Here is a 56,849-nt window from a genome sequence, read left to right as displayed (position 1 = left end):
CCGAGCGTCGCTCGCCGAGCAGTTGGAGGAGCTCAACCCGGGGTTCACCGACCGGGTTGGAAAGCTCGGCGGCATCGCCGTGGCACCCGATGCGGACGCCGTCGTCACCGATACCGCATCATTCCGCTTCGTCGACTGCCGGCATTGCGGCGGAATCCTCAAGCCCGACATCGTCTATTTCGGCGAAAGTGTCCCCAAAGAACGCGTCGCTCAAGCCTATTCGATGGTCGATGACGCAGAGGCGTTGCTGGTGGCGGGTTCGTCGCTGACGGTGTTCTCCGGCTACCGGTTCGTTCGCCACGCCGTCGCGCGCGGTGTCCCGGTCGCGATCGTCAACCGCGGGCCCACCCGCGGCGATGAGTTGGCCGATGTCAGGATCGACGGCGGTTGTTCGCCGACGCTGGCGTTGCTGGCTTCGGAGCTGGCCTGCGAAATTTCGTCGCGGTAATCCGTCAGTAGCGGCACGCAGTCGCTGCGAATCCGGCACGATGCTCCGGTGACAAAGCAGCGGCTCACGCCCGACCAGCGCAACTCGTTCCTCGCCGCCGTATTGGGCTGGTCGATGGATGCCTTCGACTACTTCATCGTGGTGTTCGTCTATGCCGACATCGCCAAGACCTTCGGCCACACCAAGACCGAGGTCGCGTTTTTGACCACGGCGACGCTGGTGATGCGCCCGCTCGGGGCGCTGCTGTTCGGCCTGTGGGCCGACCGGGTCGGCAGGCGAATACCACTCATGGTGAACGTGGTCTTCTACTCGACGGTGGGATTCTTGTGCGCGTTCGCACCCACCTTCACCGTGCTGGTGATTCTGCGTCTGCTGTATGGGATCGGGATGGGGGGCGAATGGGGGTTGGGCGCGGCGCTGGCCATGGAGAAGATCCCGGCCGAGCGTCGCGGGTTCTTCTCCGGACTGCTGCAGGAGGGCTATCTGTTCGGCTACCTGGCCGCCACCGTGGCCTCGCTACTGGTGAACGACTTACTGGGATTGTCCTGGCGCTGGCTGTTCGGCCTTTCGATCCTGCCGGCCATGGTCAGCCTGTTGATCCGCTACCGGGTGACAGAGTCCGAAGTTTGGCAGGCCACCCAGGACCGGATGCAGCTGACCCGCACCAGGATCCGCGATGTCTTCACCGACGCCAAGGTGATCCGCCGGTTCTGCTACCTGGTGCTGCTGATGACGGCGTTCAACTGGATGAGCCACGGCACCCACGACATCTACCCGACATTTCTGACCTCGCCCGACGGCGCGGGTCTGTCTCATGTCACGGCCAAGTGGATCGCGGTGATCTACAACATCGGCGGGATCATCGGTGGGCTGATCTTCGGTTCACTGTCACAGCGGCTGGGCCGGCGCTACGCGATCATCTGGGCCGCGGTGATGGGTTTGCCGATCGTGCCGCTGTTCGCGTTGTCGCACACCGCGGGCATGTTGTGCCTGGGCTCGTTCCTGATCCAGATCTGCGTGCAAGGCGCCTGGGGTGTGATCCCGGCCCACCTGACCGAGATGTCACCGGATGCGATCCGCGGCTTCTATCCGGGCGTGACCTATCAGCTGGGCAATCTCTTCGCCGCGTTCAACCTTCCGATCCAGGAGCACTTGGCGGCCGCACACGGCTACCCGTATGCCCTGGTCGTGACGCTGGTGCCGACGCTGATCGCGGTCATTGTGCTGACCGCGATCGGCAAGGACGCCACCGGCCGGCAGTTCGGGGCCGACTTGAAGGTGCCTCTTCGTGAAGCGACCGAACCTGTTTGACAGCAGTTTCGATAAGGTCTATTTTTCCTAACAATAGTGCATCTTCTAAATAGCAAGTGAGGGTAGTGATGCATTGTTATCGGATGACGGTCCCCGTCGGGGCCGTTCTCGGAGCCTGCCTGGGAATCGCGCTGGGGGCCGCATTTACCGCCAGCCCGGTCGCCTCCGCAGACGCGATCGACGACGCCTGGCCGTATCTAGACGCGGTGTCGCCGGTGTTCCCGTACTACTACGCGGCGCCGGGACTTCCGACCGCTGACCCCGGGTCTGATCTGTGGTACACGGCCGACCACTCATCTTCCAGTGTCCCGTACCTGTACAACTACTTTCATGACGTCGTTACCGCCAATCTCGACGACGGCCCGACGTATCCGCACGTCGGAACCGTTGCAGATGCGCTGATTGTGTTGCCGATCGTCCCCGCAGTCGGGGGAATGGTAGGGGCTCCGATGTTCACGAATGTTTCTCTGCACGATCCGGTTCTCGGGTTCGCCGACGCATTCACCGTGCTGAACGGATTGACCAACACCTACCTCAGCGACTCGGCGGGCGTGAAAGACGTGCTCAGCATCTATGGCCTTCCGCCGCTGACCTTGTTCGAATTCCCCGCCGTTGACGCCGGAGGGACGGCGTTGGAATCGGGCGACGGATTCGCGCAACTGCTGGCAGATCTCGCAGGCATCACCCCGAGCCTGTAGTGGCAGGAAGAGCCCGGCACCACCGTCAGAACGTGCAAGACATGGCGCGGATGCCGTGAATGAAGCTGCCCGCCAGGTACTCCGGATCGCCGGCCTCGATGCGCGGCAACTGATGGAGCAACTCACCGAAGAGGGCACGCAGCTGAGCCCGGGCCACATGGGTCCCCAGGCAGTAGTGCTGCCCACCGCCGCCGAAGCCCAGGTGCGGATTGGGATCCCGGCTCAGGTCCAGGCGGTCCGGATCGTTGAACACAGTGTCATCCCAGTTGCCGGATGCGTAGAACATCGCCACCTTGTCGCCGGCGCGAATGGTCTGGCCGCCGAGTTCGTAATCGGCTGCGGCGGTGCGCCGGAAAGTCATCACCGGTGTGGCGTAGCGGATGAACTCCTCTACCGCGGTCCCGATGCGCCGGTCGAAATCCTCCAACAGCCATGCACGCTGTTCGGGGAAGTCGGTGAGCGCCCGCAGGGCATGGCTGGCGGTCTGGCGGGTGGTGTCGTTGCCCGCCACCGCGAGCAGCACGAAGTAGGCGGACACCTCGGCATCCGTGAGCCGGTCACCGTCGACCTCAGCGTTGACCAGGCTGCTGAACAGGTCATCACCGGGAGTATCGCGGCGCTGCGCCGCCAGCACGCCCGCGACCTGATGCAGGTACATGATGTTCTCGCCCATCACCGCCAGCGGGTCGCGCCCGGCGAGGAACACCGGGTCGTTGGTCGACACCAGCGCGTCGGCGGCATGGGCCACCTGTGCGCGCTCGGAATCCGGCACGCCCACCATGTCAGCCAGCGTGCGCAGCGGCAGTTCCTTGGAGCAGTACTCGACGAAGTCGGCTCCACTGCCGGCGGCCTTGAGCTCGCCGACGATCGCCTTGGCACTGGCCTTGATCGAGTCCTCGATGCGCCGAATCTGCCGGGGAGTGAACGCCGCGGTGGCCAGCTTGCGCAGTTTGGTGTGCCGGGGCGGATCCATGGCCAGGAAGGACTGCGTGGTTTCCAGCAGCTCTGCGGGGAAATTCTCGAACTGCACGCCCTTTCCGGACAGAAACACCTCGTTGGTTCGGCTCACCTCGACGATGTCGGCGTGGCGGGTAACCGCCCAATAGCCGGGATCGTCGGGATCGTTGAGCATGGCGTCTTGCACCGGCGGGTGCCAGCTCACCGGACGCTCGGCGCGCAGCACCGCAAAGGAGCGCTCCCGCTCCGTGGCGGTGCTGGACCAGAACGCGCGTGAGGACAGGTCGACCGTGTCGTAGCTGCGCAGCGCGGCGGATGGTGCAGTCACGAGACCTCCTGACGTATGGCCCCGGTCACATCGGGCTCGAACCGACAGTAGGTCTAGACATAGTGTCTAGTCAAGACGTCGGCCTAGCCGTTACGCTGACCGCTGTGGCTTCTGTGACCCGCAAGCCCCCCACCAGCCGCCAGGAGCGGCGCGAGGAGATCGAACGGCATCTCCTCGACGCCACCGAGCGACTGATGAGCGCCGGCGCCAGCTTCACCGAACTGAGCGTGGACCGCCTCGCGACCGAGGCCGGCATCTCGCGCGCCAGCTTCTACATCTACTTCGAAGACAAGGGTCATTTGTTGCGCCGGCTCGCCGGCCAGGTGTTCGGCGATCTCGCTTCGGGGGCCGAGCAGTGGTGGGGCGTGGCGCAGCGCCACGATCCCGACGATGTCCGCGCCGCGATGGCCTCGATCATCGCCAACTATCGGCGGCATCAACCGCTGCTGATCGCGCTGAGCGAGATGGCCGGCTACGACCCACTGGTGGGCGCCACCTACCGGGACCTGCTGACCGGCATCTCCGGCCGAGTGGCCCAGGTCATCGAAGACGGACAGGCCGACGGCTCCATTCGCAGCGAGCTACCCGTCGCCGCCACCGCGAGTGCGCTCACGTGGATGGTGGAGCGGGTATGCCAGCAGAACCTGCCGGTCCGCGACGCGGACTACGATTCCGAGCTCGCCACTGCACTGACCGAAATCGTTTGGGGCGCCCTATATCTCAAGCCAACGGAGAAGTAGGGCCGGTCCACGCCGAGCGATCATAGGAGCTTTCGATCTTCTGGCGCCGTCGCTTCAGCCGGGCAGGAAACAGCGCAGACAGGCCGCAGGCCGGCGGTACCCGGGTTGGGGACAAGACGTAGGTGATGTTGCCGCGGCGGACGCGGGCGTTCTCGGCACTGTTGATGTCGAGCCGAAAGTAGTTGTTGTGGACGAGGACCAGGCCCAGCAGGGCGTTTCTGACGGCCAGCGAATCGACGTGTGCCGCGGGCAGGTTGGGAAAGTCGGCCATGCCGTCGTATTGGCGACACAGGTCCGTCACCGCGAACCGGGTGTCCGCAGGTACGCCGACGCCGCCGTAGTCGGGCAGCTTCATGAACGTGACCAGCTTCGGGTCGGCCCGATAGATGCCGTGGAACGGCTGTTCGGGGTTGGCCAGTAGCAGAAACGACACCCTGTCGGTGGGGACCGATGAGGTCGGCCCCCGTTCGCGCAGCCACTTGCAGGCGACCTGCGCCCCCATGCTCACGGCGTAGACGAGTACGTCATCGGCATTGGGTGAGGCGTTGAAGTGGGCGGTCAGCATCTCGTCGAGGGCTTGCGCACCGCGCTGCACCGCGGCGACCGCCGGGACATAGCGCAGTCCGTCGAAGTAGGTGTTGGGGTACTTGACGTTTTCGACGGTCTTGCCCTTGGTGACCGCGCCGCGGCACATGAACCGCAGAAACCCACTCCAGCCCGCCCCGTCGATGGTGAATACGGTGCTCATGCGGACGAGTCGCTACACCGCGACCAGGTCATCGGCGTGCACGACCGGCCGACGTGCATCCGGGGCCAGCTCCGCGGTGGAATGACCGATCATGGCGTCCAGCTCCGTTGCGTCGTAGCCGACCACGCCGCGGGCCACCACCGATCCATCCGGGCCACAAAGTTCAACCACATCGCCGCCGTAGAACCTGCCCGAGACCGCGGTGATCCCGGCCGGGAGCAGGGAGCGACGGCGAGCCAACACCGCCTCGACGGCCCCGGCGTCCAGCGTCAGCATCCCGGCCGCGTCGGCGGCGTGGCGCACCCAGAACTTGCGCGCCGACAACCGTTGCGCCCGGGGTGCGAAGACGGTGCCCACCGATGCATCCGAAAGGGCGGATGCTGCCGCGCTGGCGGCGGCCAACAACACCGGCACTCCCGCGTCGGCGGCCAGCAATGCCGACGACAGCTTGGACACCATGCCGCCGGTGCCCAGGTGACTGCCCTCGCTGGCAACCACATCGGCAAGGTCATCCGGCCCGGACACCTCGGGGACCAGGCGAGCCGGGCCCTTGCGCGGATCGGAGTCGTAGAGGCCGTCGATGTCGGAGAGCAGCACCAGCGCGTCGGCGCCCACCAGATGCGCCACCAGCGCCGAGAGCCGGTCGTTGTCGCCGAAACGGATCTCGCTGGTGGCCACCGTGTCGTTCTCGTTGACGATCGCCACCGCGTGCAATGCGCGCAGCCGGTCCAGGGTGCGGGCGGCGTTGGTATGGGAGACCCGCATCGACACGTCCTGCGCGGTCAGCAACACCTGCCCCACGGTGCGGCCGAACCGGCCGAAGGCGGCACTCCAGGCGTTGACCAGTGCCACCTGGCCCACACTGGCGGCGGCTTGTTTGGTGGCCAGATCGCTTGGCCGCTTGGACAATCCGAGCGGCTCCAGGCCCGCGGCGATGGCCCCCGAGGACACGATCGTCACGTCCGAGCCCGCCTTCATTCGGGCTTCGATCGCCTCGGCCAGCCCGGCCAACCGCGCCGCGTCGAACATGCCGGACTCGGTGGTCAGTGCGGTGGTGCCGATCTTGACCACGACGGTGCGCGCGGCGCGAATCGCTTCGCGCGCACCACTGCCGGTCACTCTTCCTCCGAATGCTCTCGGCGCTGCTTGCGTGCCACCTTGCGCTCGGCGGCACCCACTCGGTCGCTGCGCTCCAGCCTGGTGTCAGTGCCGCGGCCGGACAGCGTGATGTCCACCCCGGCCTGCGTAGCTGGCTCCCAGTCGAACGTCATCTCCCCGATGGTCACCGCGCAGCCCGGTTTGGCGCCCCGCTTCAGCAGCTCGTCCTCGACCCCGAGTCGGGCCAGCCGATCGCCCAGGTAGCCGACCGCCTCGTCGTTGTCGAAGTTGGTCTGATGCACCCAGCGCTCGGGTTGTGTACCGCGCACCAGGAAACCACCCTCGCCGTCGGATTCCACGGTGAACCCGGTATCGCCCGCGCGCACGGGCCGGATCACCGGGCGGCGCGCGACCGGCTCCGGCTGCGCCGCGCGGTACGCCGACACCATCTCGGCCAGCGCGAATGTCAATGGCCGCAAGCCGGCACGGCTGACCGTCGAGACCATGAACACAGGCCAGCCGCGCTCGGCCGCGATGTCGTCACGGACGAACTCGGCCATCTCCAGCGCCTCGGGCACGTCGATCTTGTTGAGCACCACGGCCCGCGGCCGGTCGACCAGGTCGCCCAGCGTCGAATCCCCTTGCATGGTGGGGGTATAGGCGGCCAGTTCGGCTTCGATCGCTTCGATATCGGAGAGCGGGTCACGACCCGGCTCGGCGGTCGCACAGTCCACGATGTGGACCAGCACCGCGCAGCGTTCGATGTGCCGCAGAAAGTCCAGACCCAGGCCACGCCCGGCGGAGGCGCCCGGGATGAGGCCGGGCACATCTGCCGCCGTGAAGGTGTGCTCGCCAGCCGAGACCACGCCCAGGTTCGGCGCCAGCGTGGTGAACGGATAGTCGGCGATCTTGGGTTTGGCTGCCGAGATCACCGACACCAGAGCGGATTTGCCCGCGGAGGGGAATCCGATCAGCCCGACGTCGGCAACGGTCTTGAGTTCCAGCGTGAGGTCGCGGGTCTCGCCCTTCTCCCCCAGCAACGCGAAGCCGGGCGCCTTTCGGGCGCGCGACACCAGGGCCGCGTTGCCCAGCCCGCCTCGGCCGCCGGCGGCTGCCTCGAAGCGGGCACCCGTGCCCACCAGGTCGGCCAGCAGCCGCCCGTGCTCGTCGAGCACGACAGTGCCGTCGGGAACTTTGATCTCCAGGTCCGCGCCGAAAGCGCCGTCCTTGTTGTTGCCCTGGCCCTGCTTGCCGGACGCCGCGTCGATGTGCGGCCGAAAGTGAAAGTCCAGCAGGGTGTGCACCTGGGGGTCGACGACCAGCACGACGCTGCCGCCGCGGCCGCCGTTGCCACCGTCGGGACCACCGAGCGGCTTGAACTTCTCCCGGTGAATCGAGGCGCAGCCGTTGCCCCCGTCGCCGGCCCGCACATGGATGACAACGCGGTCGACGAACCGGGACATGGCGTTACTACCTATCCGGCGCCCAAAGGCGCCCAGTTACGCCAGCGACTAGTCGCGGGCGACAGGCACGATGTTGATCAACTTGCGGCCACGCTTCACACCGAATTCGACCGCACCGGGTGCAGTGGCGAACAGGGTGTCGTCGCCGCCGCGCCCGACGTTGACGCCGGGGTGGAAGTGGGTACCCCGCTGGCGGACCAGGATCTCGCCGGCCTTGACGACCTGGCCGCCGAACCGCTTGACGCCGAGTCGCTGGGCGTTTGAGTCGCGCCCGTTACGTGAGCTGGAAGCGCCCTTTTTGTGTGCCATCTCGCTGCCTCCTGCTGCTACTTGATTCCGGTGACCTTGAGCACGGTCAGCTGCTGACGGTGACCCTGCCGCTTGTGGTAGCCGGTCTTGTTCTTGAACTTGTGGATGCGGATCTTGGGGCCCTTGGTGTGCTCCAGGATCTCACCGGTGACCGCGACCTTCGCCAGCTTGGCGGCGTCGGTGGTGACGGTGGCACCGTCCACGACCAGCGCGACCGGCAGCGAGACCGACGATCCCGGCTCGGACTCGATCTTCTCAACCTTGAGCACGTCACCAACGGCAACCTTGTACTGCTTGCCGCCGGTTTTGACGATTGCGTACGTCGCCATCGTTGGTTTCTACCTCTGCTTCTCGGGCGCGCACGCCATCGGGACTTGCGCAGGTGTCTGGGGTTCTGTCCGCCGAGCTGTGGTTATTCCCGCCTGGCGACAACTGGTCAAGGGTACGTGACCAGCGGCTAAGGGGTCAAACCGGCACGACCTTAGATCGGAGGTCCGGCAGGTCGGGCCGCCGCACGCCGACGTCGCGGACGCTCGACCAGTGCCACCGGCACCTCGGGCTCGTCAAAGTCCTCGGAATCCTCGGAGTCGTCGTCCTCATCAGACTCATCAGACTCGTCCGACTCATCGATGACATCGAGGTCGTCGTCGAAGTCCTCGTCGTCATCGTCGTCGAGATCGACTTCGTCGGCGTCTTCTTCGTCGTCGTCGGCGTCTTCGTCTTCATCGGCGGCGTCTTCGTCGTCGGTGTCTTCGTCGGTGTCTTCGTCGTCGTCGGCGTCAGCGAGGTCCTCGTCGGCCACGCCTGACTCCACGTCGTCCTGAGCGACCTCGTCGGCGCCCTCGGCCTCGTCGGCACCTTCGGTGCCCTGCTCGGCGAGGTTCACCAACAGCTCATCGGTGTCGGGCGCGGTCTCGTGCTCGTCGTCGGACTCATCGTCGTGACGATCGCTGGCCGCGGCCATCGCCTTGAACATCGGGTGGTCGCCGGGTGTGTGCACCGGAACCTTGGTGACCGGCGGTTCGTCGACCTTCGGCTTCTTCGCGCGCTTGCTGCGACGGCTGCCGCTGGTGCTGCTGCCACCCGATTCGGACTTTCGCCCCGGCGCGGCCGAGTCCACCGGGTCGGCGTGCAGCACGATGCCCCGTCCGGCGCAGTGCTGACATGACGTCGAGAACGCCTCGATCAGTCCCGTGCCCAGGCGCTTGCGGGTCAGCTGCACCAGACCCAGCGAGGTCACCTCCGAAACCTGATGGCGGGTTCGGTCGCGGCCCAGCGCCTCGGTCAGTCGGCGCAGCACCAGGTCCCGGTTGGACTCCAGCACCATGTCGATGAAGTCGATGACGATGATGCCGCCGATGTCACGAAGGCGCAGCTGCCGCACGATCTCCTCGGCGGCCTCCAAGTTGTTCTTGGTCACCGTCTCCTCGAGGTTGCCCCCGGAGCCGGTGAACTTGCCGGTGTTGACGTCGACCACCGTCATCGCCTCGGTCCGGTCGATCACCAGCGTGCCTCCCGAGGGCAGCCAGACCTTGCGGTCCAGCGCCTTGGCCAGCTGTTCGTCGATCCGGTGCACGGCGAATACGTCCGGGCCGGCCTGACCGTCCGGGCCGGTGGGCGCGGAGTAGCGGGTCAGCTTCGACACCAACTCGGGCGCCACCGAGCCCACATACTCGTTGATCGTGGCCCACGCGTCGTCACCGGAGACCACCAACTCGGAGAAGTCCTCGTTGAACAGGTCTCGGATCACCTTGACCAGCACGTCGGGCTCTTCGTAGAGCGCGACCGCGGCACCGGCCGCCTTCCCCTTGGTCTCGGCCGCGGTGGCCTCGATCTGGGTCCAGCGTTCCTGGAGGCGTTCGACATCAGAGCGGATGTCGGATTCCTTGACGCCCTCCGACGCGGTACGGATGATCACGCCGGCGTCGGCGGGCACCACCTCGCGCAGGATCTCCTTGAGCCGCTGGCGTTCGGTGTCGGGCAACTTGCGGCTGATACCGGTCGACGACGCGCCCGGCACGTAGACCAAGTAGCGGCCGGCCAGCGAAACCTGGGTGGTCAGGCGGGCACCCTTGTGCCCAATGGGGTCTTTGCTGACCTGCACGACGACGTAGTCGCCGGGTTTGAGCGCCTGCTCGATCTTTCGGTTGGCGCCGCCGAGCCCGGCGGCTTCCCAGTTCACCTCACCCGCGTAGAGCACGCCGTTGCGGCCCCGGCCGATGTCGACGAAGGCGGCCTCCATCGAGGGCAGCACGTTCTGGACAACGCCCAGGTAGACGTTGCCCACCAGTGAGGTCGATGCGGCAGACGTCACGAAGTGTTCGACCATCACGCCGTCTTCCAGCACGGCGATCTGGGTGTAGCGGGCGCCCTGATGCGGCGGCTCGGTCCGGACCCGGTCCCGGACCACCATCCGGCGTTCGACGGCCTCGCGGCGGGCCAGGAACTCGGCCTCGCTCAGGATCGGCGGCCGGCGGCGTCCGGCGTCGCGGCCGTCACGGCGACGCTGCCGCTTGGCCTCCAGCCGAGTCGACCCGGTGATGCCCTGGATCTCGTCGTCGCCGGTGCCCCGGTCGCTCTTGGCGGACCGGCTGGTCTTGGCGCGCGGCGCCCGTTCGTGCACGACGGTGTTCGGCGGGTCGTCCGACGACGCGGCGTCCTCTTCCTCGCCCGCCCCGGCCTTGCGCCGACGACGGCGGCGACGACGACGGTTGCCCGCGTCCTCAGCCGAACCGCCCTCTTCGTCAGCGGCGTCCTCGGCGTCCCCGGCCTCCTCCGATTCCGCGGCCGAGTCATCGTCCTCGGTCTCGTCGTCGGCGTCCTCGGCTGCCGCCCCCTCGGAGCCGCGACCCCGACCACGGCCGCGGCGCCCACGGCGCCGACGCCGGTTGGCCGGCCGGTCCCCGTTCTCGTCGTCGGCATCGGCGTCGGCGTCGGAACCGCCGAGGTCGTCGTCATCGTCATCGTCGTCTTCAGCATCGGCGACACGGGGCACCGGGCGCTCAAAGGCGACCGGCTGCGGCGCGACGAACAACGGCATGTAGTCAGCGCGCGCGGCGACCGGCTCCGGGGCCGTCTCCAGCAGCAGCCGGGACTCGGGCTCGTCAGGGACCTCGCCGGTTCCCTCGGCTTCGCCGGCCTCCTGGAACAACCCGCCGACAGCGGGTGCGGCGACCGACTCCAGCAGGTCTCGGACTCGCACCGCCTCGACACGGTCCACGCTGGAATGGGCGCTGCGCGCCCGGCCGTCCAGCTCGGTCAGCGCTTCCAGGACCCGCCTGCTGGTGGTGCCCAGAACCCGCGCCAGCGAGTGCACCCGCAGTCGATCGGGCAACTCCTCGTGTTCGTGCGCTGCTGAAGCGTCTGAATCGGGGCTTTTAAAAAGAGAGGGGTCTGACACGTACGTCTCCTCAAGCCCCCGGGCGCGTCGTTGCGACGCGGCCACGCGAGGACTTCTCGTTATGGGCCCGGCTCACTTCCCCGGGCTTGTGGTGGTCTCGCTCCGAGGGGCTCGGGTTGAACCGACTCGGTGCCTGGCTGAATGAGAACCGGCGATCGGCGCCGCATCACATATCGCGACCGTCGCACTCGCCGAAGTCTTCATTCGGGTGTCGGACACCGGTCCGGTGACGTTCACCCGTTAGTCAGTATCCCACACAATCCACAGGAGCCGGACGAAAGGCACTAACTTCCGGCGTCAGGCCAAGGTCATCGGAGTGGCCGACGCCGACGGCTTCAGGTCGGGGAACCACAGCGCGATCTCACGCTCCGCCGACTCCGGCGAGTCCGAGCCGTGCACCAAGTTGAACTGGGTTTCCAGACCGAAATCGCCACGGATGGTGCCCGGGGTGGCCTTGGCCACCGGGTCGGTGCCACCGGCGAGCTGCCGGAACGCCTCGATCGCGCGCGGTCCCTCCACCACGGCGGCGACCACGGGACCTGAGGTGATGAAGTCCAGCAGCGAAGCGAAGAACGCCTTGCCATCGTGCTCGGCGTAGTGCTGCCGGGCCACGGCCTGCTGCACCGGCCGCAGTTCCAGGGCCGCCAGCGTCAGGCCCTTCTTCTCGATCCGGTTGATGATCTCGCCCACCAGTCGACGGTTCACGCCGTCCGGCTTGATCAGTACCAAAGTCCGCTCAGTCATGCAGCGCCGCTCCTGTCCCATCGTTCCGCTCTGCGTCATCGCCAGCGGCACGGGCGATAGCGTACCGGCCCGGTGACCGGATCCGTCACGAGCGTCGCAAGACCACGGCCCGGAAATAAGCGATCAGTGCCCACACCGCGGTGAACACCAAGCCCATGATGCCCACGCCGGGGTAAATCACGAATCCGGCCACCAGCACCAGCTGCAGCGCCAGATTGGCCCAGATCGCCCAGCTGCGGCCCTGGATGCCGGCGAACAGCAGCAGTACCAATGCCAGGCCGAGCAGGTACGCCAGCGAGAAGGGCGTCAGGCCGCCCCCGACCACGCTGACCACCGGCAGAGCCAGCAGCACCGTGATGGCTTCAAGTATCAGTGTCGCGGCCATCACGCCGCGGAAACCCCGCCACGGATCGGGAGCATCTGACTGTTGGGTCATGCCGGGTCCTTCCCGAACAGAGAGCGAGCCGCGCCCGCGGTGACCACCGAGCCGGTGATCACGATGCCAGCCCCGGAGGCTTCGCCCTCGGAGTCGAATTCATCGACCAGCGCCGTAGCGGTGTCGATCGCGTCTTCAAGCGTTTCGGTGGTAACCACCCGGTCGTCACCGAACCACTTCGCCGCCGCCACGGTCAGCGTTTCGACGTCCAGCGCTCGCGGAGAACCGTTATGGGTCACCACAATTCGGTCGAATGCCGGCTCCAGCGCCGCCAGGATCCCGTCGACGTCCTTGTCGCCCAGCACGCTGACCACACCGACCAGGTATCGGAAGTCGAAATCTTCGGCCAGGGCCTGGGCCAGCACGGCGGCTCCGGCCGGGTTGTGCGCGGCGTCGATGAATACCGTGGGCGAGCTGCGCATCCGCTCCAGCCTGCCGGGGCTGCGCACCGCGGCGAAGCCCGCCCGAACGGTGTCGACATCGAGCTGCCGGTCGGCGCCGGCCCCGAAGAACGCCTCGACCGCCGCCAGCGCCAGCACCGCATTGTGGGCCTGATGCTCGCCGTGCAGCGGCAGAAAAAGGTCGGAGTACACCCCGCCCAACCCCTGAAGTTCCAGCACCTGCCCGCCGACCGCGAGCTGGCGGCTGCGCACCGCGAACTCGGAGTTCTCCCGTGCCACCGCGGCATCGGCGCGAACGGACTGCGCCAGCAACACCTCCATCACCTCGGGCGCCTGGCGGGCGATCACCGCCACGGTGTCGGTCAGTTCGTCCGACGAGCGATGGATGATCCCGGCCTTCTCCGCGGCGATCCCAGCGATGTCGTCGCCGAGATAGTCGACATGGTCGATACCGATCGGGGTGATGACAGCGACCGGAGCCTCGACGACGTTGGTGGCATCCCAGCGGCCGCCCATGCCGACTTCCACCACGGCGACATCGACCGGAGCGTCGGCGAAGGCCGCGAACGCCATCCCGGTGAGCACCTCGAACTTGCTCATCGCCGGTCCCCCGTCGGCCTGCGAGGACGCGTCGACCATCTGCACGAAGGGCTCGATCTCGGCGTAGGTCTCCACATACCGGCCCGGGCTGATCGGCTGGCCGTCGATCGCGATGCGCTCGACCGCCGACTGCAGGTGCGGGCTGGTGGTGCGTCCGGTACGGCGAGAAAACGCCGTCAGCAACGCATCGATCATCCGCACCACCGAGGTCTTGCCGTTGGTGCCGGCGACGTGGATAGACGGGTAAGTGCGCTGCGGCGAACCGAGCAGCTCGAGCAGGGCGTTGATCCGGGTCAGGCTCGGCTCGATCTTGGTCTCGCCCCACCGCTGATCAAGAAGGTGTTCGACCTGCAGCAGCGCCGCAATCTCGTCCGGGGTGGGCTCTGTGGTGCCGATCGGTTGATCGGTCACGCCAGGCCTGCCAGACGTGCCGTGATCCGCTCCACTTCGTCGCCGGCCAACTGTTGACGACCTCGGATCTTGTCGACCACCGCTTCGGGCGCCTTGGCCAGGAACGCCTCATTGCCGAGCTTGGCCGAAGTGGCCTCGAGCTCCTTGCGCGCAGTGGCCAGATCCTTCTCCAGCCGCCGACGCTCGGCTTCGACGTCGACGGTGCCGGAGGTGTCCAGTTCGACGACGACGGTGCCGTGCTGCAGCCGCACCTCGACGGTGGCCGACGCCGCGAAGTCCTCGCCGGGCTCGGTCAGCCAAGCCTGGGAGGTCACCGCTGCCACCTGGGTGACCAGGTCGGCGTCGTCGATACCGGTCAGCCGGGCCGGGACCTTCTGCCGGTCACGCAGGCCCTGGTCGCTGCGGAACCGACGCACCTCGGTCACCAATTTCTGCATGTCGGTGATCCGTTGCGCGGCAACCTGGTCGAGTGCGACGCCCGACGACACCGGCCAGTCCGCGATCACCAGCGACTCCGCACCGGTGAGCTCCTGCCACAGGGTTTCGGTGACGAACGGGATCACCGGGTGCAACAGCCGCAGAAGGTTGTCCAGCACCGCGGCGAGCACGGCTGTGGTGTGCGTAAGGCCCTGTCCCAGCTGGGTCTTGGCCAGCTCGACGTACCAGTCGCAGAACTCGTCCCAGGCGAAGTGGTACAGCGCCTCGCAGGCTCGACCGAACTCGTAGCCTTCGAACGCCGAATCCACCTCGGCACGAACCTCTTCCAACCGCCCCAGAATCCAGCGGTCCGCATCGGTCAGCTCCTCGATCGCCGGCAGCGGGGCCGGCGAGGCACCGTTCATCAGCGCGAACCGGGTCGCGTTGAACAGTTTGGTGACGAAGTTGCGCGACGCGCGGGCGTGGTCCTCACCGATCGACAGGTCACTGCCGGGGCTGGCGCCGCGCGCGAGAGTGAACCGCAGCGCGTCGGCACCGAACGTCTCGACCCAGTCCAGCGGGTCGATCCCGTTGCCGCGCGATTTGCTCATCTTGCGGCCGTGTTCGTCGCGGATCAGGCCGTGCAGGAACACGTTGCGGAACGGAACATGGGCGTCGGGCAGCGCAGCGTCGCCACCGACGAAGGTGCCGAACATCATCATCCGGGCCACCCAGAAGAACAGGATGTCGTAGCCGGTCACCAAAACGCTGGTCGGATAGAACTTCTCCAGCTCCGGCGTGGCGTCCGGCCAGCCCATCGTGGAGAACGGCCACAACGCCGAGGAGAACCAGGTGTCCAGCACGTCGGGGTCCTGCTCCCAGCCCTCCGGCGGGGTCTCGTCCGGGCCGACGCAGACCTTCTCGCCGTTGGGCCCGTGCCAGATGGGGATGCGGTGCCCCCACCACAGCTGCCGCGAGATGCACCAGTCGTGCATGTCGTCGACCCAGGCGAACCAGCGCGGCTCCAGGCTCTTCGGATGGATGACCGTGTCGCCGTCTCGGACCGCGTCACCGGCGGCCTTGGCCAGCGAGGAGACGTCGACCCACCACTGCATGGACAGACGCGGTTCGATGACCTCGCCGCTGCGCTCGGAATGCCCGACGCTGTGCAGGTAGGGCCGCTTCTCGGCGACTATGCGGCCTTGGGCTGCCAGCGCTTCGCGCACCGCGACGCGCGCCTCGAAGCGGTCCATGCCGTCGAACTGTGTTCCGGTGCCGGTGATCCGGGCGCGTTTGTCCAGAATCGTCGGCATGTCCAGCTGGTGTCGCAGACCGATCTCGAAGTCGTTGGGGTCGTGGGCGGGGGTGACTTTCACCGCGCCGGTGCCGAATTCGGGGTCGACGTGGGCGTCGGCCACCACCGCGATCTGACGGTCGGAGAAGGGGTGCGGCAGTGAGCTGCCCACCAGGTCGCGGTAGCGGTCGTCGTCGGGATGCACCGCGATCGCGGTGTCACCGAGCATGGTCTCCAGCCGGGTGGTGGCCACCACGATGTGGGGTTCGGCGTCATCGAGCGAGCCGTACCGGAATGACACCAGTTCGCCCTCGATGTCTTCGTACTTGACCTCGAGGTCGCTGATCGCGGTCTCCAGCACGGGCGACCAGTTGACCAGTCGTTCAGCCTGGTAGATCAGCCCCGCGTCGTAGAGCCGCTTGAAGATGGTGCGGACCGCCCGTGACAGCCCCTCGTCCATGGTGAACCGTTCGCGACTCCAGTCCACGCCGTCGCCGAGCCGGCGCATCTGGGCGCCGATGGTGCCGCCGGACTCCCGCTTCCAGTCCCACACCTTCTCGATGAACTGTTCGCGGCCGAAGTCTTCCTTGGTCTTACCGTCGGCGGCGAGCTGACGCTCCACCACGCTCTGGGTGGCGATGCCGGCGTGGTCCATGCCGGGCAGCCACAACACCTCGTAGCCCTGCATCCGCTTGCGACGGGTCAACACGTCCATCAGGGTGTGGTCGAGCGCATGCCCCATGTGCAGGCTGCCGGTGACGTTCGGCGGGGGCAGCACGATCGAGTAGCCGGGCTTTTCGCTGGTGGGATCGGCGGTGAAGTAGCCGGCATCCACCCAACGCTGGTAGATCGCGTCCTCTACCGCACCCGGCTCCCATGACTTGGGCAGGTGATCGGTGTTGGCGGCGTTGGGAGTGTCAGTCACCGGTCAATTCTAGGAATGATGGCCAGGTGATCCCCGCAGGGAGGTGTCAGAGGCAGATGACACCGCAGAAAAGCCCCCGGATCAGGACTGATCCGGGGGCTTTGTCTATGACTGTTGTGGGCTACTTCTTACCGCCGAGCAGCCCGCCGAGGATTCCGCCGATCGCCTCCCCGGTTTTGCCGCCCAGCGCGTTGCCCAGGATGCTGCCCATCGACTTGTTACCGCCGCCGCCGGCCGCACCACCCAGGATGCTGCCCAGGACGTCACCGAGGCCGCCGCCGGAGGCCTGCTGCTGGGCCGGCTCGGCCTTCTGGCCGGTCAGTTGTTTGCCGATGTAGGCGAGCACGATCGGCGCGATGATCGGCAGCAGCTTCTGCAGCAGGTCGTTGTTGCCCGCGCCGGCACCCGAAAGGGCCGAGGCGACCTGGCTGGTGTCGTTGCCGCCGAAGATGGTGGAGATCACCTGTTGGCCTTCGGACTGGCTGGCGCCCAACGCGTTGTCCAGCAGCCCCTGTGCCGCGAAGGTGGCGGCGGTGTTGACGATGCTGTCGGCCTGACCCGGATCTTGGGCGTTCTGGCTCAACCCGCCGACCAGTACCGGCACCAGGGTACGAATGGTGCTGTCCACTTCACCCGAGTCGGCGCCAAGCTGGTTGGCGATGTCCTGGATGGGGATCTGAGCGAAGAGATCGTCGAGGCCGGCCATGATGATTCCACCTTCGTTGCTGGGCGCTGCTTGGGGCAGCGGTCGAAAACGACATTAGCGGAAAGATCAGTGGCCGGCACCGAACAATTTGTGCTCCGATCAGCGCAGCCGGGAAACCTCTAACGTCACTCCCGCCGCAGGCAGTCTGGTCAGCAGCACATCACCCATCGCGGCGGCCGGGGTGAGCACACCGTAGTGGTCGGGCAGGGCGTCGCGGTCCAGCGCCAGCGCCAGCGCGCTCTCGCCCAGCAGCACCGAGGTGGCCTGGTAGCCGGGATCGCCGCGCTGCGCCATGTCCGCCCGGTAGCGGGCTCCGCTGCTGGTAGTCGTGTACGTCTCGATGCGGTAGTAGCCGTTCTCGCGACGGCTACGGCTGGGGCCGGTGCCCGGCTTGGGCAACGCCCGTTCCAACAGTCCATCCGGCACGAGCCGCAAGAGGTGGCCGCCGACCCCGAAGGCCACCTTGCCCATCCCGGTCGCCAATCCAGACAGCGCCGGTGCCGCGGCCGACGAGCCGACGCTCATGTGCTCGGCGTAGCGGAAGCGACGACCGTAGGCCCAGTCCAGCAGTCCGTTGCTGCGCCGCACGATGCGGGTGTTGACGGGCGCCATGGCGAAGCCTGCGGTCCAGATACCGTCCAGTTCCGGCGCGATGTCTTGGCCCCGCCGCCAGGACAGGTCCGGCTCGGGGCCCAATCGCGGTTCGGCGGACCGATCCGAGCTGAGCGTGTAGGGATCTGAAAGCTGGCGTCGTGCCTTCGGGTCGTTGGCAGCGGCGCTCAGGAACTCGATCATCGAGGCCAGCGTGCCGGCTGACACCCCGGCGGAGAAACCTCGGACGACGTAGTCGGTGTCGAGCAGGTCGCCGGTGCCGTCGTCGCGGGCCGCCCGATACAGGGCGTACACACTCATGTCCGACGGAATGGAGTCGAAGCCGCAGCCGTGCACGATTCGAGCCCGGTTAGCCGCGGCCTGCTTGTGGTGTCGGTCGATGCTCTCCCGCACGAACAGCGTCTCGCCGGTGAGGTCGACGTAATCGGTGCCCGCCGCCGCGCAGGCCGCGACCAGGGGCATTCCATAACGGGTGTAGGGGCCGACGGTGGTGATCACCACTCGGGTGCGGGCCGCCATCGCGTCCAGGGTTGCCGGTTTGTCGGCGTCGGCCACCACGATCGGCCAGTCCTGGGCTCGCGATCCGAGACCATCGCGGACCTGGCACAACCGCTCCGCCGAGCGGCCGGCCAGCCCGATCCGGGCGGCGCCGCCGGTGCGGGCCAGGTATTGGGCGGTCAGCTTCCCAGCGAAACCGGTGGCTCCGTAGAGGATGATGTCGAGCTCACGAGGCGTGTCAGGCACGCGCCCGACGCTACTCGCCGGCCAGGTCCTGTTCCGACGGCGACGGCGCCGGGCTGCTCGCCCGGCGCCGTCGTCGCTAGCGCTAGAGGGATGTTCAGCCGCGACGGCCGCACACCGGCCAGGCACCGATGCCCTGGCTGCGCAGAACGTTCTCGGCAACCCGGATCTGCTCGGCACGGCTGGCGTTGTGCGGCATGCCGCTGCCGCCGTTGGCACGCCAGGTGCCGGCGTTGAACTGCAGTCCGCCGTAGTAGCCGTTGCCGGTGTTGATCGACCAGTTGCCGCCCGACTCGCAAGCCGCGATGGCGTCCCAGTTGACGCTGTCCGCCTTGGCGGTGGCGTCGGACAGGGCGACCGCGCCGGTGATCAGGGCGCCGGCGATCGCGGCCAGGGTGAGGGGCTTGCGGACGTTCTTCAACATGCTTCCTTTCGCAGTGCGCGCTCCGAAGTGCGCCCACGGCAGTGGGCCGGCATGCCTGGTCTTCAGGCGGGAGTGGTCTTCGAGACGTGCCGTCTAGGTCAGGCACGACAGCGGGGGGCAGATCGCCCGCCGGGATGGCACCCGGCACCGCGGAGGCGTTCGAGGGGCCGCCCGCGGCCCCGCTCACACGCGGTTCCGTCGATTCAATTTGTTTGCCTTGCATTAGGGCGAGGGGAAACTTACGAAACGTTCATACGACAAGTCCAACCGCATGACGCAAATATTTCGGACAGATAACGAAACCATCACGTCGCCGTCAAGAATGGTTATGGCAGGTCAGCGCCAGAATTGGGCGATCCGTCGATGCCACAGCGAACATCGCCGAGCGTGAGTCAGATCACGAGCTTTTTGTGGGCTGGACCACTGGAAATGGCGAGATTTGAGGCGCTTCCAGCGCTCGCCGCGTCGAAAATGACCCGCTACAGGGGCCCCAGCAGCATCATCTACCCCACTCGTCGCAGGTCATCGGGCTGCGACGGGGCCAAACACCCATAAGCAGGCGAAAGAGCCGGACCTATCGCAATCTGCAAGCAATTGGGCGTGTACAAACGGCTTTGTGCACTAGTCGACCTCGGCGCTCAGTGCGTTGCGATGCCCAATCCAATTGCCTTGCGCGCCAAGCACTTCCAACTACCTGCGGCGAGCCGACCGCGCCACTAATCCGCGTCACGCCAATATTTATTGCATCTCGCGCAGATAATACGATGATTTATTTCACCATCCGCAGTCGTCGATTTCCGCCTTATATACGGCGCGTAATCACATTTGCTGATGAGCGACTCAGCGCAAGCCGGTGACATCATCCGGAGAGTTGAGATTGGCCAGCGGTGACGCGTCGGCCAGCACGATCCGCCGGACGTCGGCCACGTCGACCAGCGCGCCCACTCGGCGTTCCCCGGCAGCGACCAAGCCATCGACGGTGTCGGCCAAGGTGGTGCGATACACCCCGGCCAGATAGTGGTCGCGATCGGCGTGCGGCAACACGACGTCAGCAGTGACAGCAGCGAGCGCATCGATCAATTCCGTTGTCAGAAAAGGCATGTCGACCGCGCAGACGAAGGCGCGCCGAGCGCCGTCTTGTGCCGCCGCTCGCAACCCCAGCCCAACAGCCGGCAACGGACCCAGCCCGGGCACTTCGTCGCGCAGCACCTGCGCAGGCAGATCGGGCAACTCCTGACCCTGGGCGGCCACCACGAAGACGGGATCGCAGCGCTGCACCAGCACCGAGACCAGGTGTTCCACCAGGGTCAGACCGGCGAACCTACCGGGCACGGTCAGCGTGGCCTTATCGCGGCCCATCCGGCGCGAGGCGCCGCCGGCCAGCACGACACCGGCCAACCGACCGGCAGTCATGGCGTCAGTCGACAGTCCAGGTGTCGCGACCACGCAGCAGCGCCTGCAGTGCGGCGGTGTCGTTGGCGGTCGACTGCCGGGCCTCGGCAACCTGCGCGCGCGCCAGGTCGTCGTAGGTGGGCTTGCTGACCTTGCGGAAAATTCCCATCGGGAAGTGCGACAGGTCCTGCTCGGAGAGCCGCGACAGCGCGAAGGCGTACGAGGAGTCGGCCTGGGTGGCGTCGTGCACCACGATCTGGTCGGCCGCGACATCGGCCGTCTTGGCGACCTCCAGGCCGAAGCCGGACCTGATGACGCAGTACTCGTCCTCGGCGCCGAACACGACCCGCTCGCCGTGGCGGACGTTGATGATGCGGCTGTCCGCACCGTCCTTACGCAGCAGGTCGAAAGAGCCGTCGTTGAACACCGGGCAGTCCTGCAGGATCTCCACCAGCGCCGAACCGCGGTGCTCCATGGCACCTTGCAGGACCTCGGTGAGGCCCTTGCGGTCGGAATCCAGGGCACGCCCGACGAACGTCGCCTCGGCACCGATCGCCAGCGAGATCGGGTTGAACGGGTTGTCCAGCGACCCGTAAGGCGTCGACTTGGTGACCTTGCCGGTCTCCGACGTCGGCGAGTACTGGCCCTTGGTCAGGCCGTAGATCCGGTTGTTGAACAGCAGGATGGTGATGTTGACGTTGCGTCGCAGCGTGTGGATCAGGTGGTTTCCGCCGATCGACAGCGCGTCGCCGTCACCGGTGATCAGGAACACCTTCAAGTCTTCGCGGGCGGTTGCCAGCCCGGTGGCGAACGTCGGGCCACGGCCGTGGATCGAGTGCACGCCGTAGGTGTTCATGTAGTACGGGAAGCGGCTCGAGCAGCCGATCCCGCTGACGAACACCACGTTCTCCCGCCGTACCCCCAGCTCGGGCAGGAAGTTGCGGACGGAGTTGAGGATGGCGTAGTCGCCACAGCCCGGGCACCAGCGCACCTCCTGGTCGGAGGTGAAGTCCTTGGACTTCTGCGGCTCGTCGGTGGTGGGGACCCCGCTCAACGCGGTCAGCCCCAGATCGGTTCCGACAAGCGAGCCGACAGCTTCGGTGGTGGTCATGAGTTCGCTCCTGCTGTACCCGCAATGGTGACCGCCGCGGCCCTGGCCAGCGACGCCTTCTCATTCTCCCGGTCGGCCAGCGTGCCGGCCAATGCGTCGTCGATGATCCCCTCGACCTCGTCGGCCAGGAACGCCTGGCCGGTCACCTTGGTCACCGACTGGATGTCGACCAGGTAGCGGCCGCGCAGCAGCAGCGCCAACTGGCCCAGGTTCATCTCCGGCAGCACCACCTTGGGGTAGCGCCGCAGCACCTCACCCAGGTTGGCCGGCAGCGGGTTGAGGTTGCGCAGGTGCGCCTGCGCAACCTTGACGCCGCCACGCCGGACCCGCCGACAGGCCTCGGCGATCGGGCCGTAGGAACTGCCCCAGCCCAGCATCAGCAGCTCGGCGTCCCCCGAGGGGTCGTCGACCACCAGGTCAGGAACCTCGATGCCGTCGATCTTGGCCTGACGCAGCCGAACCATCAGATCGTGGTTGGCCGGCTCGTAGGAGATCGCCCCGGAGCCGTTGGCCTTCTCCAGGCCACCGATCCGGTGCTCCAGGCCCGGGGTGCCGGGGATGGCGAACTGCCGGGCCAGGGTCTCCGGGTCGCGCGCGTACGGCGCGAAGTCCTCGCCGGCCTTGGCGAAGTTCTGGTCGATGGGCGCCATCGCGGCAACGTCCGGGATCCGCCACGGCTCCGAACCGTTGGCGATCGCGCCGTCGGAGAGCAGCACCACCGGGGTGCGGTAGGTCACCGCGATCCGGACGGCCTCGATGGCCGCGTCGAAGCAGTCCGACGGCGTGCACGGCGCCAGTACCGCCACCGGCGACTCACCGTTGCGTCCGTACAGCGCCTGCATCAGGTCGGCCTGCTCGGTCTTGGTGGGCAGGCCGGTGGACGGGCCGCCGCGCTGGACGTTGATGAGCAGCAGCGGCAGCTCGGTCATCACGGCCAGGCCCAGCGCCTCGGCTTTGAGAGCCAAGCCGGGCCCGGAGGTGCTGGTGACGCCCAGCGCGCCGCCGTAGGAGGCGCCGATCGCCGCACCGATGCCGGCGATCTCGTCTTCGGCCTGGAAGGTCAGCACGTTGAAGTTCTTGTACTTCGACAGCTCGTGCAGGATGTCCGAGGCCGGGGTGATCGGGTAGGTCCCCAGCACCACCTGGGTGTCGGCCAGCTGGCCGGCGACGATCACGCCGTAGGCCATCGCGGTGTTGCCCGAGATCTGGCGGTACTCGCCCGCCGGCAGCTTGGCCGGTGCGATCTCGTAGGTGGTGCCGAACGCCTCGGTGGTCTCGCCGTAGTTCCAGCCCGCCTTCAGCGCCAGGACGTTGGCGTCGGCCACGTCGGGCTTCTTGGCGAACTTCTCCTTGATGAAGCGCTCACTGCTCTCCAGCTCCCGGCCGTACATCCAGGACAGCAGGCCGAGGGCGAACATGTTCTTGGCCCGGGCGCCGTCCTTCTTGGTCGCGCCGATCGCCTCGACCGCACCCAGGGTCAGGGAGGTCATCGCGACCGGTACCACGACGTAGTCGGAGAGTTCCTCGGTCTCCAGCGGGTTGGCCTCGTAGCCGATCTTGGCCAGGTTGCGCTTGGTGAACTCGTCGGAGTTGACGATCACCATGCCGCCACGCGGCAGGTCGCCGATGTTGGCCTTCAGCGCCGCCGGGTTCATCGCCACCAACACATCCGGGCGGTCACCGGCGGTCAGGATGTCGAAGTCGGCGATCTGGATCTGGAACGACGAGACACCGGGCAGGGTGCCCTGAGGTGCGCGGATTTCGGCCGGGTAGTTCGGCTGGGTGGCCAGGTCGTTGCCGAACAGGGCCGCCTCAGAGGTGAAGCGATCGCCGGTGAGCTGCATGCCGTCGCCGGAGTCACCGGCGAAACGAATGACGACCTTCTCGAGTTTTTGGCGCCCGGGTGCCGACCCGACTCCGTTACCACTCGGCCCCACGGCCCCGCCTTCCATCACTGTCCACCCGGGCCCGCGCAACACGGCTGGCGCACCCTCAAGTTTTTCTGTCACTGGCAGTACCGATTATTGCACCGCTCTTATAGACCATACGACGCCACACCGTGTCGAAATTCGGGTTACTCAGTGTTAAATGTCGATGTCACACCGGGGTTCGCGGTCAACTTGAGCCGGAAATGTGGTTTTCATCACGTTCACTCGCACGCCAACTCTAAGAGAAGTTCGGTACTGGCGAGTAACTTTGCGCGGCGACGAGCGCCGCCCCCGGATCAGGCGCTCTTGTCGCGACGCTCGCCGCGGGATGCCTTGCGCGGCACGATGGTCGGCAACACGTTGTCCTGCACCGTTTCCTTGGTCACGACGACCTTGGCGACGTCGTTGCGACTCGGGATGTCGTACATGACCGGCAGCAGGACTTCTTCCATGATGGCCCGCAGACCGCGCGCGCCGGTGCCGCGGTGGATGGCCTGATCCGCGATGGCCTCCAGGGCGTCCGGGCTGAACTCCAGCTCCACCCCGTCCATCTCGAACAGTCGGGTGTACTGCTTGACCAGAGCGTTCTTCGGCTCCGACAGGATCTTGACCAACGACTCCATGTCCAGGTTGGTCACCGAGGCCACCACCGGCAACCGGCCGATGAATTCCGGGATCAATCCGAACTTGATCAGGTCCTCGGGCATGACCTCGGCGAAGTGGTCGGTGGTGTCGATCTCGGCCTTGGATCGGACCTCGGCACCGAAACCCAAGCCTCGCTTGCCAACCCGATCCGAAACGATCTTCTCCAGTCCGGCGAAAGCTCCGGCCACGATGAACAGCACATTGGTGGTGTCGATCTGGATGAACTCCTGGTGCGGGTGCTTACGGCCACCCTGCGGGGGAACCGAGGCCTGGGTGCCCTCCAGGATCTTCAGCAACGCCTGCTGCACGCCCTCGCCGGAGACGTCGCGGGTGATCGACGGGTTCTCGCTCTTGCGGGCGATCTTGTCGACCTCGTCGATGTAGACGATGCCGGTCTCGGCGCGCTTGACGTCATAGTCGGCCGCTTGAATCAGCTTGAGCAGAATGTTCTCGACGTCCTCACCGACGTAGCCCGCTTCGGTCAGCGCGGTGGCGTCGGCGATCGCGAACGGCACGTTGAGCATCTTGGCCAGGGTCTGGGCCAGGTAGGTCTTGCCGCAGCCGGTGGGCCCGAGCATCAAGATGTTGGACTTGGTCAGCTCAACCGGCTCACCGGAGCGGGAATCCCGACTCTTCTCGCCGGCCTGGATCCGCTTGTAGTGGTTGTAGACCGCCACCGCCAGGGTGCGCTTGGCCGTGTCCTGGCCGATGACGTAGCCCTCCAGGAATTCGCGGATCTCCGCGGGCTTGGGCAGTTCATCGAGCTTGACGTCGTCGGCGTCGGCCAGTTCCTCTTCGATGATCTCGTTGCACAGGTCGATGCACTCGTCGCAGATGTAGACGCCCGGACCTGCGATGAGCTTCTTAACCTGCTTCTGGCTCTTACCGCAGAACGAACATTTCAGCAGGTCCCCGCCGTCTCCAATGCGCGCCATAGTGCGTTAGGACCTACTTCCTGTTCGCCGTCTGTCGTCGGGGTGCCGGTGTCTGCTCCGACGCTACCCGTTCATTCCGGTGCGAGGCGACCGATAAGGCCGAATCGCGTCGTTGGTATTCATCAGGGCCCATCTGCCTGCTCCAAGAACATATCGTCCAAGGCGCCGCGCCCGGTGTGTGACGCGCTGGCGTGGCGTGAGCGTTTCGGGGGCGTTACCCGGCCGTGAGACAGGCAGAGCCTTCCAGCCCTACAGTGGCCAACGTGGGGTTCGCCGTGCCCGACGATACCGTCCTCGTCGCCGATGGGGGGCTGGCCACGGAACTGGAGGCCCGCGGAGCCGACCTGTCCGACCCGCTGTGGTCTGCCCGGTTGCTCGTCGAGCACCCCGAAGAGATTGCGGCCGTTCACGCCGCCTTCTTCGCCGCAGGCGCCCAGATCGCCACCACCGCCAGCTATCAGGCGAGCTTCGACGGGTTCGCCGCCCGCGGGATCGACCGACGCACGGCCTACGGACTGTTGCGCCGCAGCGTGGGCCTGGCCCGCAACGCCGGCGGCGACGTGCCTGGTCGCTGGGTGGCCGCGTCGGTCGGCCCGTACGGCGCCGCCCGCGCCGACGGCTCGGAATACGTTGGGCGCTACGGTCTTTCGATTGCACAGTTGTCGTCTTGGCACCGACCGCGGCTGGAGGTTCTGGCCGGCGCCGGCGCCGATCTGCTCGCGCTGGAGACCGTGCCGGACCTCGACGAGGCGGCGGCCCTGGTGGGCCTGGTCCAGGAGGCGAATGTGCCGGCGTGGCTCAGCTACACGATTGACGGCACGGCGACCCGCGCCGGGCAGCCGCTCGCCGAGGCGTTCGCGGTGGCCGCCGGGGTGCCGCAGATCGTCGCGGTGGGAGTGAACTGCTGTGCGCCGGACGACGTCCTACCGGCGATCGAAATTGCCGCCGAGGTCACCGGCAAGCCGGTGGTTGCCTACCCCAACAGCGGCGAGCACTGGAGCTCTGGAGGGTGGACCGAGCCGGCGCGCTTCTCCCCCGCGCTGGTGCCGCAGTGGGTTGCCGCGGGGGCACGCATCGTGGGCGGCTGCTGCCGGGTCAGCCCGGCCGATATCAACGAGCTGGCCGCCGCAGTCTCCCGGCTAAAACGCCGAACGTGCACTCAGCGCGAAAATCCAGCCGGAAATTCGCGCTGAGTGCACGCTCGGTGTGGAGAAAACTAGGCGGTCTGCGCCGACAGCTTCCGGTACTCCAGCACGGTGTCGATGATCCCGTACTCCTTGGCCTCGGCCGCGGTGAGGATCTTGTCGCGGTCGGTGTCCTTGCGGACCACCTCCGGGTCCTTGCCGGTGTGGCGAGCCAGGGTGGACTCCATCAGGGTCCGCATCCGCTCGATCTCGGCGGCCTGGATCTCCAGGTCGGAGAACTGGCCCTGGATCACGCCCGACAGCGACGGCTGGTGGATCAGCACCCGGGCGTTGGGCAGCGCCATCCGCTTGCCCGGCGTACCCGCCGCCAGCAACACCGCCGCGGCCGACGCGGCCTGACCCAGGCACACGGTCTGGATGTCGGCCCGCACGTACTGCATGGTGTCGTAGATCGCCATCAGCGAGGTGAAGGAACCACCCGGGGAGTTGATGTACATGGTGATGTCGCGGTCGGGGTCCAGCGACTCCAGGACCAGCAACTGGGCCATGATGTCGTTGGCCGAGGCGTCGTCGACCTGGACGCCCAGGAAGATGATCCGCTCCTCGAACAGCTTGTTGTACGGATTGGACTCCTTGACGCCCCAGCTGGAGTGCTCCACGAACGACGGCAGGATGTAGCGCGCCTGCGGCGCGATGGCTCGCAAGGTTTCGGGGTTCATGATGCATCTCCGTTGACGTGGGCGCGGGTGATGATGTGGTCGACGAAGCCGTACTCCAGCGCTTCGGCGGCGGTGAACCAGCGGTCGCGGTCGGAGTCGGCCTCGATGCGCTCGATGGTCTGGCCGGTGAACTCGGCGTTGAGCCGGAACATCTCCTTCTTGATGACCGCGAACTGCTCGGCCTGGATGGCGATGTCGGCGGCGCTGCCGGTCACCCCGCCCAACGGCTGGTGCATCAGGATCCGGGCGTGCGGCAGAGCGTAGCGCTTGCCCTTGGTGCCCGCCGCGAGCAGGAACTCGCCCATCGAGGCGGCCATGCCCATCGCGTAGGTGGCCACGTCACACGGCGCCAGCACCATCGTGTCGTAGATCGCCATCCCCGCGCTGATCGAACCGCCCGGGGAGTTGATGTAGAGCGAGATGTCCTTGGTCGGGTCTTCGGCGGCCAACAACAGGATCTGGGCGCACAGCCGGTTGGCGATGTCGTCGTCCACCTGCGACCCCAGGAAGATGATGCGTTCTCGCAGTAGCCGCTCGTATACCGAGTCGACGAGATTCAGTCCGGGCTGGCTCACAGTGGGATACCTGCTTTCTCGAGATTCATATGCACCGACCCTAACCAACCGGCGCGGCTGAAGTAGGTCCGAACCGGCTTCGTTCGCTTACAGCGTCACTCGTCGGTGGCGGCCTCGGCCTCGACCGCTTCGTCGGCGGTGGCCAAAGCCTCGGCGGCCGCGTCGGCGGCTTCGTTCGCCTCGTCGGATTCGGCGCCGAAGAACTCGGCGGTGTCGATCTCGTTGCCCTCGGTGTCGCTGACTGCGGCGGCACGCACCGCTGCCGCCAACGCCATGCCGCGACGCACGTCAGCGAAGACGGCCGGCAGCTGGTTGTTCTGCTGCAGGAACTGAACCAGCTGCTGCGGCGGGAGGCCGTACTGACGTGCCATCAGCACCAGGTGCTGGGTGAGGTCGTTCTGCCCCACCTGGATCTCCAGCTTGTCGCCGAGCGCGTCGAGCAGCAGCTGGGTCTTCACCGACTTCTCGGCCTCACTGCGGGTCTCGGCGTCGAACTCGGCGCGCGAGGAGCCCTTCTCGGCCAGGGACTCGGCGAACTTGTTCTCGTCGTGGTCCAGACCGTGTAGGGCGTTGTGCAGGGCGTTGTCGATGTGCGCCTGCACCACGGCCTCGGGCAGCGGCATCTCGACCTGCTCGACCAGGGTCTCCAGCGTCGCCTCGCGGACCTTCTCGGCCTGCTGGATGCGCTTGGTCCGGCTCACCTGCTCGGTGAGGTTCTCGCGCAGTTCGCCGATGGTGTCGTATTCGCTGGCAAGCTGCGCGAATTCGTCGTCGGCCTCGGGCAGCTCGCGCTCCTTGACGGACTGAACCGTGACCGTGACCTCAGCGTCCTTACCGGCCTGCGGGCCGGCGGCCAGCTTGGTGGTGAAGGACTTGCTCTCACCGGCAGACAGCCCCACGATGGCGTCGTCGAGGCCCTCGATGAGCTGACCCGATCCGACCTCGTGCGACAACCCCTCGGTGGCAGCCCCTTCAACGGTTTCCCCATCGACGGTGGCGTCCAGGTCGATCGAGACGAAGTCGCCCTTCGCGGCCGGGCGCTCGACACCGGTCAGGGTGCCGAACCGGGCGCGCAGCGCGTCGAGCTGGGTGTCGACCTCATCGTCGTTGACCTCGATGGGGTCCACGGTGATCTTGAGCTGCTCCAGGTCGGGCAGGGCGATGTCCGGGCGCACGTCGACCTCGGCGGTGAAGGCGATCTGCTCACCGTCGTCGAGCTTGGTGACCTCGATGTCGGGCTGGCCCAGCGGCTTGAGGTCCGAGCTCGTCACGGCCTCGCTGTAGCGACTCGGCAGCGCCTCGTTGACCACCTGCTGCAACACCGCGGCACGACCGAAACGAGCCTCGATGAGCTTGGCCGGAGCCTTACCCGGCCGGAAGCCCGGCAACCGCACCTGCTTGGCCAGCTCCTTGTAGGTCCGCTCGAAGTCCGGCTGAAGCTCGGTGAACGGCACCTCAACGTTGATGCGAACCCGGGTCGGGGTCAGCTGCTCGACGGTGCTCTTCACGGGTGTACTCCTCGATATCGTTGACGTGGTCGGTCGTGCCGGTGCGGCGCGCGCTGCTGGTCGGGGTGACAGGATTTGAACCTGCGGCCTTCCGCTCCCAAAGCGGATGCGCTACCAAGCTGCGCTACACCCCGCACTGACCAGGCGATCCTACGGCCCGGCATATCGGTGATCACAATGACCTGCTGCCAACGCCCCACGAAGGCACCGCGACGGGGCAATTGGATTTCGGGTCCGCCACGCCGGTACAGTCTCGCTCTAGCTATTCATGCGGGCGTAGCTCAATGGTAGAGCCCTAGTCTTCCAAACTAGCTACGCGGGTTCGATTCCCGTCGCCCGCTCTGCAAGGCCCAGCGTGGAGTCCGTCGACCTGCGGTTCGACGGACTCCCGCAACGGTCTCCCGTCATAACCAGCGCCAGGTCACCGGCGCCGCCGGACCGGGTGCCGGGGCTGCTGTACTCACGCGACGCCGCGGACTTATCCTTCCAAGCAAGCTACGCGGGTTCGATCGCCCCGTCGCCCCCGCGTAAGGGGATATTCCCTAGCAGGAAGGCACGCCATGGGCGGCACACGGCACGTCCAAATCCATGGGACGTGCTCCCCGCGCTTTGAGAAGGTGCGGCACGAGTTCGAACGCAACTTCACCGAGCGCGACGAACTCGGCGCGGCCGTCGCCGCCTATGTCGACGGCGAACTCGTGGTCAATCTGTGGGCCGGCTCCGTCGACGTCGAGGGCCAGCGTCCTTGGCAGGAAGACACCCTGAGCACCGTGCTGTCCGGCAGCAAAGGCCTGACCAGCACCTGCGTTCACCGGCTCGCCGAAGCCGGCGAACTGGACCTGCGGATCCCGGTGGCCCACTACTGGCCGGAGTTCGGCCAGGCCGGCAAGGGCGACATCTCCCTGGCGATGGTGCTGGCGCACCGTTCGGGGGCGATCGGCCCGCGCGAACCGATGCACTGGCGCGACGTCACCGACTGGGACCTGGTCTGCCAGCGGCTGGCCGCCGCCGAACCGTGGTGGCGTCCGGGAACCGCGCAGGGCTATCACATGACGACCTACGGTTTCATCATCGGCGAAGTCGTCCGGCGGGTGACCGGATTGACCGTGAGCCAGTACCTGCGCACCGAGGTGGCCGGCCCGCTCGGCGCGGAGGTGCACATCGGGGTGCCCGCCGACCAGCAGCCGTACCGCTGCGCCGATCCGGTGGGCAAGCCCACGATCCGGGAGATGTTGTCCTCGGCCGGCGCGCCGAAACGCCCGACATCGTTGGACGACCACCCCAAGGCGGGACTGGCGGTCGCGATGGGGTTCGCCCCCGACGACGAGATCGCCACCAACGACCTGACGCTCTGGCGTCAACTGGAGTTCCCCGGAACCAACGCCCAGGTCTCCGCCCTGGGCATGGCCACCTTCTACAACGCACTGGTGCAGGAGAAGCTGCTCAGCCGGGCAACGATGGACCGCCTGCGCGTGCTGCAGGGCGGCACCGAGACCGATCTGGTGCTCGGCCCCCGAGTCGCCGAACATGGCTGGGGCATGGGCTACATGCTCAACGCCCAGGGGGTCAACGGGCCCAACCGGCGGATCTTCGGCCATGGCGGCCTGGGCGGATCGTTCGCGTTCGCCGATCTGGAGCACCGGATCGGCTACGGCTATGTGATGAACCGGTTCGACCACACCCAGGCCAATGCCGACCCGCGCAGCGTGGTGTTGTCCAACGAGATCTACCGGGCGCTCGGGGTGGCGCTTCGGCCCCGCCGCGAGACGGTGTACGACGACTGAGCCGCGGCCCGCGGCCGGGATCAGCGTGGGCCCGAACCGGGCTGTCCGGGGCTACCCGGATGGGTGTAGTCACCGGGGTGTTGGGGCCCACCGGGCCCCTGCGGGTGGGGTCCTTGTGGGCCATGTTGGTCGACGCCTCCGGGGCCGCGCTGCTCGCCATGGAAGTCGCGACTGTGGTCATTGCCGTCGCGATCGCGGTGGTGATCATCGTGGCATTCGTTCTTTTCCCAGTTCATGCCCCACGTCGAGTCCCAGGTCTGGCCGGGACACCAGTGGTAGACGGGCGTCGGCGCCGGCAGGGCGCGAGCTTGAGCGGCGACACCGAGGCCGATCAGCCCGGTGCCCGCGGCAAGGGCACAGGTGGCAGCGGAGATCCTGCTGAGCGATTCCATGCGTTCGGGTATAGCCGGACTAGCTGCCGCAGAAACGCTCAAACCGATTGAAAATCATGGGCTTTCACTGGGAGCTGACTGCCCGGCCCGGACATCAGGACTGACAGGAAGGACACCAGAACACATTGCGGCCCTCTAGTTCAGCGGTGCGCACGGCAGTTCCGCACACCCGGCACGGGTCACCGGCACGGCGGTAAACGTAAGTGCGCGGCTTGCCGGCCGCGTACGCCGGGGCGCCGTGGTCGTCCTCGGGCCGGACGACGACGATGCTGCCGCGCCGCAGGCCGACCTTCATCAGCGCCACCAAGTCAGCCCAGATCGCGGCGAAGTCGGCTTCGCCTATCTGAACGCCGGGCCGGTAGGGGTCGATCCGGTGCCGGAACAGCACCTCGCTGCGGTAGACGTTGCCGACCCCGGCCAGCACCGACTGGTCCATCAGCAGCGCAGCAATAGTTTTGCGGGACTTCGCAATTCTCTTGAAGGCCAGCGATGGATCGGCGTCGCCGCGCAGCGGGTCGGGCCCCAGTCGCGCGAGCACATCGGCGACTTGGGCCTGGTCTACGACTTCGCATGCCGCCGGGCCGCGCAGATCGGTGCCGTAGGCGGCGCCCACCATGCGCATCCGGACCTGGCCGACCGGTTCGGGCAGGCCACCGTCGGCCAGGTCGAACTCGGTGAACTGGCCATAGATCCCCAGGTGCACGTGCACGATCGGCCCGCGCGCGTAGTGGTGGAACAGATGCTTGCCCCACGCCTCGGCCCGCAGCAGCGGCTGCCCGTCGACTAGGGCGGCACCGGATTCGAAGCGGCCCTGCGGACTGGACACCGCTACCGGCGCGCTTGCGAAGCGGCGCTGATGCAGCCGGGCCAGCCGGTGCAGGATGTGCCCCTCCGGCATGTCAGGCCAATCTGCGCTCGGGTCAGGCGGGCGCGCCGGGCACCGCAGGTGCCTCGTGGTTGCGCTCGTAGGCAGCCAGGATGTCGATGCGCCGCTGGTGCCGTTCGGCCTGTGACCACGGCGTGCTCAGGAACGCGTCGACGATCGCGAGCGCTTCGGCGGTGGTGTGCATCCGGCCGCCGATGCCGATCAGCTGGGCGTTGTTGTGCTCCCGGGCCAGCTGCGCGGTCTCGGTGCTCCACGCCAGCGCACAGCGCGCGCCGGGCACCTTGTTGGCCGCGATCTGCTCGCCGTTGCCGGACCCACCGATCACGATCCCCAGGCTCTCGGGGTCGGCCACCGTGCAGGCCGCCGCCGCGATGCAGAACGCCGGGTAGTCGTCCTCGGCGTCGTAACTGAAGGCCCCGCAGTCGACCGGCTCATGGCCGGCCTTCTTCAGGTGCTCGACGATCGTTTCTTTGAGTTCGTAACCGGCGTGGTCGCAGCCGAGATAGACGCGCATGGCGCCATTGTCTCAGACCCGGTCTGCTCCCCCGCCAGCCGTCAGTCGAACTCCGGCGCCTCGCTGCGGCTGCGCTTGAGCTCCCAGAAGTGCGGGTAGGACGCGAAGGTCACCGACGCGTCCCACAGCTCCCCCGCCTGCTCGCCGCGGGGAATGCGGGACAACACCGGCCCGAAGAACGCCACCCCGTTGACATGGATGGTCGGGGTCCCGACGTCCTTGCCGACGGCGTCCATGCCGGCGTGGTGGCTCGCGCGCAGCGCCTCGTCGTAGGCGTCGCTGGTGGCGGCGTCGGCCAGTTCAGCCGGCAGACCCACCTCGGCCAGCGCCCCGGCGATGACGTCGGGGAAGTCCTTGTTGTTCTGGTTGTGGATCCGGGTTCCCATCGCGGTGTACAACGGACGCAGAATCTCGTTGCCGCGCAACTGTTCGGCGGCGATCGCCACCCGCACCGGACCCCACGCGTGCTTGAGGCCTTCGCGGTACTGCTCGGGAAGATCGTCGCGCCCCTCGTTGAGGACAGCCAGACTCATCACGTGGAAGGTGACGTCGATGTCACGGACCTTCTCGACCTCCAGGATCCACCGCGAGGTGATCCAGCACCACGGGCACAGCGGGTCGAACCAGAGCGCAGCGTGCGATTTCACGGGCATGGGCGATCCTCTCAGCCAACAACGAACACGTGTAGAACGTCTAACGCGTCACCGGACACATCTATGCCCACCGCGCGGTTACAGGCTCAGGGCCAGCAGCACAACCGCAACCGCCGGGAAAGCACCCTGGACGACGGCCGCGCGGGCCTTGTCGGGCGACGACGTCACCAGAACCAGCGCCGCAGCCAGCATGGACCCGACGCCGGCGAAGATCAGCGCAAGCCCAACTGTGTTGTGGTCCAACGAAACCGCGGCGACACCCACTACCGTGACGATGGCCAGGAACAGATTGTAGAAACCCTGGTTGAAGGCCAGCTCCTTGGTGGCCTCGGCCTCCGCCACGGTGGTGCCGAAGACGGCACGAGTTCGCGGTGAGGTCCAACTCAGCGACTCGAGAGCGAAGATGTAGACGTGCAACACCGCGGCCAGCACGGCGAAGGTCAGACCGGCAATGAGCATGGCCTCATTAAACTCGGTCCGGCGCCCGCCCGCACGGTCTGGCGGCTACTGTAGGCGGGCGTGGCACTTCCTAACCTCACCCGCGACCAAGCCGCCGTACGGGCCGCTTCGGTCACCGTCGTCAACTACCGGATCGCGCTGGACCTGACCGATGGCAGCGGCAATCCGGGCGAGCGCACCTTCCGCTCCACCACCACCGTCACCTTCGACGCCCTGGCCGGCAGCGACACCGTCATCGACATCGCCGCCGAGACGATCCACGGTGCCACCCTCAACGGCCGCGCTCTGGATGTCTCGGCCTACGACGAGTCCGTCGGTGTGGTGCTGACGGGGTTGGCCGAGCACAACACCGTCGAGATCGACGCGCAGTGCTACTACTCCAACACCGGCGAAGGTCTGCACCGCTTCGTCGACCCGGTCGACGACGAGGTGTACCTGTACTCGCAGTTCGAAACCGCCGACGCCAAGCGGATGTTCGCCTGCTTCGACCAACCAGACCTCAAGGCCACCTTCGACATCACCGTTACCGCGCCGTCGCACTGGCAGGTGATCTCCAACGGAGCCACGACCGCCGTACACGACGAAGTCCACACCTTCGAGACCACGCCCAAGATGAGCACGTATCTGGTGGCGCTGATCGCCGGACCGTACGCCCGTTGGGACGACGTCTACCGCGACGAGCACGGTGAGATCCCGCTGGGCCTGTTCTGCCGGGCATCGCTGGCCGAGCACATGGACTCCGAGCGGTTGTTCACCGAGACCAAGCAGGGATTCGGCTTCTACCACAGCAATTTCGGTGTGCCGTATGCCTTCGGCAAGTACGACCAGCTGTTCGTGCCGGAGTTCAACGCCGGTGCCATGGAGAACGCCGGCGCGGTGACGTTCCTGGAGGACTATGTCTTTCGCTCCAAGGTGACCCGGGCGTCCTATGAGCGACGCGCCGAGACCGTGTTGCACGAGATGGCGCACATGTGGTTCGGCGACCTGGTCACCATGCGTTGGTGGGACGACCTGTGGCTCAACGAATCGTTCGCGACATTCGCCTCGGTGCTGTGCCAAAGCGAGGCAACCGAATACACCAGCGCCTGGACGACATTCGCGAACGCGGAGAAGTCGTGGGCCTACCGCCAAGACCAGCTGCCGTCGACGCACCCGATCGCCGCCGACATCCCCGACCTGGCCGCCGTAGAGGTCAACTTCGACGGGATCACCTACGCCAAGGGCGCATCCGTGCTCAAGCAGTTGGTGGCCTATGTCGGTTTGGACCACTTTCTGGCCGGTCTGCGCGACTACTTCGCCGCGCACGCCTTTGGCAACGCCACCTTCGACGACCTGTTGGCCGCGCTGGAGAAGGCGTCCGGCCGGGATCTGTCCGACTGGGGCCGGCAGTGGCTGAAGACCACCGGCCTGAACACGCTGCGGGCAGACTTCGATGTCGACGGCGACGGCCGGTTCACCCGGTTCGCGGTGACGCAGAGTGGCGCCGCTCCGGGTGCCGGCGAGACCCGGGTGCACCGGTTGGCCATCGGCATCTACGACGATGACCCCTCCGGCTCCGGCCGGTTGGTGCGGGTGCATCGCGAGGAGTTGGACATCGAGGGGCCCAGCACCCAAGTGCCTGGGCTGGTCGGGGTTTCGCGCGGAAAGCTGATCCTGGTCAACGACGATGACCTGACCTACTGCGCGCTGCGGCTGGACCCGCAGTCGCTGGCCGCCGCGACGGAGCGGATCGCCGACATCGCCGAGCCGTTGCCGCGCACCCTGGTGTGGTCGGCGGCCTGGGAGATGACCCGCGAAGCCGAGCTGCGTGCCCGGGACTTCCTGGCGCTGGTGCAGCGCGGTATCGGTGCCGAGACCGAGGTCGGCGTGGCCTCGCGGCTGCTGCTGCAGGCGCAGACCGCGCTGGGCTTCTACGCCGAGCCGGCCTGGGCCGCCGAGCAGGGTTGGCCGGCGTTCGCCGATCGACTGCTGGAGTTGGCCCGCGGCGCGGACCCCGGCTCAGATCACCAGCTGGCCTATGTCAACGCGCTGTGCACCTCGGTGCTCGCCGACCGGCACACCGCGGTACTGGCCGCGCTGCTGGACGCGGACCCCGCCGCTCAGGGGCTGGCCGGGCTGGCCGTCGACACCGACCTGCGCTGGCGGATCGTGGTGGCGCTGGCCCGCGGCGGCGCGCTCGACTCTGCGGCGATCGACGCCGAGATCCAGCGTGACCCCACCGCGGCCGGCAAACGCCAGGGCGCCCAGGCGTCAGCGGCCCGCCCGCAGGCCGCGGTCAAGGAAGCGGCCTGGCTGCAGGTGATCGAGGACGACACGTTGGCCAACATCACCGGTCGCGCGATCATCGGCGGGATCGTGCAGCCGGGTCAGGGCGAGCTGTTGGCGCCGTTCACCGCGCGCTACTTCGAGGCGATCTCCGGTGTGTGGGAACGGCGATCCAGCGAGGTGGCGCAGACCGTGGTGGTGGGCCTGTACCCCGGGTGGGATGTCAGCCAGGCGGGATTGGACGCCGCCGACGCTTTCCTGGCCGATCCTTCGGTGCCGCCGGCGCTGCGGAGGCTGGTCACCGAGGGCCGGGCCGGAGTGGAGCGGTCGCTGCGGGCACGCACCGTTGATACCGCTTGATCAGCGGTATCCCCCGTCGCGCAGGCCGGCGTCCTTCTCGAAACTGTTGACACCACCGAAGATCCGCGTCCTCGCCTCCTCGGCGAGGTAGCGCGCCGGCATCCGCACCGGCCCCAACGCAGCCCACTGCTGGGCGTGGATCTCCTCGTGATGCAACAGCGCGTCCAGGTCAGGTCCGCCCGGGCCGAGGCGTCCCGATTCGATGATCTCGCGCAGCCGCCGGGCGGGGTCGGAGACCTGCTGGGAGTTGACCAGGAACAGATCTCCCCACATGGTGCCGCCGCGGTGGCTGAACGAACCGTGAATCCGATTGCCGCCCACGACCATCAGCACCCCGTTAGGGGTGGCGGCCACGCAGCCGCCGGCATTGCAGATACCTCGGACCACCGCGTAGCTCCAGCGGTTCGCGCGCTGACGGTCGATGATCCGTCGCATCTCGGCCGCGCCGTACGGCGTCTCGGGAAAGTCGCTGCACGCGCCACGCCGACCGTAACCGGTGCCCGCATTGAGAAGGTAGGTCAGCAGCACCGCGCGCCGCACGGCGTCGCCGCCGGCTGTTCGGGGGATGACGAAAAAGCTCTTACCGTCCGGGTCGGTGACCTGTTCCATCACGTCCAGCGACCGGAAGGTGTCCCGCGTGATGCCCTGCGCGCGAACGATTTCGGTCACCGCTTGCGGGCCGACGACGCGCCGGTCGATGTTCGACAGCCAGGCTCGGTGCGCCGGGGAACCCGACACGTCGGCGGTGTGAGCTGGGAACACCTGCCGCACGATCGCCGAACCAGTAACAGCAGCCGCTAGGCCGGGGTGACGCCGGCGCTGATCACCTGGACCGCGCTGACCAGACCGTCGATCAAGTTGCCGTCGCGGAAAGCGGCAGCTGCCGCGGCCACACCCTGCGGTGCCGCTGCCGGGGCAATGCGGTCGGCCACGCCGGCGCCGTAGACCACCTCGATCGCCTTCTGGTCCGGCGAGACCGCGATCAGCACGGCGTCGTTCGGAGTGGGCACCTTCGCCAAAATCTCGCGGGCCCGCGCGGCGGTGTCAGCACCCAGGTCGCCGATGTAGGTGGCGAACCGGGCGTGGGTGGCACGCGAAGCGTAGGTCAGAGCGTCATCGAGGGCCACCAGTTCCTTGACCGGGAACGGGTAGTGCGTCGACGCCTCGCCGGGTTCGGTAACCCCGGAGACCCGACCGCTGTTGGTGACCACAAAGCCGTAGGGCAGGTCCGCCGGATCGATCGTTACGACTTCACCAGTTGCCACTGGTTCCACCCCCCACGCTGAACTCGGAATGGCCGTGGCCGTGTCCGCCAATGGCCTCGTCGGTCGCCGACCACAGGATCGGCGGGTGTGTCCACCGATCGGACATCTGGTAGGTGGCCGCGCGCGGCCCCTTCTGCGACAGGGTCCGGGCGGCCAGCAGTGCGAACATTGCCGCCGGGATGCCAATGAAGATGCCGAGGGTTTCCAACACGCTCACGCCGTAGACGGTATCCCACCGCTGATCGGGCGGTGCGGGAACCCGGGCCGATGGGGGCGCCGCCGCGGGGTGAGCGACCGAGCATCGACGCGACGGGGCTGCCTTGCGCCTGCTGAACGGCCATCGATTATGGTGACGCCATACCTTCGCACTGGCAGTCAGCGTGAGGAAGGGCTGCCCCGGCAGTCATGGGAGGCCCACGGGCCTCGGAGATAGCACCATCACCCGTTGCTGCCGTGCGGCAACGCCTTCTTCCTTCGCGAGGCAGGCGCGCCGTCGGGCAGCAGGGGTCCTGCCAGTGGGAGTCCCATGAACGACGAATTGCGCGCCGACAGCGTGGTCGGCCGCATCAAGACCATCTTCCGCTTCCCCATCAAATCGGTCGGCGGCCGAAGCATCACCCACACCTACATCGACACGCACGGCGGTCTGGGCGATCACCGGTACGCCTTCATCGATGTCGAGACCGGCAATCTGTGCAACGCGAAGAATCCGCGCAAGTACGGCAGCATGTTGGCTTGTCGGGCCTACTACCTCGACGAACCACGGCCCGGACAGCCCTTGCCCACCCTGGAAGTCGTCTTCCCGGACGGCAGAGCTCACCGCAACGTCGGCACCGAACTCGACGACGCCATGTCGCGCTACCTGGGCCGCACGGTACGCCTTGCCGCGGCGGTGCCCAGCGACGCGAAGACCGAGTTGGTCTGGGATGCGGCGACCGGTCTGCCCAAGGAGGGCGTCTACAGCCACACCACCACGAACTCCGACGGCGACGAGGTCTTGACCTACGGACCGCTGCAAGCCAATAGGTTCTTCGACCTGACACCGCTGCACTTCATCACCACCTCGACGCTCAACCATTTTCAGCGGCTGGAGCCCGGCGCGAGATTCAACCCTCGCCGCTACCGGCCGACGATGGTCATCGACACCCCAGCGCCCGGCCTCGTCGAAGACGCCTGGGTGGGCGGACGGCTCAGCATCGGTGCGGCGGTCTCTGCCAGCGTCGACTTATGCACGCCGCGTTGTGTGATGTCCACGCTCGCGCACGGCAAGGACGTGCCGCTGGACCGGGCGACCCTGCGAACCATCGCCAAACACAACAGCAAGGTCATCGGAGACTTCGGGCGGCTGGCATGCGCCGGGGTCTACGCCACCGTGACGGCGACGGGACCGGTTCGGCTGGGCGACCCCGTCCGATTCGAGTCGAAAACCAACTAGGCAAGGAGGACACACCATGATTCAGCGGCTCACCCCCGACGTCGGCTACCTGCCGCCGGCAATGTTCGACGCGTTGGGACTCTCGCAACTGGTGATCACCGGAGGACTGGTGCACTGGTCGGGAATCGTTGCGGCACAGGCCGGCCCGGAGGGAATCAGCATTCCGGCGGCCGATGTCACCGGCCAGCTCACCTTCATCCTGGACAAGTTGGATGCCATGCTTGCCTCCGTCGGCTCCGATCGGACGCAGATCGTGAGCATGACCATCTACAGCACCGCGATCGACGACCTATCGGCCGCGCTGGCGCGCGTTTATGCACCATGGGTGGGAGAACACCGACCGGCTCTCACCTCGATCGGAGTCGCACGCCTGTCCCTGCCCCAGGCGTTGCTCGAGGTCCAGGGCTGTGCCGTCGTTCCGGAAAGGCGATGACCATGGTTCTTGCTGCAGCTGTCCAACTGGAGGCGGTACTCGGCGACATTCCGGCCAACCTTGCCGCCTGTGAACGGCTGGCCGACGAGGCGGGCCGCGCCGGCGCCAGGATCATCGCCCTGCCGGAGTTCTTCACCACCGGTATCGGATTCGAACCGGCGCTGGCGGCGGCGGCGTTACCGCCCGGTGGTGCGGCCACCGAGCTGCTCACCACGCTGGCTCGCCGGCACCGAGCGCTGGTGGGTGGGTCCTTTCTGTGCCGCGATACCGACGGCCACGTCCGCAACGCCTATCTGCTCGCGGGTCCCGACGGTGTAGTGGGGCGCCACGACAAGGATCTGCCGACCATGTGGGAGAACGCGTTCTACACCGACGGGGACGACGACGGCGTGCTGGAGGCGGGCGAACACACGGTCGGGGCGGCGGTGTGCTGGGAGTTGATGCGCACCCAGACGGTGCGCCGACTGCACGGCCGGGTGGACCTGGTGATGACCGGCTCGGGCTGGTGGTCGATTCCACGCTGGTCGCCGCACGTCCTGTTCGACCGCCTCGAACGCAACAACGCCGGCACCGCGCGCCAGGCTGCGGCGTCGTTTGCCCAGTATGTCGGCGCTCCGGTGGTGCACGCCGCCCACGCAGGTGCGTTGACCTGCGCGATGCCGTGGCTGCCCCTGCGGTACCGCGGCCACTTCGAAGGTGCCACGCTGATCGCCACCGCGGACGGCACCGTCATCGCGGAACGGCGCGCCGATCAAGGCGAAGGGATCGTGCTCGCCGAGATCACGCCCGGCCGGCAGCCGGCTCGACTCGCGCCGCCGGCCGGCTTCTGGCTGCATCGCCGCGGGACGCTGCCCACCGCGGTGTGGCACTACCAACGCTGGCATGGGCGGCGCTGGTACCGGCACAACGTCGCACAGAACGTCTGAGGAGGCACCATCGTGGATTGGACCGGCGGAGCACTGGGCACCGACACGCTGATAACGCTGCTGGCAGCGGGCTTGACCTTCCTGCTCGCCCTGGGACTGGGCATCTGGAAGTACCGACAGATGGTCACGCGGCCGGAGCGCCTCGCCCATCCCTACGTCGACATCGCACACCGTGCCGCGCTGCTGTATGCCTTCGCCACACTGCTGTTGGCGGTCTTCGTCGAGCTCAGCGTCTGGCCGACCTGGGTGAATCTGACGGCAGCCATGGTGGTCGTGTTCTATTTCCTGGCCGCCATCGTCAGCTACATCGTGCACGGCGCCTTACAGGACACCACCAACCAGTTCGAGCACCCGTCTGCGGGAATGCATGTGTCGATGGTGCTGCTCATCGTCGGCGAGATGGGCGGGTTTGGCGTGCTGCTGGCCGGCTTCATCGCCGGTTGGCTCGGCCGAGGCTAGCGTCAGGCAGCGCCTTCACCGAGGTAGCGCATCCACACCGGGTCGAGATCGTGGATCACCGCCAGCAGCCGCCAATGCTGGCCCTTGGGCGAGGTGGGCACCAATCGCAGCGTCCAGCCGATCTCGGCCAGCAACCGGTCCGCCTTGCGGTGATTGCAGGTCGAACAGGCGGCCACACAGTTCTCCCAGGAGTGGTCGCCGCCGCGGCTGCGCGGCACCACGTGATCGACGGTGTCGGCTTTGCCGCCGCAGTAGGCGCAGCTGTGCTGGTCGCGGTGCATCAGCGCAGCCCGAGTCAACGGGATCCGGGCCCGGTAGGGCACCCGCACGTAGTTCCGCAGCCGGATCACCGACGGCACCGGCACCGAGCGGGTCGCCGAGTGGATGACCGGGCCGGCCGGATCGTCGTGCACGATGTCGGCCTTACCGCAGATCAGCATTACCACCGCACGCCGCAGCGGAAGCGCCGTCAACGGCTCGAAGGTGGAGTTCAGCAGCAATACCCGTCGGCGGGTCCAGATCGATGCGGCTTCATTGTTGGTCGCGGCATTCGAAGTGGCGACCGAATGCAGGCATGGGGCGGCGGCAAGCCCGCTCAGGCTCGCCGGTGGGGCACCGGGGGTGCGGTGGCCCCGACGTTTCATATCCGGTCTTGCAGCCGGTTTAGATGTCGCACCATTGACCTCCGCCGAACAGTTCACCATGATTCGGCGCTGGTCGCACGCCTATTTCCTGTGTGTTCACCGGCAGGCATCGACGATGCCCCACAATGGGGGGCGATGCAGCCGATAGAAGAACCCTCGTTTTATGACGCCGTCGGCGGTGCGGAGACCTTCCACGCCATCGTGTCGCGGTTTTATCAACTGGTCGCCCAGGATCCGATCCTGCGCCCGATGTACCCCGCCGACGACATGGACGGCGCCGAGGAACGCCTTCGGATGTTCCTCGAGCAGTACTGGGGCGGACCGCGCACCTACACCGAACTTCGCGGGCACCCACGGTTGCGGATGCGCCACATCCCCTACCGGATCGGACCCATACAGCGCGACGCCTGGCTGCGCTGCATGGTGGCGGCCATCAACGAGATCGACAGCGACACCCTCGACGATGCACACCGCGGCGAACTGCTGCAGTACCTGCATTCGGCGGCCGACTTCCTGGTCAACGCGCCGATCTGATGGCCATCCGCGACCGCCCCGGTCACACCCCGTGGTGGGCAGACAGTGTGTTCTACCAGGTGTATCCCCGCTCGTTCGCCGACAGCAACTCCGACGGGGTCGGCGACCTGGACGGGGTGACCGCACACCTGGACTACTTGGCGTGGCTGGGGGTCGAGGCGCTGTGGCTCAACCCGGTGATGGTGTCGCCGATGGCCGACCACGGCTACGACGTGGCGAACCCGCGTGACATCGATCCGCTCTTCGGCGACCTCGCGGCTCTGGATCGGCTGGTGGCCGCCGCACACGAGCGGGGAATCAAGCTGACCATGGACCTGGTGCCCAACCACACCAGTTCGGCGCACCCGTGGTTCGTCGAGGCACTGGCCGCCAGGCCGGGCAGTGCCGCGCGCGACCGCTACTTCTTCCGTGACGGCCGCGGACCCGACGGCGGGCTGCCGCCCAACAATTGGGTGTCGGTCTTCGGCGGCCCGGCCTGGACGCGGGTCACCGAGCCGGACGGCCCGGGCCAGTGGTATCTGCATCTGTTCGATGTGTCACAGCCGGATCTGAACTGGGACAACCCGGAGGTCTTCGCCGACTTCGAGCGGACCCTGCGGTTCTGGCTGGACCGTGGAGTGGACGGCTTCCGCATCGATGTCTCCCACGGCATGGCCAAGCCTGCCGGCCTGCCGGACATGCCGGTCACCGATGTGAAGCTGCTGGCCCACCAGGACGACGACCCGCGATTCAACCGGCCCGGCGTCCACCCGATTCACCGGGCGATTCGCCGGGTATTCGACGACTACCCGGACGCGGTGAGCGTCGGTGAGATCTGGGTACACGACAACCATCAGTTCGCCGAGTACCTACGGCCCGACGAACTGCACCTGGCCTTCAACTTCCGACTGTTGCAAGCCGACTTCGATGCGACTCAGATCCGCAGTGCGATCGACAATTCGCTGGCCGCGGTGGCGTTGGTGGGCGCCAGCGCCACCTGGGCGCTGGAGAATCACGACGTCGAGCGGGCGGTCACCCGCTACGGTGGCGGGGCCTTGGGCCTGGACCGGGCGCGGGCCATGGCCCTGGTCTTGTTGGCGTTGCCGGGCGCGGTGTTCATCTATAACGGCCAGGAGCTGGGCCTGCCCAACGTCGAACTGCCCGATTCGGCTCTGCAGGACCCGGTGTGGGAGCGCTCCGGGCACACCGAACGCGGCCGCGACGGCTGCCGGGTGCCCCTGCCCTGGTCCGGCGATGCGCCGGCATTCGGATTCTCCGACAACCCCGACACCTGGTTGCCGATGCCGCCGGACTGGGCACAGCTGACGGTCGACAGGCAACGCAGCGACCGCAGCTCGACGCTCTCGCTGTACCGGCAGGCTCTCGAAATTCGTAGGAGCCGAAACGAACTCGCGGGATCGCAGATCGATTGGCTGGACGCACCGCCGGGACTGCTGGTCTTTCGGCGCGCTGGACTGGTGTGTGTGCTCAACGCCGGGAACAGCCCGGCGGACCTGCCGGAGGGCCGGTTGATTCTGTCCAGCACCCCAGTTGCCGAGGGACTCTTGCCGCCCAACGCCGCCGCGTGGTTGGTCTGATCGGGAAGTCAGGTCACCGCCGAGCGGTTGCGGCGCCGGCGAATTCGGCGACCAGATCTGCCAGCCGGCCCGGCTGATCGATCATCGAGTAGGTGCGCGCGCCGTCGATGAGTTCGAAGCGGGAGTTGGTCAGCGTATCTGCGAGACGCCTACCGTCCTCGACGGGAAAGAACAGATCGTCGGCTGACCAGGCGACCAGAGCCGGCTTGGCGAACGCGTGAAGTCGCGCCCCCGCATCCAGGGAGGTCTGCTGGTCGAGCGACTTGGTGAGCAGGCGGAGGTCCTCGGCGACGCCGGCATCCCGCAGCGCGGGCCTGACCCACTCACGCACCAGGTCATGGATATCGCGGTGCGCCAACTTCCCGTAGGCGTAATGACGAACCGCGCGCATCCGCATCGGTTGTAGCGCAACACGGAAGGTGATGGCGGTCTTCGCAGCCACAATGAACGGATTGATGATGGGCGGCGGGAAATGCTCGAAGGCATCGCAGCTGGTCAGCACCAGCGCCCCGAGCCGGTCCGGGTGGTTGACCGCGACCAATTGGCTGACCAGGCCGCCGGTGTCGTTGCCGACCAACACCACGTCCTCGAGGCCGAGCGCGCCCATGAACGCGTCGACCATGGCGGCGATCCCCGGCAGCGTTCTGTCCGCGCCGGTGCGCAACGCCGCCGGATGCGCGCCCAGCGACCAATTCGGAGCGATGCAGCGCAGACCTCGCGCTGCCAGGCGGGAGCTCAGCGGCCCCCACAGCGAGGCGCCCATGGCGTAGCCGTGGACGAACAGCACCGGGCGACCGTCCTGCGGGCCGGCGGTGTCGTAGTGGATGGTTCCGGCGTCAATGTCAACGGTGGGCATTGGAAGCTCCTAACATAGTTACGTGCAACCTGCCGATAACTTACCGACAGCCTGTACGGAAATCAAGCGTCGGACGCAAGCCGAGCGTTCCGCCGCCACCCGTGCTGCCCTGATGAGCGCGGCCCGCAAACTGTGGGGCGCGCGCGGCTACGCGGCGGTGGGGACCCCCGAGATCGCCGAGTCCGCCGGCGTGACCCGGGGCGCGATGTACCACCAATTCCCGGACAAGGCAGCGCTTTTCCTGGCCGTCGTGGAATCCGTGGAAGCCGACGTGATGGCGCGACTCGGGGAGGCGGTGGCCGCCTCCGCGGCAACCACCCCGGCCGCCGCGTTACGGGCAGCGGCGGAAAACTGGCTGGTGGTCGCCAACGATCCGGAGGTGCGCCAACTCCTCCTGCTCGATGCCCCCACCGTGCTGGGTTGGGACGGTTTTCGCGACGTGGCCCAGCGCTACAGCCTGGGCATGACCGAGCAGTTGCTCAGCGAAGCGATGAAGGCCGGGCAACTCCCCCACCAGCCGGTCCGTGCGCTGGCCCACGTTCTGATCGGCGCGCTCGACGAAGCGGCCATGGTGATCGCGACGGCCGACGATCCCGAGCAGGCGCGTGCCGACGTGAGCATCGTCATTCAACGACTGCTCGATGCCATGCTCATCGAGGGCTGACGGAAGGCATCAGCGCGCTCAGCGGATGAATTTCTCCAGGTAAGCGCGATGGTCCGCGGACAGTCGCACCAGCTTCTGCTCATCGATGCTGAAGGTGGCCAACTGCGTCTCGGCGATCACCGCCGGGCGGGAATCCGGGGCGGCGTGCACCGAGCGCACCTCGTAGCCGATGGTGAAGTCCACCGTGCGCAGCCGCGACACCCACATCGTCACCTGCAGCGGTGAGTCCGTCAGCCGCAGCTGCCCCTTGTAGGTGACTTTGACCTCGGCGATCAGCAGACCGACGCTGGTGATGTCGACCGCGAACGCCGGCGACAGGAAGGGCACCCGCGCCTCTTCGAGCATCGTCACCATGGTCGCGTGGTTCACGTGCTGATACATGTCGATGTCCGACCAGCGCACCGGGACCGCTGCCACAAAGCCCACCGGTGCCCCGGCGGATTCGCCTGCCGGAGTCACGACGCCGCGCCTCGCGTCATGCTGCGGATCTGGCGCGCCGCCACCGACAGGGTGGCCAGATCCCGCTGGTCGGATTCGTAGATCTGGGTCAGCGTGCGCCGCGCCCGCTCCACGCGTGAGGCGTTGGTCGATTCCCATTCGGTGATTTTCTGCATCCCGTCCTCGTCCGGTTCCCCGACCGCCAGCACATCCAGGCATAGCGACCGCACCGAATTGTAGATGTCGTCGCGGATCGCCAACCGCGCCAAGGCATGCCAGCGGTCGTCGCGTGGCAGCTGGGCGACCGCGGTCAGCAGCCCGTCGGTACCGAGCCGATCCATCAGTGCGAAGTAGGTGTCCGCAACCTCGTCGGCATCGCGTTCGGTGATGTCGGCGACGTCGATGATGTCGAGCAGGCTGTAGCGGTACAGGCCCAGGGCGACGTCGGAAGCCAGGGCCCGGGGCACGCCCTGCGCCTCGAACTCGCCGATGTGCTTGGCGACGATGTCGGCGTCGTCGCCGCGCAGCCATTCCGACATCCGCGGTGACAGCGCGGCGACCTGCTCGGCGAACCGATTGATCTCGGCGCCCACCGCCAGTGGTTGCGGGCGGTAGTTCAGCAGCCAACGGCCGGCCCGGTCGATGAGCCGCCGCAGGTCCAGCGTCATCCGGTCGGTCACCGCCACCGGCAGGCCGTCCTGTTCACCGGCGGCACGGATTCGCCGCCACAGATCGCCCACCCCGAAGATGGCGTCGGTCGCAACGTAGGCCCGCACCGCGTCGATCAGTTCCACGCCCGCGTCCTCGGTGATCCGGAAGGCGTAGGTGATGCCCGCGGTGTCCACCACATCGTTGATCAGCATCGTGGTGACGATTTCGCGGCGCAGTTGATGCTGGCGAATCTCGGGGCCGAAGCGCTCTTGCAATACGCGCGGGAAGTACTGCGGGAGGCGGGCGGCGAACACGTCCTGCTCCGGCAGGTCGGTGGCCAGCACCGCCGCCTTCAGCGTCAACTTGACGTGCGCCATCAGGGTGGCCAGCTCCGGCGACGCCAGCCCCAGCCCGGCTTCGGCACGTCGGGCGATCTCCTTCTCCGAGGGCAGCGCCTCCAGTTCACGGTTGAGGCCGCGGTCGGCCACCAGGTGGCGGATCTGATCGGCGTGCACCGGCAGCAGGCTCGCGGCGTTGGCCCGGCTGGTGCCCATCAGATCGTTCTGGGCGGTGTTGTCGGCGAGTACCAGCGCGCTGACCTCGTCGGTCATCGACGCCAGCAGCTCCGGCCGGTCGGTGGCGTCGACCTTGCCGACGGTGACCAGGGCGTCGATCAGGATCTTGATGTTGACCTCGTGGTCGGAGCAGTCGACTCCGGCGGAGTTGTCCAGGGCGTCGGTGTTGATGCGCCCGCCGGCCAGGTCGAACTCGACGCGACCCAGTGGCGTGACGCCCAGGTTCCCGCCTTCGCCGATCACCTTGGCGCGCACCTGGTTTCCATTGACCCGGACCTGGTCGTTGGCGCGGTCGCCCACATCGGCGTCGGATTCGGACTCGGCCTTGACGTAGGTGCCGATGCCGCCGTTGAACAGCAGGTCGACGGGGGCCCGCAGGATCGCCCTGATCAGCACCGGCGGCGTGAGCTCAGTGACGTCCTCGTCGAGGCCCAGCACGGCGGCGACCTGCGGGCTGACCGGAACGGATTTCAGGTCCCGCGGGTAGACGCCACCACCGGCGCTGATCAGCGATTTGTCGTAGTCGTCCCAACTGGATCGGGGCAGATCGAACATCCGCTGACGCTCGGCGAAGGACCGGGCGGGATCGGGGTCGGGATCGAGGAAGATGTGCCGATGGTCGAAGGCGGCCATCAACCGGATGTGTTCGCTGCGCAGCATGCCGTTGCCGAACACGTCACCACTCATGTCCCCGACCCCGACGACGGCGAAATCCTGTGTCTGGGTATCGATTCCCATCTCCCGGAAATGCCGCTTGACCGACTCCCAGGCACCCTTGGCGGTGATGCCCATCTCCTTGTGGTCGTAGCCGACCGACCCGCCGGACGCGAACGCGTCGCCCAGCCAATAGCCATAGGACTTCGCCACGCCGTTGGCGATGTCGGAGAAGCTGGCGGTGCCCTTGTCGGCGGCCACCACCAGATAGGCGTCGTCGCCGTCCCGGCGCACGACCTGCAGCGGCGCGCTGACCGCACCGGTGGCGTGGTCGACGTTGTCGGTGACGTCGAGCAGCCCGGAGATGAACAGCGTGTAGCAGGCGATCCCCTCGTCGCGGGCCGCCTCTCGGTCGGCTATCGGGTTGCCGGTGGGCGTCGGTGGGTGTTTGACCACGAACCCGCCCTTGGCTCCCGTTGGGACGATGACGGCGTTCTTGACCTCTTGGGCCTTGACCAGTCCGAGGATCTCGGTTCGGTAGTCCTCGCGGCGGTCCGACCAGCGCAGCCCGCCGCGCGATACGAAGCCGAATCGCAGGTGCACGCCCTCGACCCGGGGTGAGTAGACGAAGATCTCGAACTTCGGCCGGGGCAGCGGCAACTCGTCGATCAGGCCGGCATCCAGCTTGAGCGCCAGCACGTTACGTGCGCGAGCCGAATCAGCACGGGTGACAAAGTAATTGGTACGTAGAGTGGCTTGAATCAGGGAGGCGAACGCCCGCAGCACCCGGTCGGTGTCCAGGCTCACCACCGCGTCGATGCCCGCCGCGACGTCAGCGGCTGCCGCCTGCGCGTCACGGCTGCGCTGTGTGCGCGACGGGTCGAACAGCGCCTCGAACAGCGCCACCAGGGCCCGCGCGATGCTCGGATAGTCGTTGAGCACCGAGGCGATGTGGTTCTCGCTGTAGGGGAACCGGGCCTGACGCAGGTATTTGGCGTAGCCGCGCAGCACCACCACCTGCTGCCAGTTCAGTCCGGCGCGCAGCACCAGCTCGTTGAATCGGTCGGGCTCGACGCGGCCCTCCCAGATCGCGGTGACGCCGTCGGCGAACCGCTGCTGCGCGTCGTCGCGCTCGGCTCCGCTGGCCGGGATCTCGATGGTGGGGTGCGCGGACACCTTGAACTTGTAGATCCACACCTGCAGGCCGTCCGACCGGGTGACGGTGAACGGCCGCTCTTCGAGCACTGCCACTCCCATGCACTGCAGCATCGGCAGCAGGTGGCTCAGCGACGCGCCGTGCCCACCGAGGAACCAGGCCAACTGACTTCCGTCGGCCGCGCCGTAGTCGGAGAACACCAATTTGACCGAGTCGGCGGTGAGCCGCTCGATGATCGCGATGTCGCCGACCGCCTCTGCCGGAGGGACGGCCTGCTTGTAGATCTCGTCGAATGCGACGGCATAGTGTTCGGCCACCTCGGCGTCGATGGAGTCCTGCGCCGCCGTCTCGAGCAGCCGGTCCCCCCAGGTGCGGGTGGCCTCGGCAAGCAGCGCCTGGATCCGCACCCGGTTGGCCTCGCCGGTGTCGGCCGAACGGGCGTCGGGATCGTCGGACATCCGGACCATGAAATGCAGCAGCGCCCAGGGCGCTTCGCTGACCCGGGCACTGTATTCCAGCCCTACCCCACCGAACTCGTGGATCAGGATGTCCTCCATGTGCAACCGCACCGGGGTGGTGTAACGGTCGCGTGGCAAGTACACCAGGCAGGACACGAAGCGCCCGGTCCGGTCGCCGCGCAGGAACAGCAGGGTTCCGCGCCGCGCACCCAGATCGGACACCGCCATCGCCATGTTCAACAACTGCTCGGCATCGATCGCGAAAAGCTCTGAGCGCGGGACGGTTTGGATGATGTCGAGCAGCAGCTGCCCGGGGTGGCCGGGCTCCTTCTCCGCCAGCGCCAGGGCGTGACGGACGGTGTGTGAGATGACCGGGATCTCAAACACGTCGGCGTTCATGGCGCCGGCGGTGAACAGCCCGACGAAGCGGTGCGCAACGATGCTGTCGCCGGTGTCCTCCCGGATCACCACCACATAGGTGTGCGAGCTGAATCGCATGTAGCTGGGCACGGTGGCCTGCGCCAGGGTCAGCAGATTGTTGCCGGTGAGCCGGGGCCGCAAGGACTTACGCAGGCGCAGCACACCCAGCCGGGCGGCGTCTTCGATGTGAACCTGCCCGTCGCGCACCACCCCGCTCTGGTAACCCAGCAGCACGAAGTGCCCGTCGGCCAGCCACTGCAGCAGCGCGGCCACATCATGGCGGTCCGGCGCGGTGTAGTGGCCTTGTGCATTGGCCTCAACATCGGCGGCGAGCTCGTTGAGGGCGTCACGCATCGCGGTGGAGTCGAGGGCGACCTGGCGGACGTCGGCCATCACATCGGGTAGCAGGCATTCGGTCTCGGCAAGGGTGCTGCGGTTGACCGTCGGTGCGAGCTGGACATGAATCCAGGCCTCGGCCCCCGCGGAGCCGTCCGCGGATCTCGGCTCCACGTTCGAGTATTTCGGTTCCACCGAGCGTAGTTCCCCGGCCGCATCGCGCTGCACGGTGAACACCGGCGACATGATCCCGACGTAGGCCACCCCGAGCCGGTGCAGCAGCACCGCAACCGAGTCCATCAGCATGCCGCCGTGCTCGGTGACCACCTGCAGCGCCGGCCCGAAACCAGCCGGGTCGTCGGCGGCATACACCGCAACCCGGGTCTCACCGGCGAGCCGATGCTGCGCCAGCCGGGCATGCGCGGCCGGCAGCGCCGGAGTCACGACGGCGGTGGCGGCGGCCCGGCTGGCCGGATCGGCACCGCCCGACGGTTCGTCGCTGACCAACGAGTCGCTGTGCGAGCCACGATAGGTCTCGATGTAAGCGGTCGAGACCCAGGCAGGAATACCTTGCGGCTCAGAGGGATCGGGAAATGTTGTCCACGCGGTCGTTTCTTTGGTGGACTTTGTCATCCCACCCCTCCTGACTGTGTGTCAGCTCCGGCAGCGCCGCTACCGGGCCAACATTAGTCGCGGGTGAGCCTGCGGTGGGTCACTCGATGCGGACGCGCCGCTTCGGCACCGAGTCGTTGCACCTTGTTCTCCTCGTAGGCACCGAAGTTGCCCTCGAACCAGAACCACTTCGCCTCGTTGTCGTCGTCGCCCTCCCACGCCAGGATGTGGGTGCAGGTGCGGTCCAGGAACCAGCGGTCGTGGCTGATGACCACGGCGCAGCCCGGGAACTGTTCGAGGGCGTTCTCCAGCGAACCGAGGGTTTCGACATCGAGGTCGTTGGTCGGCTCGTCCAGCAAGATCAGGTTGCCGCCCTGCTTGAGCGTCAACGCCAGATTCAGCCGGTTGCGCTCACCACCGGAGAGTACGCCCGCGGGCTTCTGCTGATCGGGGCCTTTGAACCCGAACGCCGAGACGTAGGCCCGCGACGGGATCTCGGTCTGCCCGACCTCGATGTAGTCCAAGCCGTCGGAGACCACTTCCCAAACCGTCTTCTTCGGGTCGATGCCGGCACGATTCTGGTCGACGTAGCTCAACTTGACCGTCTCGCCGACCTTGACCGTGCCGCTGTCCGGCTCTTCCAGACCGACGATCGTCTTGAACAGGGTCGTCTTGCCGACACCGTTGGGGCCGATCACACCGACGATGCCGTTGCGCGGCAGCGTGAACGACAGGTCCTTGATCAGCTGGCGGGAGTCGAAGCCCTTGTCCAGGTGTTCCACCTCGACGACGGTGTTGCCCAGTCGCGGGCCGACCGGGATCTGGATCTCCTCGAAGTCCAGTTTGCGGGTCTTCTCCGCCTCGGCAACCATCTCGTCGTAACGCTGCAGACGGGCCTTGTTCTTGGCTTGGCGGGCCTTGGCACCCGAACGCACCCAGGCGAGTTCGTCCTTGAGCCGCTTCTGCAGCTTCTGGTCCTTCTTGCCCTGCACCTCGAGGCGCTCGGCCTTCTTCTCCAAATAGGTGGAGTAGTTGCCTTCGTAGGGGTAGGCGCGGCCCCGGTCGAGTTCGAGGATCCACTCGGCCACATTGTCGAGGAAGTAGCGGTCGTGGGTGACCGCCAGGATCGCGCCCGGGTAGGAGGCCAGGTGCTGCTCGAGCCACAGCACACTCTCGGCGTCCAGGTGGTTGGTCGGCTCGTCGAGGAGCAGCAGGTCGGGCTTGCTCAGCAGCAGCTTGCACAGCGCCACCCGCCGGCGCTCGCCACCGGAGAGGTGGGTGACGGGCTCGTCGGCCGGCGGGCAGCGCAGCGCGTCCATCGCCTGTTCGAGCTGCGAGTCGATGTCCCAGGCATCGGCGGAGTCAAGCTCTTCCTGGAGCTTGCCCATCTCTTCCATCAGCTCGTCGGTGTAGTCGGTGGCCATCAGCTCGGCGACCTCGTTGTACCGATTGAGCTTGGCCTTGATCGGCACGCCCTCTTCGACGTTCTCCCGGACGGTCTTCGTTTCATCCAGATGCGGCTCCTGCAGCAGGATGCCGACCGAGGCGCCCGGCGCCAAGAACGCGTCGCCGTTGTTCGCCTTGTCCAGCCCGGCCATGATCCGCAGGACGCTGGACTTACCAGCACCGTTGGGACCGACGACACCGATCTTGGCGCCGGGCAGGAAGTTCAGCGTGACGTCGTCGAGGATGACTTTGTCGCCGTGTGCTTTGCGCACCTTCTTCATCGTGTAGATGAACTCAGCCATGCCGGGGTGTCGCCTCCTGGTCTCGCGAATTTGCTCGCCAACCATCCTAGGGGGTCGTCCGGCAGCGCTGTCGGCTGCTGTCAGGACGTCAGAGCCATCCCAGCCATTCCAGCCATCTCGTCGCCGGCGTCGGATTCGCCGTCCGCGCAGTCCGGGCCATCGGCGTCGTCGCTACCGGCAGCGACCGGCGGATTGTCCGGTCCGGCGGCGATGATCTTCTCCACCCGGGCCGCGCACCGCGCCAGATCGGGGCCGACCGCGGTCGCGCGCAACTCCACCGACGACCGGCGGACCCCGTCCTTGTCCTCATACTCGCTGGTGAAGACGTGCCCGACCACGATCACCGGCAGCCCCTTGCTCAGTGACGCCCCGACCCCGGTGACCAACCTGTCCCAGCAGTTGACCGTCACGAACAGGGAGTTACCGCTCTCCCAGCTGCCGTCCGCAGCGCGCCTGCGCGAATTGCTGGCGACCCGGAACTTGATCAACTCGTGCTCGCCCACCCGGCGGCGGAGCGGTTCCGAAGCGATGTTGCCGATCACGGTCAGCGTTGTCTCGAACATGGGGTGTTTCCTTCCTGGTTGCGGCGGGCCTGACGGGCTCGCCGGTGCTGCACCCATTGGGCCGGGCGGGCCCGACAACGAATCCGGGCCGGCCGTCGCGCGCAACGGCAACTGGGGAAGAACAGCGGATTGGGGATAACCCCGCCGGGCACTTAGGTGCGCGGCTTGCCGACAGTCACCGGCGCATTCCAATTCGAGAAGGTGATCGTCACGGACGCGTCGTCGCCGGAGGCCAGCTTCAGCGCGACCAGGTGGTGATCGCCGGTCTCCTCGATCCAGACCGTGCACGCGGTCCGTTTGGTGGCCTGCAGTTGCGGCACGATCTTCTTCGCCCCGTCGGCCGACACCTCGCCGCTGATCCGCACGGTGTGCACGTCATCGATGGTCTCGCGTCCCTCGACCTCGGGATCGACGAAATCGGTCAGCAGGCCGGCCAGTCCGGTGTCAGGGCTCAGGATGCTCGCCGCGTCATAGAAATTCGAGGCGGGGCCATAGTCGACCCAGCGGCCGCGATCCTGCGACACGTAGAAGTCACCACCGAACACGATGAACGCGACATAGGCCGGTGCGCCCCGGTAGGCGATCTTGGCGTAGCCCTTTGCCGCGGGGCCAGGCTGCTCGGTCACGTCCCCGTCGAGCGCCGTGACCGGCATGTTCTCCATGCTGCCAGTCACTGCCAGCGATAGGTGCACGTTGTCGAGCTCGGCGGTGGTGGCGCTGGACTCCTTCAAGATCGCCGCGGCGTCCGGCAGGGGCTCGGTGGACTTCTTGGCCGACGTGGGCGACGGCGATGTCGTGGATGCCGGCGCCGACGAGGTTGGCGGCGTCGTCGCAGCAACAGTTGACGACGCAGCCGCCGGAACTTTAGGCGAGGGGGTGGCTGAACAGCCGGCGACCAGGGCAGCGGCGGCGCTCACAACGGACAGGACGGCTGGGAGCCTGCGCATGCCCGCCATCGTAGAGGGCACTAGGCCAATCGGGGCAGGTCCCGCCATGACAACGAGAAGAGGGCGGCCGGTTGGTATACGTTGCTTGCGGTGGATACCAACGGCCGGTCCGGCAGCGGTGAACACACGAGCCGCACGACATGGGCGCGCGACGACATCCGGGTCTCGGATCCGGAGGCGATGCAACGCTCGATCGCGGGCACGGCCGTCGGCAACTTCATGGAGTGGTACGACTTCGGGATCTATGGCTTCCTGGCCACCACGATCGCGCAGGTGTTCTACCCCAGTGACAGTTCCAGCGCGGTGGGCCTGATCGCCACCTTCGGCACGCTGGCGGCGGCGTTCGCAGTGCGGCCTTTCGGCGGCATCGTCTTCGGCGCGCTCGGTGACCGCATCGGCCGTAAACGGGTCCTGGTCATGACCGTCACCCTGATGGCGGTCGGTACCACCATCACGGGGCTGCTGCCGTCGTACGAGAAGATCGGCGTCTGGGCTCCGATTCTGCTGATCGTCACCAAGATCATGCAGGGGTTCTCCACCGGCGGCGAATACGTCGGCGCCATGACCTACGTCAGCGAACATGCCCCAGACCGCAGTCGCGGCGCGCTGACCGGGTATCTACCGCTGGGCACACTCGGCGGCTACATCACGGGCGCCGCGGTGGTGACCCTGCTCAAAACCCAACTGCCGGTTTCAGACATGCTGCACTGGGGTTGGCGGGTCCCTTTCCTACTCGGCGTGCCGCTGGCCATAGTGACGCTGTTCATGCGGCTGCGCATCGATGAATCACCGGCCTTTGCAGAGCTCGAGCAGCTCAACGAGAAGCCCGACACCAACCACAGCAGCGGGTGGCGGCAGTTCAAGGAGACCGTCACCGGCCAGCGCAACGGTCTGCTGATCTGCATGGGGCTGGTGTTGGCCGAGAACGTCACCAACTACATGCTCACCGGGTATCTGCCGACGTACTTCAAACAGGTCGGTCGCATCAGCGGCAGCCGCGGATTGACGATGATCGTGGTGGCACTGGTGTTCATGCTTGTCGCCGTGTTGCCGCTGGCCAAATTGTCCGACCGCATCGGTCGCAAACCGATTCTGTGGACCGGCAGCGCCCTCCTGATCGTGGGGTCGGTTCCCGCCTTCCTGTTGATCCGCCAGGGCGGTAACTACCCGCTGCGGCTGCTCGGTGTGCTACTCATCGGTGTCATGCTGCTGTGCTTCTACAGCACCACGCCGTCCACACTGCCCGCGCTGTTCCCCACCAGGGTGCGCTATTTCGCGGTTGCGATCGGATTCAACATCTCGGTCTCGGTGTTCGGAGGCACCACTCCCCTGGTCGCCGAGACCCTGGTGTCGGGAACCGGCAACGTGATGCTGCCGGCCTACCTCCTGATGGGTGCGGGCGTCATCGGCGCGATCACCGTGTGGTTCACCCCGGAGACGGCCGGCAAGCGCCTGCCCGGGTCGGGTCCGTCGGTGGCAACCGAGCAGGAGGCCCAGGCGATCGCCGAGGCGGGGCTGCACGAATAGGCCGGCACTGGCCCGAGGATCGATGTTGACGGCGCTTACTTCGCCCCCTATCCTGACGTAAGCACTGTTAACATTACCCACCTCCGGAGTGTGCGATGCCCGCCACCATCTTTACGCCCTTGCGCCTAGCCAACGGCTCCGTCATCGAAAACCGCCTGGTCAAGGCCGCCATGGAAGAGAACATGGCGGTCGCCGGCCAACTGCCCGACGAGGCGATCTTCCGGCTCTACCGGCGGTGGAGCCAGGGCGGTGCCGGGCTGATCATCACCGGCAATGTGATGGTGCACGCCGAGGCGCTGACCGGACCGGCCGGCGTCGTGCTCGACGCACAAGCGCCGCTGGAGCCGTTCCGGCAGTGGGCGGTCGCGGCCAAGAGCGGCGGCTCGCGGGTGTGGATGCAGATCAACCACCCCGGCCGGCAGGTGATGGCCAATATGCCCGGTGTCGCATGGGGCCCCTCGGCTATCCGCGTGGATATCGGCCGCAACAGCAAGCGGCTGGCCCAGCCCGTCGCGATGACCGCCGAGCAGATCAGCGCCACCGTGACACGCTTCGCCGAGACCGCTCGACGCGCAGAGCAGGCCGGGTTCGACGGAGTCGAGATCCATGCCGCCCACGGCTACCTGCTCTCGCAGTTCCTCTCGCCCCTGTCGAACCAGCGCACCGATCAGTGGGGCGGAACTTTGCCGAACCGAGCGCGCCTGCTGCTCGACATCGTTCGCGCGATCAGGTCGTCGGTGTCCCCTGCGTTCACGGTGGCGGTCAAGCTCAACTCGGCCGACTTTCAGCGTGGCGGCTTCGACGCCGACGACGCCGCGACGGTGATCGGGCTGCTGGCGCCGCTGGGGGTGGAGGTGGTCGAACTCTCCGGCGGCAGCTACGAAAGCCCCGCCATGACCGGTCAGGCCGCCGACGAGCGGACGCGGGCCCGCGAGGCGTATTTCCTCACCCTCGCCGAGGAACTGGCCCAGTCCAGCCCGCTGCCACTGATGCTGACCGGCGGCATCGTCCGCCGATCGGTGGCCGACGAAGTCCTCGCCGGCGGTATCGACCTGGTCGGTATGGGAACCGCGCTGGCCGTGGACCCCGATCTGCCCAACAAATGGCGCGCGGGCGCCGACGCCGCGGTCGAACTCAAACCGGTCCGCTTCAAGGACAAGGCGATCGCCTCGGCGGTAGCTCTGGCCCGAGTCCGCTACCAGCTGCGCCGCTTAGGAAAGGGCAGGCGGGCCCGCCCCGGCGTCCATCCGCTCACTGCATACGCCCTCGAAGCCGTACCGGGGCGCCGCACGCTTCGCCGCTACCGCAGCTGGCTGCAGGCACGCACCGCCACCGGCCCCGATCTGGAACACGCCGAATCGCTGGTCGTGCAGCCATGACCCCCGTCGACTCGTCCCCCGGCCCCTTCGTAGCCCCTGCTGCCGCCGAGGCACTCGCGGGATTGAACATGCCGCTCGCCGAGGCGATGCGCTCGCAGCGGGCGATCCGC

51 protein-coding genes, 2 tRNA genes and 2 pseudogenes (2 of these 55 running past the window's edge) are annotated in these 56,849 nt (G+C 67.2%); 18 read left to right on the top strand and 37 right to left on the bottom strand.

The genetic code is table 11. From position 1 onward, the window contains the following. From ACKY0W_RS07555 to ACKY0W_RS07545, 3 genes are all read left to right on the top strand, one after another. Positions 1 to 448, top strand: the 3' portion of a protein-coding gene (locus ACKY0W_RS07555; protein ID WP_409437036.1) for an NAD-dependent protein deacetylase. It extends 404 nt beyond the left edge of the window; the window shows 448 of its 852 coding nt (coding positions 405-852); its start codon lies beyond the left edge, outside the window; the stop codon is at positions 446 to 448. A 48-nt stretch (positions 449 to 496) separates the two neighbouring features. Further along, positions 497 to 1,759 (top strand): MFS transporter, encoded by a 1,263-nt coding sequence (locus ACKY0W_RS07550; RefSeq protein ID WP_409437035.1) that lies wholly within the window; start codon positions 497 to 499, stop codon positions 1,757 to 1,759. Positions 1,760 to 1,842: 83 nt separating this feature from the next. Further along, positions 1,843 to 2,457: a hypothetical protein gene (locus tag ACKY0W_RS07545; RefSeq protein WP_409437034.1), complete on the top strand. Its 615-nt coding sequence runs from the start codon at positions 1,843 to 1,845 to the stop codon at positions 2,455 to 2,457. A 25-nt stretch (positions 2,458 to 2,482) separates the two neighbouring features. On the opposite strand, the gene ACKY0W_RS07540 is transcribed toward ACKY0W_RS07545, so the two are convergent. Continuing rightward, positions 2,483 to 3,742 carry a cytochrome P450 gene (locus ACKY0W_RS07540; RefSeq protein ID WP_409437033.1) on the bottom strand — a complete coding sequence of 420 codons (1,260 nt, stop codon included), beginning with the start codon at positions 3,740 to 3,742 and terminating at the stop codon, positions 2,483 to 2,485. Positions 3,743 to 3,846: 104 nt separating this feature from the next. Here ACKY0W_RS07540 and ACKY0W_RS07535 point away from each other — a divergent pair, with 104 nt between their 5' ends. Next, positions 3,847 to 4,482, top strand: a complete 636-nt coding sequence (locus ACKY0W_RS07535) for a TetR/AcrR family transcriptional regulator (RefSeq protein ID WP_409437032.1) — start codon at positions 3,847 to 3,849, stop codon at positions 4,480 to 4,482. Here ACKY0W_RS07535 and ACKY0W_RS07530 read toward each other — a convergent pair. The 17 genes and pseudogenes from ACKY0W_RS07530 to clpX form a co-directional block, all read right to left on the bottom strand. Further along, entirely contained in the window at positions 4,463 to 5,230 is a 768-nt protein-coding gene (locus ACKY0W_RS07530; protein ID WP_409437031.1) for a PE-PPE domain-containing protein, read from the bottom strand. The genes ACKY0W_RS07535 and ACKY0W_RS07530 overlap by 20 nt on opposite strands. A gap of 12 nt (positions 5,231 to 5,242) precedes the next feature. Further along, on the bottom strand, positions 5,243 to 6,349 hold the full coding sequence (gene proB / locus ACKY0W_RS07525; RefSeq protein ID WP_409437030.1) for a glutamate 5-kinase: 1,107 nt from the start codon (positions 6,347 to 6,349) through the stop codon (positions 5,243 to 5,245). After that, entirely contained in the window at positions 6,346 to 7,791 is a 1,446-nt protein-coding gene (gene obgE, locus ACKY0W_RS07520; RefSeq protein ID WP_409437029.1) for a GTPase ObgE, read from the bottom strand. The genes proB and obgE overlap by 4 nt, the downstream gene beginning before the upstream one ends. A gap of 48 nt (positions 7,792 to 7,839) precedes the next feature. Then, on the bottom strand, positions 7,840 to 8,100 hold the full coding sequence (gene rpmA, locus ACKY0W_RS07515) for a 50S ribosomal protein L27 (RefSeq protein WP_024440772.1): 261 nt from the start codon (positions 8,098 to 8,100) through the stop codon (positions 7,840 to 7,842). Positions 8,101 to 8,117: 17 nt separating this feature from the next. After that, positions 8,118 to 8,429: a 50S ribosomal protein L21 gene (gene rplU / locus ACKY0W_RS07510; RefSeq protein WP_024440773.1), complete on the bottom strand. Its 312-nt coding sequence runs from the start codon at positions 8,427 to 8,429 to the stop codon at positions 8,118 to 8,120. Between the two features lie 152 nt (positions 8,430 to 8,581). Beyond that, positions 8,582 to 11,500: an Rne/Rng family ribonuclease gene (locus ACKY0W_RS07505; RefSeq protein WP_409437028.1), complete on the bottom strand. Its 2,919-nt coding sequence runs from the start codon at positions 11,498 to 11,500 to the stop codon at positions 8,582 to 8,584. Between the two features lie 297 nt (positions 11,501 to 11,797). Beyond that, positions 11,798 to 12,244 (bottom strand): nucleoside-diphosphate kinase, encoded by a 447-nt coding sequence (ndk, locus tag ACKY0W_RS07500; protein ID WP_406758509.1) that lies wholly within the window; start codon positions 12,242 to 12,244, stop codon positions 11,798 to 11,800. Between the two features lie 85 nt (positions 12,245 to 12,329). Continuing rightward, complete coding sequence (locus ACKY0W_RS07495) at positions 12,330 to 12,680, bottom strand: DUF4233 domain-containing protein (protein ID WP_406758508.1); 351 nt, start codon at positions 12,678 to 12,680, stop codon at positions 12,330 to 12,332. Then, positions 12,677 to 14,092 (bottom strand): bifunctional tetrahydrofolate synthase/dihydrofolate synthase, encoded by a 1,416-nt coding sequence (gene folC / locus ACKY0W_RS07490; RefSeq protein ID WP_409437027.1) that lies wholly within the window; start codon positions 14,090 to 14,092, stop codon positions 12,677 to 12,679. The genes ACKY0W_RS07495 and folC overlap by 4 nt, the downstream gene beginning before the upstream one ends. Further along, complete coding sequence (locus ACKY0W_RS07485; protein WP_409437026.1) at positions 14,089 to 16,728, bottom strand: valine--tRNA ligase; 2,640 nt, start codon at positions 16,726 to 16,728, stop codon at positions 14,089 to 14,091. The genes folC and ACKY0W_RS07485 overlap by 4 nt, the downstream gene beginning before the upstream one ends. A gap of 121 nt (positions 16,729 to 16,849) precedes the next feature. Further along, positions 16,850 to 17,434: a DUF937 domain-containing protein gene (locus ACKY0W_RS07480; protein ID WP_409437025.1), complete on the bottom strand. Its 585-nt coding sequence runs from the start codon at positions 17,432 to 17,434 to the stop codon at positions 16,850 to 16,852. 99 nt (positions 17,435 to 17,533) lie between these two features. After that, on the bottom strand, positions 17,534 to 18,790 hold the full coding sequence (locus ACKY0W_RS07475; RefSeq protein ID WP_409437024.1) for a saccharopine dehydrogenase family protein: 1,257 nt from the start codon (positions 18,788 to 18,790) through the stop codon (positions 17,534 to 17,536). Between the two features lie 94 nt (positions 18,791 to 18,884). After that, positions 18,885 to 19,118 (bottom strand): annotated as a pseudogene (locus ACKY0W_RS07470) (transglycosylase family protein); the annotation flags it as partial. 933 nt (positions 19,119 to 20,051) lie between these two features. Beyond that, positions 20,052 to 20,624 (bottom strand): molybdenum cofactor guanylyltransferase, encoded by a 573-nt coding sequence (mobA, locus tag ACKY0W_RS07465; RefSeq protein ID WP_409437023.1) that lies wholly within the window; start codon positions 20,622 to 20,624, stop codon positions 20,052 to 20,054. A gap of 4 nt (positions 20,625 to 20,628) precedes the next feature. Then, positions 20,629 to 21,714, bottom strand: coding sequence for a 2-oxoacid:ferredoxin oxidoreductase subunit beta (locus ACKY0W_RS07460; RefSeq protein WP_409437022.1), 1,086 nt, complete (start codon positions 21,712 to 21,714; stop codon positions 20,629 to 20,631). Beyond that, a complete protein-coding gene (locus ACKY0W_RS07455) occupies positions 21,711 to 23,651 on the bottom strand; it encodes a 2-oxoacid:acceptor oxidoreductase subunit alpha (RefSeq protein ID WP_409437683.1) in 1,941 nt (646 codons plus the stop codon). The genes ACKY0W_RS07460 and ACKY0W_RS07455 overlap by 4 nt, the downstream gene beginning before the upstream one ends. A 287-nt stretch (positions 23,652 to 23,938) precedes the next feature. Continuing rightward, positions 23,939 to 25,222, bottom strand: coding sequence for an ATP-dependent Clp protease ATP-binding subunit ClpX (clpX, locus tag ACKY0W_RS07450; RefSeq protein ID WP_406758501.1), 1,284 nt, complete (start codon positions 25,220 to 25,222; stop codon positions 23,939 to 23,941). 254 nt (positions 25,223 to 25,476) lie between these two features. Here clpX and mmuM point away from each other — a divergent pair, with 254 nt between their 5' ends. Further along, the gene (mmuM, locus tag ACKY0W_RS07445; RefSeq protein ID WP_409437021.1) at positions 25,477 to 26,415 is read left to right on the top strand and encodes a homocysteine S-methyltransferase; all 939 of its coding nucleotides are present in this window, start codon (positions 25,477 to 25,479) and stop codon (positions 26,413 to 26,415) included. Positions 26,416 to 26,438: 23 nt separating this feature from the next. Here the strand turns inward: mmuM and clpP2 are convergent, their stop codons facing one another. The 4 genes from clpP2 to ACKY0W_RS07425 form a co-directional block, all read right to left on the bottom strand. Further along, a complete protein-coding gene (gene clpP2, locus ACKY0W_RS07440) occupies positions 26,439 to 27,086 on the bottom strand; it encodes an ATP-dependent CLP protease proteolytic subunit ClpP2 (protein WP_406758499.1) in 648 nt (215 codons plus the stop codon). After that, on the bottom strand, positions 27,083 to 27,661 hold the full coding sequence (gene clpP1, locus ACKY0W_RS07435) for an ATP-dependent CLP protease proteolytic subunit ClpP1 (protein WP_046187628.1): 579 nt from the start codon (positions 27,659 to 27,661) through the stop codon (positions 27,083 to 27,085). The genes clpP2 and clpP1 overlap by 4 nt, the downstream gene beginning before the upstream one ends. Positions 27,662 to 27,756: 95 nt before the next feature. Then, the gene (gene tig / locus ACKY0W_RS07430; RefSeq protein ID WP_409437020.1) at positions 27,757 to 29,169 is read right to left on the bottom strand and encodes a trigger factor; all 1,413 of its coding nucleotides are present in this window, start codon (positions 29,167 to 29,169) and stop codon (positions 27,757 to 27,759) included. 57 nt (positions 29,170 to 29,226) lie between these two features. Next, positions 29,227 to 29,303 (bottom strand) — tRNA-Pro (locus ACKY0W_RS07425). Positions 29,304 to 29,439: 136 nt separating this feature from the next. Between ACKY0W_RS07425 and ACKY0W_RS07420 the strand changes: the two genes are divergently transcribed. Both ACKY0W_RS07420 and ACKY0W_RS07415 read left to right on the top strand, forming a co-directional pair. Beyond that, positions 29,440 to 29,510: transfer RNA gene (locus tag ACKY0W_RS07420), tRNA-Gly, on the top strand. 219 nt (positions 29,511 to 29,729) lie between these two features. After that, complete coding sequence (locus ACKY0W_RS07415; protein ID WP_406758496.1) at positions 29,730 to 30,953, top strand: serine hydrolase domain-containing protein; 1,224 nt, start codon at positions 29,730 to 29,732, stop codon at positions 30,951 to 30,953. A 149-nt stretch (positions 30,954 to 31,102) separates the two neighbouring features. Here ACKY0W_RS07415 and ACKY0W_RS07410 read toward each other — a convergent pair. The 5 genes and pseudogenes from ACKY0W_RS07410 to ACKY0W_RS07390 all read right to left on the bottom strand — a co-directional run. Beyond that, a pseudogene (locus ACKY0W_RS07410) lies at positions 31,103 to 31,345 on the bottom strand (hypothetical protein); the annotation flags it as partial. 94 nt (positions 31,346 to 31,439) lie between these two features. Next, on the bottom strand, positions 31,440 to 32,243 hold the full coding sequence (locus ACKY0W_RS07405) for an Fpg/Nei family DNA glycosylase (RefSeq protein WP_409437019.1): 804 nt from the start codon (positions 32,241 to 32,243) through the stop codon (positions 31,440 to 31,442). 22 nt (positions 32,244 to 32,265) lie between these two features. Then, positions 32,266 to 32,745 (bottom strand): ribose-5-phosphate isomerase, encoded by a 480-nt coding sequence (locus ACKY0W_RS07400; protein WP_409437018.1) that lies wholly within the window; start codon positions 32,743 to 32,745, stop codon positions 32,266 to 32,268. Positions 32,746 to 32,786: 41 nt separating this feature from the next. After that, positions 32,787 to 33,398, bottom strand: coding sequence for a DsbA family protein (locus ACKY0W_RS07395; protein WP_406758491.1), 612 nt, complete (start codon positions 33,396 to 33,398; stop codon positions 32,787 to 32,789). A 78-nt stretch (positions 33,399 to 33,476) separates the two neighbouring features. Next, the gene (locus ACKY0W_RS07390; RefSeq protein WP_406758490.1) at positions 33,477 to 33,857 is read right to left on the bottom strand and encodes a DUF1304 domain-containing protein; all 381 of its coding nucleotides are present in this window, start codon (positions 33,855 to 33,857) and stop codon (positions 33,477 to 33,479) included. Positions 33,858 to 33,917: 60 nt separating this feature from the next. Here ACKY0W_RS07390 and pepN point away from each other — a divergent pair, with 60 nt between their 5' ends. After that, on the top strand, positions 33,918 to 36,482 hold the full coding sequence (gene pepN, locus ACKY0W_RS07385; protein ID WP_409437017.1) for an aminopeptidase N: 2,565 nt from the start codon (positions 33,918 to 33,920) through the stop codon (positions 36,480 to 36,482). Here the strand turns inward: pepN and ACKY0W_RS07380 are convergent, their stop codons facing one another. From ACKY0W_RS07380 to ACKY0W_RS07370, 3 genes are read right to left on the bottom strand one after another with little or no spacing between them, the layout of a single operon-like run. Further along, positions 36,483 to 37,244 (bottom strand): hypothetical protein, encoded by a 762-nt coding sequence (locus ACKY0W_RS07380; RefSeq protein ID WP_409437016.1) that lies wholly within the window; start codon positions 37,242 to 37,244, stop codon positions 36,483 to 36,485. It lies immediately after the preceding gene. A gap of 35 nt (positions 37,245 to 37,279) precedes the next feature. Next, a complete protein-coding gene (locus ACKY0W_RS07375) occupies positions 37,280 to 37,747 on the bottom strand; it encodes a DUF5130 domain-containing protein (protein WP_409437015.1) in 468 nt (155 codons plus the stop codon). After that, positions 37,734 to 37,916 (bottom strand): hypothetical protein, encoded by a 183-nt coding sequence (locus ACKY0W_RS07370; protein ID WP_409437682.1) that lies wholly within the window; start codon positions 37,914 to 37,916, stop codon positions 37,734 to 37,736. Before ACKY0W_RS07370 ends, ACKY0W_RS07375 begins: the two co-directional genes overlap by 14 nt. A gap of 357 nt (positions 37,917 to 38,273) precedes the next feature. Between ACKY0W_RS07370 and ACKY0W_RS07365 the strand changes: the two genes are divergently transcribed. The 4 genes from ACKY0W_RS07365 to ACKY0W_RS07350 are packed head-to-tail and all read left to right on the top strand — an operon-like array spanning position 38,274 to position 41,000. Continuing rightward, a complete protein-coding gene (locus tag ACKY0W_RS07365) occupies positions 38,274 to 39,182 on the top strand; it encodes an MOSC N-terminal beta barrel domain-containing protein (RefSeq protein ID WP_409437014.1) in 909 nt (302 codons plus the stop codon). Between the two features lie 16 nt (positions 39,183 to 39,198). Further along, a complete protein-coding gene (locus ACKY0W_RS07360; protein ID WP_409437013.1) occupies positions 39,199 to 39,615 on the top strand; it encodes a RidA family protein in 417 nt (138 codons plus the stop codon). Positions 39,616 to 39,617: 2 nt separating this feature from the next. After that, positions 39,618 to 40,541: a carbon-nitrogen hydrolase family protein gene (locus ACKY0W_RS07355; RefSeq protein WP_409437012.1), complete on the top strand. Its 924-nt coding sequence runs from the start codon at positions 39,618 to 39,620 to the stop codon at positions 40,539 to 40,541. Between the two features lie 33 nt (positions 40,542 to 40,574). Then, positions 40,575 to 41,000, top strand: coding sequence for a hypothetical protein (locus tag ACKY0W_RS07350; RefSeq protein ID WP_409437681.1), 426 nt, complete (start codon positions 40,575 to 40,577; stop codon positions 40,998 to 41,000). Between the two features lie 2 nt (positions 41,001 to 41,002). Here ACKY0W_RS07350 and ACKY0W_RS07345 read toward each other — a convergent pair whose 3' ends face one another. Then, entirely contained in the window at positions 41,003 to 41,644 is a 642-nt protein-coding gene (locus tag ACKY0W_RS07345; protein WP_406758483.1) for an HNH endonuclease, read from the bottom strand. Between the two features lie 135 nt (positions 41,645 to 41,779). On the opposite strand from ACKY0W_RS07345, the gene ACKY0W_RS07340 reads away from it, so the two are divergent. Then, positions 41,780 to 42,178 (top strand): globin, encoded by a 399-nt coding sequence (locus ACKY0W_RS07340; protein WP_409437011.1) that lies wholly within the window; start codon positions 41,780 to 41,782, stop codon positions 42,176 to 42,178. After that, complete coding sequence (locus ACKY0W_RS07335) at positions 42,178 to 43,755, top strand: alpha-amylase family glycosyl hydrolase (RefSeq protein ID WP_409437010.1); 1,578 nt, start codon at positions 42,178 to 42,180, stop codon at positions 43,753 to 43,755. The genes ACKY0W_RS07340 and ACKY0W_RS07335 overlap by 1 nt, the downstream gene beginning before the upstream one ends. A 13-nt stretch (positions 43,756 to 43,768) precedes the next feature. On the opposite strand, the gene ACKY0W_RS07330 is transcribed toward ACKY0W_RS07335, so the two are convergent. Next, positions 43,769 to 44,611, bottom strand: a complete 843-nt coding sequence (locus tag ACKY0W_RS07330) for an alpha/beta fold hydrolase (protein ID WP_409437009.1) — start codon at positions 44,609 to 44,611, stop codon at positions 43,769 to 43,771. A 112-nt stretch (positions 44,612 to 44,723) separates the two neighbouring features. Between ACKY0W_RS07330 and ACKY0W_RS07325 the strand changes: the two genes are divergently transcribed. Then, positions 44,724 to 45,275, top strand: a complete 552-nt coding sequence (locus tag ACKY0W_RS07325) for a helix-turn-helix domain-containing protein (protein WP_409437680.1) — start codon at positions 44,724 to 44,726, stop codon at positions 45,273 to 45,275. 18 nt (positions 45,276 to 45,293) lie between these two features. On the opposite strand, the gene ACKY0W_RS07320 is transcribed toward ACKY0W_RS07325, so the two are convergent. The 5 genes from ACKY0W_RS07320 to ACKY0W_RS07300 form a co-directional block, all read right to left on the bottom strand. Beyond that, positions 45,294 to 45,701 carry an acyl-CoA thioesterase gene (locus ACKY0W_RS07320; protein WP_406758630.1) on the bottom strand — a complete coding sequence of 136 codons (408 nt, stop codon included), beginning with the start codon at positions 45,699 to 45,701 and terminating at the stop codon, positions 45,294 to 45,296. A 29-nt stretch (positions 45,702 to 45,730) separates the two neighbouring features. Further along, positions 45,731 to 50,596 carry an NAD-glutamate dehydrogenase gene (locus tag ACKY0W_RS07315; protein ID WP_409437008.1) on the bottom strand — a complete coding sequence of 1,622 codons (4,866 nt, stop codon included), beginning with the start codon at positions 50,594 to 50,596 and terminating at the stop codon, positions 45,731 to 45,733. Positions 50,597 to 50,649: 53 nt separating this feature from the next. Beyond that, entirely contained in the window at positions 50,650 to 52,323 is a 1,674-nt protein-coding gene (gene ettA, locus ACKY0W_RS07310) for an energy-dependent translational throttle protein EttA (RefSeq protein ID WP_409437007.1), read from the bottom strand. Positions 52,324 to 52,403: 80 nt separating this feature from the next. Continuing rightward, positions 52,404 to 52,886 (bottom strand): single-stranded DNA-binding protein, encoded by a 483-nt coding sequence (locus ACKY0W_RS07305; RefSeq protein WP_409437006.1) that lies wholly within the window; start codon positions 52,884 to 52,886, stop codon positions 52,404 to 52,406. 152 nt (positions 52,887 to 53,038) lie between these two features. After that, on the bottom strand, positions 53,039 to 53,833 hold the full coding sequence (locus ACKY0W_RS07300; protein WP_409437005.1) for an LppX_LprAFG lipoprotein: 795 nt from the start codon (positions 53,831 to 53,833) through the stop codon (positions 53,039 to 53,041). A 180-nt stretch (positions 53,834 to 54,013) separates the two neighbouring features. Between ACKY0W_RS07300 and ACKY0W_RS07295 the strand changes: the two genes are divergently transcribed. The 3 genes from ACKY0W_RS07295 to ACKY0W_RS07285 all read left to right on the top strand — a co-directional run. After that, the gene (locus tag ACKY0W_RS07295) at positions 54,014 to 55,360 is read left to right on the top strand and encodes an MFS transporter (RefSeq protein ID WP_409437679.1); all 1,347 of its coding nucleotides are present in this window, start codon (positions 54,014 to 54,016) and stop codon (positions 55,358 to 55,360) included. A 95-nt stretch (positions 55,361 to 55,455) separates the two neighbouring features. Then, positions 55,456 to 56,739, top strand: coding sequence for an NADH:flavin oxidoreductase/NADH oxidase family protein (locus ACKY0W_RS07290; RefSeq protein ID WP_409437004.1), 1,284 nt, complete (start codon positions 55,456 to 55,458; stop codon positions 56,737 to 56,739). Continuing rightward, positions 56,736 to 56,849 carry the beginning of a nitroreductase family protein gene (locus ACKY0W_RS07285; RefSeq protein WP_409437003.1) on the top strand. 627 nt of this gene lie beyond the right edge of the window, so only the first 114 of its 741 coding nucleotides appear in the window; its start codon is at positions 56,736 to 56,738; the stop codon falls past the right edge of the window. Before ACKY0W_RS07290 ends, ACKY0W_RS07285 begins: the two co-directional genes overlap by 4 nt.

The sequence above is a fragment of the Mycobacterium sp. SMC-14 genome (assembly GCF_046250075.1).
Lineage (GTDB): Bacteria > Actinomycetota > Actinomycetes > Mycobacteriales > Mycobacteriaceae > Mycobacterium.
This window is presented reverse-complemented; position numbering and strand designations above follow the sequence as displayed.

Excerpts from the sequence above, each read along its gene's own strand:
- ACKY0W_RS07365 (WP_409437014.1), top strand. The coding sequence starts at position 38,274 with ATGAACGACGAATTGCGCGCCGACAGCGTGGTCGGCCGCATCAAGACC.
- ACKY0W_RS07305 (WP_409437006.1), bottom strand. The coding sequence starts at position 52,886 with ATGTTCGAGACAACGCTGACCGTGATCGGCAACATCGCTTCGGAACCG.
- ACKY0W_RS07315 (WP_409437008.1), bottom strand. The coding sequence starts at position 50,596 with ATGACAAAGTCCACCAAAGAAACGACCGCGTGGACAACATTTCCCGAT.
- ACKY0W_RS07335 (WP_409437010.1), top strand. The coding sequence starts at position 42,178 with ATGGCCATCCGCGACCGCCCCGGTCACACCCCGTGGTGGGCAGACAGT.
- ACKY0W_RS07290 (WP_409437004.1), top strand. The coding sequence starts at position 55,456 with ATGCCCGCCACCATCTTTACGCCCTTGCGCCTAGCCAACGGCTCCGTC.
- ACKY0W_RS07530 (WP_409437031.1), bottom strand. The coding sequence starts at position 5,230 with ATGAGCACCGTATTCACCATCGACGGGGCGGGCTGGAGTGGGTTTCTG.
- mobA (WP_409437023.1), bottom strand. The coding sequence starts at position 20,624 with ATGACTGCCGGTCGGTTGGCCGGTGTCGTGCTGGCCGGCGGCGCCTCG.
- clpP2 (WP_406758499.1), bottom strand. The coding sequence starts at position 27,086 with ATGAACCCCGAAACCTTGCGAGCCATCGCGCCGCAGGCGCGCTACATC.
- ACKY0W_RS07355 (WP_409437012.1), top strand. The coding sequence starts at position 39,618 with ATGGTTCTTGCTGCAGCTGTCCAACTGGAGGCGGTACTCGGCGACATT.
- ACKY0W_RS07460 (WP_409437022.1), bottom strand. The coding sequence starts at position 21,714 with ATGACCACCACCGAAGCTGTCGGCTCGCTTGTCGGAACCGATCTGGGG.
- ACKY0W_RS07330 (WP_409437009.1), bottom strand. The coding sequence starts at position 44,611 with ATGCCCACCGTTGACATTGACGCCGGAACCATCCACTACGACACCGCC.
- rplU (WP_024440773.1), bottom strand. The coding sequence starts at position 8,429 with ATGGCGACGTACGCAATCGTCAAAACCGGCGGCAAGCAGTACAAGGTT.
- rpmA (WP_024440772.1), bottom strand. The coding sequence starts at position 8,100 with ATGGCACACAAAAAGGGCGCTTCCAGCTCACGTAACGGGCGCGACTCA.
- ACKY0W_RS07395 (WP_406758491.1), bottom strand. The coding sequence starts at position 33,398 with ATGCCCGTGAAATCGCACGCTGCGCTCTGGTTCGACCCGCTGTGCCCG.
- ACKY0W_RS07405 (WP_409437019.1), bottom strand. The coding sequence starts at position 32,243 with ATGCCGGAGGGGCACATCCTGCACCGGCTGGCCCGGCTGCATCAGCGC.
- ACKY0W_RS07340 (WP_409437011.1), top strand. The coding sequence starts at position 41,780 with ATGCAGCCGATAGAAGAACCCTCGTTTTATGACGCCGTCGGCGGTGCG.
- ACKY0W_RS07545 (WP_409437034.1), top strand. The coding sequence starts at position 1,843 with ATGACGGTCCCCGTCGGGGCCGTTCTCGGAGCCTGCCTGGGAATCGCG.
- ACKY0W_RS07495 (WP_406758508.1), bottom strand. The coding sequence starts at position 12,680 with ATGACCCAACAGTCAGATGCTCCCGATCCGTGGCGGGGTTTCCGCGGC.
- ACKY0W_RS07480 (WP_409437025.1), bottom strand. The coding sequence starts at position 17,434 with ATGGCCGGCCTCGACGATCTCTTCGCTCAGATCCCCATCCAGGACATC.
- ACKY0W_RS07400 (WP_409437018.1), bottom strand. The coding sequence starts at position 32,745 with ATGCGCGTCTATCTCGGCTGCGACCACGCCGGTTACGAACTCAAAGAA.
- ACKY0W_RS07415 (WP_406758496.1), top strand. The coding sequence starts at position 29,730 with ATGGGCGGCACACGGCACGTCCAAATCCATGGGACGTGCTCCCCGCGC.
- ACKY0W_RS07370 (WP_409437682.1), bottom strand. The coding sequence starts at position 37,916 with ATGTTCGCACTGCTGGCCGCCCGGACCCTGTCGCAGAAGGGGCCGCGC.
- ACKY0W_RS07360 (WP_409437013.1), top strand. The coding sequence starts at position 39,199 with ATGATTCAGCGGCTCACCCCCGACGTCGGCTACCTGCCGCCGGCAATG.
- ACKY0W_RS07345 (WP_406758483.1), bottom strand. The coding sequence starts at position 41,644 with ATGAAACGTCGGGGCCACCGCACCCCCGGTGCCCCACCGGCGAGCCTG.
- obgE (WP_409437029.1), bottom strand. The coding sequence starts at position 7,791 with ATGTCCCGGTTCGTCGACCGCGTTGTCATCCATGTGCGGGCCGGCGAC.
- ACKY0W_RS07390 (WP_406758490.1), bottom strand. The coding sequence starts at position 33,857 with ATGCTCATTGCCGGTCTGACCTTCGCCGTGCTGGCCGCGGTGTTGCAC.
- ndk (WP_406758509.1), bottom strand. The coding sequence starts at position 12,244 with ATGACTGAGCGGACTTTGGTACTGATCAAGCCGGACGGCGTGAACCGT.
- ACKY0W_RS07300 (WP_409437005.1), bottom strand. The coding sequence starts at position 53,833 with ATGCGCAGGCTCCCAGCCGTCCTGTCCGTTGTGAGCGCCGCCGCTGCC.
- ettA (WP_409437007.1), bottom strand. The coding sequence starts at position 52,323 with ATGGCTGAGTTCATCTACACGATGAAGAAGGTGCGCAAAGCACACGGC.
- clpX (WP_406758501.1), bottom strand. The coding sequence starts at position 25,222 with ATGGCGCGCATTGGAGACGGCGGGGACCTGCTGAAATGTTCGTTCTGC.
- ACKY0W_RS07295 (WP_409437679.1), top strand. The coding sequence starts at position 54,014 with ATGCAACGCTCGATCGCGGGCACGGCCGTCGGCAACTTCATGGAGTGG.
- ACKY0W_RS07325 (WP_409437680.1), top strand. The coding sequence starts at position 44,724 with ATGAGCGCGGCCCGCAAACTGTGGGGCGCGCGCGGCTACGCGGCGGTG.